The sequence below is a fragment of the Nostoc sp. JL23 genome (assembly GCF_017115065.1).
Lineage (GTDB): Bacteria > Cyanobacteriota > Cyanobacteriia > Cyanobacteriales > Nostocaceae > Nostoc > Nostoc punctiforme_A.
The window spans coordinates 1-48446 of the sequence record NZ_JABXKN010000157.1 but is presented as its reverse complement, the minus strand read 5'-3'; the positions used below and the strand labels follow the sequence as shown (position 1 = coordinate 48446).

Below are 48446 nucleotides of genomic sequence, written 5' to 3'. Positions count from 1 at the left end.
CAGACATCGTGCTTCCTTTGTCGGTAATGTTAAGGAATATTTCGCCAACAGCATCCATTAATTATGATAGGTGAATCAGCTTTTCAATTTTTCTTCTTTACCTCTTCCTTTGTGTCCTTTGCGGTTCGTTTTCTTATCTCTCTAATTTAATGAGACAAAGTACTTAGTAGTCTGTCAAGCGAAGTTTGAAGGGTAAAGCACGAACCACAGAGGCGCAGAGGGCACAGAGTCAGAGAAAAAAGAGATGTTTAAGAGGTGTCTCACTCGTCAAAGTTAGCTTGAAAAACTACTAGTATTTGAAATTCACGTAAGTTTCGACTTTGTTCTTAGGTAAGCTTTCTACTAGCTGACACCGTAGCATCTGCTTTAGTTTTTCTGGCAGGCTTTGATAATAGTCTTGTGGGAGAGTCAAATCTACCTTTGGTGTGTGCAACCAATGCATCGCATAGCCCATGACTACCATCGGTCTTGGGTGGTTTGTCAGATTTGGGGAACCGCGATGTAGTGCTAAAGGCGATCGCACCATCACGTCACCTGGCTGCATATAAAAGGATTCCATCGGAATTTCACCACTAGCAACTTTTTCTAATCCCTCTTCTCGCGGTATAACATGGGTTCCACGCGCCATTTGGAATGGGCCGTTTTCTGCGGTTACTTCCACAAGGGGAAAGTTGACTGCTAGGGCGTAAAGTGGGGTTACTATGCGATCGCCTACGGCGGGGCGTAGCCCATCGCTAAATAATGGGCGAAAATCCCGATGGGTTTCCTGATAATCCGAACCCTGGAATGGGACATCAACTCCCATCTGAACCATTACGTATTCTTGGAAAAACACGCGATCTAAGATACCCCTAATCACTGGATTGGCAAAAACTAACTCATTAGCAAATGGGTAAATCCAAGGCAAGGTTAGATAGTAGCGGGAAACTTCACGAGGAGCCAACCCACCTGGTTGATTTTGACGCTCGTGAAATAATTTTTCAAAAGCTTGTGCCCACTCGTCAATTAATTTTTGCTCAAAAACACCAGGAATCACACAAATTCCGTCTTGATTCAGTTTTTGAGCAAATCGGTCTAGGTCGGTTGCTGAATATTTCGCTATACCGCCTATACTTTGAACCATCTTTTTTATCCTCTTCAACTTATAACTAGAGTCGTATTAATATCTGACCTCTAGGGGATTTTTTAATTGCTCGTCGATAGTAACGCACTATTTTGCAAATTAGTGGCTGATACCAATTCTCCGTAACAATTAATTAAAATTATTTATGCCTAATTACTTTGCAAACTAACTCTTTGATGCTCCAGGCATTGCAACACTATCACCCGGCTTTGAAGGCCATCTGACAGTCAAAATAGTGCAGTCGGAATCAGCAACCCACCAATGGGATATACCTGCACACCAAAGAACATAATCACCTTCACGAGATAATAAAATTTCTCTATCTTCAAATTGCAGGCGAAATTCTCCGTGAATGAGAATTGAAAGCGTCGCAGCTTGGTTATTTACTGCCCATTCAGTTCTACTCTCACCTGCTTTGTGAACAGCCCATTTTACTTCTAGCATGTCCGTAGAACGCGGATCGTCTTCAGGGGTGATAAAGTGACCCATGAACCATCCCCAACGATTTACACCTTCAACGGCTGCATTTCCATAAACAACTTTAGGCTGCATCACTTAACTCCAAAGAAGGAACCAAAATTTCTCCGGTGTAACCTGCTTGCTTGTATTGTTCAAGAACATGAGTTGCAATACTTTTGGCTTCACCAGCCGCAACTAAAGCGACACTTGCCCCACCAAAACCAGCACCTGTAAGTCTTGCACCAAACACTCCTGGAGTTTTTTGCAACATTTCGACTAAAGTATCCAGGGCAGGTACGGATACTTCGTAATCATCTCGCAAACTGGCGTGGGATGCGTTCATCAATTCCCCAAAGCGCTCAGATGTTACTCCTTGCAATACTTCTAAGACGCGGTTATTTTCTGTAATCACATGACGGGCGCGACAGCGTAAAGGTTCGGGGAGTTTTTCTGTTACTTCAACATCAGTAATATCTCGTAGTGCCTTAACTCCTAGCGATCGCGCCGCCTCTTCACACTCAGCCCGACGCTGGTTATAACCGCTACTTGCTAGTGTGCGGGGTACACCGCTATCAATAACCAAAATCTCCGCCTTCTCAGGCAAAGGCATCACCCGGCGTTCTAAAGTCCGAGTATCTAAAAACAAGATATGCTCGGTATCAGCCAAACTAGAAGCCATCTGATCCATGATGCCGCATTGCACGCCAGCATAATGAATTTCTGCTTGCTGGGCAAATTGGGCGATTTCAACATCATCAATGGGAAGTTTCAGAAGTTGGCGTACTGCCCGAAGTGTTGCCACTTCTAAAGCCGCGCTGCTAGACAAACCCGAACCTATAGGAACCGATGATTGGACGTATACACAAAGCGATGGGATTGTATATCCTGCTTTTTGCAAAACCTCAATACAGCCAAAAATATAACTTCCGAATCCAGACGGAGTACGATTAATATCTGAAATGTTCACTTGCTCGTTGAGATTTTCCGAGTAAAAGTGATGCTGGCTATCGCTACTCAAACCTAGCTGTACCGTCGTAGATTGAGGAATCGCAGTTGGCAGAACGAATCCGTCGTTATAGTCGGTATGTTCGCCGAGTAAATTTACTCTTCCTGGCGCACTCGCTTTAGTTTCAGATGGTTTACCGAATACTTGTTGAAAATCCATAATTTTTAATTATACAAAGGTACAGGGCGTAACCTTCCTTCTACCTCAACATTAGGAAAATTTGGATCAAAAGTCAGATTTTCTAACTTTCCATCTTTCAAAATCACAAAAGTATCTTCAATTTTTGCCCCTACTAAACTAGGGTTCCAAGCGACAGCAATACCTTCTGCCAAAGGATCAGTAGTGGTTGGATTTGCTACGATTTCTCGCGCTAAATATCCAGTGGTTCCTCCCTGGTGGTGTTCGCGGATGGCATTGGGAAATCCATGCTGCTCATAAGCCTGAGCTAGGGCGTGATAAACTGCATCGAGTGTGGTTCCGGGTTGGCACAAATTCAAAATTACTGCTTCTACTTCACGCACATGGGAATGCAATTCGGCCTGTTCGCCTGAAAGCTCACCAAAACAAACAAATCGAGTCAGATTTGCATACAAACCGTAACCTCTAGCGCAAAACACCAGCATCGCTTGCCGTCCAATCTGTTCTCCAGTGGCTGTTGCATGACGGTATAGCGGTAAACGCCTCTCACCCGCTACCAGTGTCAGCGCTGGATGCAACCCTTTCCCCCATAACGCCTCTGCACCAGCACCCGCTAATTGATATTCTGTCCAAGTTGGCTTGGCGGCTTTGAGTACCTCTGTCATTGCCTGACTAGCTTTTTGCCCAACTTGACGATATCGCTCTAATTCGCTTGACATCATTACCCGTTTATGGATTTGCAGAGATGGGGGTAACGGCTTTTCTAAATTGGAAATGGGGCGATCGCTAATTGCTATTCCGCCGCCAATTACATCACGAACGAAAGACTCACGGGCAGCATAATCAGCCCAAGGGTTGACATACACCTTAAAATTAGCAGGCAGTTCTTCATCCTTAAGACGCTGGGCTTCAATTTCATCCGTCAATACCCAGGCATCTTCAGTAGTTACTAATACTTCTGCTACGCCAGTTTCAGCAGTCAGCAGCACGGTGTTAGAAGCGCCAGCCGTTGCCCAAGCAAACCAGTCTGTACCGCGCAAACGCACGCCTTGGACTTGCACTTCGGTTTCACGCAAGGTTTCCCTGATTAACTCTAGTTTTTTGGAGACTTCTTCGTTCATAGGAAAAACACAGATAGATACAGATGATTATCAAATTTACTTACGTCTGTCTGCGTCTGTCTGAGGTTGGTATTCCAAATGGTACACTAGCGATCACAATTACTGCTGGATTACTCCTGCTTTAATATCTGCGGAATATAGGTTATAAATTTAACAAACCCCTGAAAAATGTAGTTAAGTTTTGAATTACTGGAATTTCCGATGTTTCAGCACCAATCCAATGATTATCACTAATACTTGTTTGATTAGTCTTACCTGGTTTCAAAACACTTACAACCGTGGCAATTATAGCCTTTTCTTGATCAAACGGTTTCCACTTTAAAGGCTTTTTATTTCTTTCTTCTTCAGAAAATTTATTTATATACTCTCTTGCTCTTTGCATATATTCAGGATAAACCAAATCTCCACAATCACAAATCAAAGTATCTAACACACCTTGTTGAGAATTATCTGGTAATATGTAAATTCCCAATCTTGGTGATCCTGCTATTACATTACCACTTTCACTAACTGTGGTGGGAAAATCAGGAAAATATTCTTTAAAGCCTTGATAATATTCTTCTGCAACTTGATTAGGTCTATCTTTATCAGCATCAGCTACAATCGCAAAAGCAAAAAGACTAGAACAATCAATATCAGATAATTTATCTTTCAAATTAGTAATTAAATTACTTCCTTCACCTGCATATATAGCCAAGGATATTCGGTCATTATATAATATTGTTGGCATATCTAATCTTAAATATAATTTTCCTGTTTTTGGAGGATATACAGGAATGAACTTGCGCCAAATTCCATTTAATTCAGATACATTACCGTCAAATTTAGAAAAGCCCAATAATTTACATAAAATTTTAGATATAAAAGCTTGATCATGATTTCCCTCAACACCAATTAAAACATATTCTCGACTCACCAACGCACCTCCTGACCTAATTCTTCTCTTAACCGTCTTAATCTATGTCCATCATGTCTGATTACTCTTGTTTTTTCTTCCTTTGGTTCTAACCGATAAAGCACTAAATCTGAATCAGATTCGGTTACTTCTAATAAAGCATCAACAGCTTCAAGACTATGGGTAGTTGCAAATAATTGAACATCCATTTCTGTACACCATTTAACCAGCCACTGAAAAGAACTTTGTAAGGCTTCCGTATGAATTGTTGATTCTAATTCATCAATCAAAAGAATACCACCTTTTACGCTGGCAAGTTTCAGAGCTATATGCAATAAACGACGAATACCATCCCCAAAAGTGCTAATCGGTGCAAGTCCTAGTTTTTCATGTTGAATATAAATATTAAATTGAGAACTAATAGATTCTGGAGATAATAAAATTTCGATATCGGAAATGTTTGTATCCATCTGTTGTAATAATTTTACAACATCAGATTTAAAATTTTGAAACCTAGCTTCTGAAAGTAATCGAAATTGACCAATTGCTGAACGATGAGATGATGGTGTAACTGTGGCAGTATTCAAACTAGGCTCTCTGGTTCCTGATAGTCTATATAAAGGTTCATCCTCCCATAGTGAAAAATATTCAACAAAAGTAGGTGATTCACCAAGTAAAGTTAACAGATGATCATCTTTCAATATCTCTATTTTTAAATCAATTCCCTTCCGAACTCCTGGGCTGTCTTCAGTTTCAATTTCTTGCTCATTATCGTTACCAATTTCTTCATCATTTGTACCACTAATATTTATTGTGTTGTTTCCTTCAGATAAACGTATTCCCTCCATTTCTTCATAACTTGCTATCAACCTATTGACAGGAAATAAACCAGTGCTAGAAATAAGAATAATTGGTTTATAAGGTTCTACAGCAAACGAAGTATGATTTGTAAATAACCATCTTAGTGCATCAATAAGTGGAGTGCGCGCTCTAATATCCTGCTCTCTTTGACGTGCTGTACTCAGCCATGCTCTAATATCTAATGGATGACAGTAAATAGATAATGCTTCCAAAACACTGGTTTTACCTGAGTTATTGATACCAACAAGCAGGTTAATACGTCCGAGATCCTTTAGTTCTAAATCTCGAAGTCCTCTAAATTGATGAATTGTAATACTTTCTAAATTGCTCATAAGACTATTTTATCTCAAGCCTTATATCATAGATTATTTTTATGAACAAGAAACGCATCTTATGACAGATGCGCCTTGTTTTACTTGCATATCTTTCCTTTATGCGGAAATCAGCATTTCAATATCTACAGCCACAGCTTGTAGTTCCTTCGCTTTTTCCTCCGGTAAAGCATCATTGGCAAACATCCCTGCTGCAAGTTCAGTTCCCGCAAGATACTTTAGCCTTTCGCTTGTCCGATATGGTGGAAAAAACTCGGCGTGTAAATGCGCTTCGGGATGCGCTAAACCGTCAGTTGGCGCTTGGAACCAAGCCATCAAGTAAGGAAATGGGCGATTCCACAAGCCGTCATACTTGAGAGTGACAGTTTTTAAAGCTTTGGCGAGTCCCCAACGTTGTTCTGGGGTGAGATCCATAAAAGTGCTAACTGGCTCTTTTGGTGCAATCCAGACTTCATAGGGGTAACGAGCGCAGACTGGGACAAATGCGATCGCATACTCATCTTGATAAATAATCCGTTGATCGGCTGCAATTTCCTTTTGAATCAAGTCTTGCAGTAAACCCCGCCGATGTTTTTCATAATACTCCTGCTGCATTGACAGCATCCGCGCCGGAACAGGTGGTATAAAAGGATAAGCGTAAATTTGCCCGTGGGGATGGTGCAATGTTACACCTACCTCTACCCCTTTATTTTCAAAGGGCAGCACATACTGAATTTCAGGATCTAAACCTAGTTCGCGGGTGCGATCGCCCCACACTTCCAATAGCAAATCTAGATGATCCAACTCTAAGGAACTCAAGGAGGCGCTGGCATCTTGAGTAAAAACCACTACCTCACAGGCTCCATTCGCTGGTAACGTTTCCACGATGGTATTAGGTGGATTGTTGGCTGTCAGACTCATTGAGGGAAAGCGGTTATCAAACACTGCCACGTCATACTTACCTTGGGGTAGTTCCGTTGGAAACTCAGGGTTGGTGGTAGGTGCGAGGGGATTATATTCTGGGGGCGGCATGAATGTCCGCCCTTGACGGTGACTAGCATAAGCTACCCATTCACCCCGCAAGGGATGCCAGCGCAAGTGGGGATTAGCTTGCACTGGCTCATTACTAGGGCTAGGGGCTTCTAACTGGTTAGTAATTGGATAGCGACTGTATAACTTGAGTTTGCGTCCGTCGGGCTTTAACAGCTTGTGGGAGTACATAATCCTTGTCCTGAGAGGGTTGCAGCGCGGATTGCCTCAATAGGAAATTTCGGGGTGCGATCGCCGTACAATAAACCGTTAGCTTCTTGAAAGGTATCTGTTAATTGGGTGTAACAGAATCCGCTAAATAGCTCAATGTTATTAACTGTTTCCAACAGTGCAGCGTATTTCATTTGTAATTCGGAGATATTCGAGCAGTTTTCATATCCCCAAGCTTGATCGGCATTAGGTTGGTCAAGAGGCGCGTAGGCGATGCCACCGAACTCGGTTAACATCACTGGTTGTCCCTGATGGGGATAGTTATCCAAGGTGAGAATACGCCCCCCAGGACGGCTACGCTCAAATAAATCTGATATCTGAATATCCGGTCTGTAACGATGAGCTAATCGCTCAGGCTGGCGTTCATAGTCGTGAATAGCGAGGATGTCGGTATCGGTACTTTCCCAACCATCGTTACCAATTACTGGGCGAGTCGGATCGAGAGTTTTAGTTAGGTGATACATTGCCAACACGTAGTTACGATGAGCCGCCGTCTCAATCAAATTTGGCACACCCCAAGATTCATTAAACGGCACCCACGCCACAATACAAGGATGGCTGACATCTCGCTTGATGATTTCCGTCCATTCACGGGTCATGCGTTCCACGGCTTTCGGCGTGAAGCGGTAAGCGCTGGGCATCTCCTCCCATACTAACAACCCTAAAACGTCTGCCCAATATAAAAAGCGGGGATCTTCAATTTTTTGGTGTTTGCGTACTCCGTTAAAACCCATAGCTTTCACGAGTTCTACATCAAGTCGTAATGCTTCGTCACTAGGTGGAGTCATTAATGTCTCAGGCCAATACCCTTGGTCGAGGACTAAACGGAGATAGTAGGGACGACCGTTGAGCATAAAGCGATCGCGCTGAATGCTGACAGTCCGCATCGCTGTATAAGATTGCACTTCATCTAAAAGACGATCGTTATCCCATAGCTGAATTTGGGCATCTATCAGCGTCGGCTTTTCTGGACTCCACAGTAATTCATTACGGCAATCGTCAATACCCGGATCGCTCAGAACAATGCGGCGGGTAATTTCTCCATTGAATACTTCATAACTATCGCTTGCTAAAACGCGATCGCCAGCGCTGAGTTTAATTTTAATTTGTACACCCGAAGTAGGTAAATTACCAGCCAGCCCAACTTCAAACCCAATTTCCCACCGTTCGCAGTCGGGAATCCAACGAAGATTTCCGATATAAGTTTCACCTACGCGTTCTAGCCAGACTGTCTGCCAAATACCACTCGTGCGAGGATACCAAATACTATGGGGTTTCAAGTGCCAATCTTGTTTACCACGAGGTTTGGCGAGGTCGTGCGGATCGTCTTGCGCCCACACTGTTACCTTTGTTGTACCACTGTCATTTAAAGCATGGGTAATATCGAGAGTGAAAGAAGTGTGTCCGCCTTCATGCTCGGCTATGTATTTATCGTTTACCCACACACGAGCGCGATAATCCACAGCGCCAAAGTGTAACAGTAATCTGCCGTCCCCTGGTGGTGTTTCAAATTCCCGCTCGTACCAGCAGTTTGGATGAAAACCGCGATCGCTAATCCCACTTTTGGTAGATTCGGGCGCATAAGGAACTTCTATATGATGAGACCATTCGTTAAAATCGCTGGGTTCGACACATTTTCCTTGGTCATCAAATGCGAATTTCCATTGCCCATTTAAAGTTTGCCAGCGCGATCGCTTTAACAATGGTCGGGGGTGTGCTGCTGTTAAGTCCACAAAATTACTATCAGTTTTAGAGGCTAATTTAACCTCATGATTCTTTATATCTAACAATTTCATCAAAATTCCTCCCTATCCATAACTCAATCAACCCCTGCTATAGATTAAATGCAGACCCAAATACTGAATTCCGGTATATAGCAAGAGTTTTTACCCGATCGATGAACGATGGGTTCGAGCTAGTAGCATTATATTTTTTCGTAGCCAATACTGATACCTTCCCCACTTACGTGTTGAAGTATAGCAATAAATTTATATACCCCTAGCTCGTGACATTATGGCATATACATTACTAATCTTTGCCAGGTTATCTTAAAAAAAAAGCATTAAATTTAGGTCGCTATATCTATCATAAATCTGCCACGCAATAAAGTGGTTGTCATGAAAATTTTATTTATATAAATTGTTTAAGTAAATGCTTTAAAATCATTTATTGGTCAATAAGCATTAGCAAACAAAAGAAAAATAACTAAAATCAGGTTATATAAGGTAATAACGGAAGCATTCATTGAATATTGCCAGATAGATAGTCTTTTTTCCTCCAACCACGCCAATTTTGAAGATAAAGCCAAGTTTGCCAGTGCAAGTGCAACTGATTTGCATAAATGCTTGGCGACATCAATTAAGCCTGCGAATTATTAGTATCGCAAGAGACACTACAAAAAAACTTACTTATATGTGTGGCCTCCTAATTGTTTGGGATGTTACTCCCGCTTTAACAGAGCAAATTCTAGCCTTTCATTTGGTTAACAACTCCCAATAAATATTTAGCACTTATCAATGGTGGCACATACTTTTCTACTATTAGAGAATCAGCTTATGTTAATAATATTAGTCACCAACCACTGCCTTTAAGTTGAATTACATCTCTGACATCTGAACAACTACAACTTCCGTTTCAATAAACTCAGCCCCTCTGCACAATACGCTGCTGAAAAAGGACAACCAAAAGTAAGAAGCCACCACGGAGTACGAGCTGCCACCAAGGAGTAATGGTTCCCTCAAGATTTAAAAGGTTATACATCATTCCTAGTAAAAGTACACCGACTAACGTCGGAAACACGCTCCCCTGACCCCCTGCGAGAAACGTTCCTCCCATGACGGTCGCGGCGATCGCATCTGTTTCCCAGCCAAAGGCAGCCACAGGCTGACCCGCTCCTAAACGACCTGCGAGAATAATACCAGCAAGCCCTGAAAGTAACCCGCTAAATGTGTAGACTGCAAGCTTTACTTGATTCGGGTTCACGCCCATGAGTCGGGAGGCTTCTTCGTTGTTCCCAATAGCGAATATGTGTAAACCTAATCGGCTTCTGTGCAGCATAAACCAAGCTGCAAAATATAAGAGTGCAACTATCAGCACGGGTACAGGAACCCAACCAATGAACCCCCTACCCAGCCAAACAAATCCCGATGCTGTCGATGATACGGCAATCGACCTCTCCTGGGTGATGCTCAACGCCAGCCCACGTGCAGCGCTGGCAGTGAATAACGTCACAACGAACGGCTGAAGCCGTGCGCGAGACACGAGAAGACCATTGACCACACCCAGTAACGTGGTGCTAGCAATGCCGCCAGCGATCGCCACAAAGCTTCCTTGTCCGGCAAGCATTGCTGCGACGACACCGCCCAAAGCAACTAGGGAACCCACGGACAGATCGATTCCTCCACTCAGAATCACGACAGTCATGCCTAGCGCCACGATCGCCAGCATACTATTCTGTCGCATGATGTTCATGAGATTAAGAGGTGTCAGGAAGGTTTCATAACGAAAGGATGCGAAAACAGCCAAACTAAGGAGCATGAACAGTACGCCCTGGGAGGTGATGAGCTTGGCAAAACGTCGCAAACCCGTAAGCGCAAGAGACTTTGTGGCAGCCATGACGCGTTAAACCTCCCTCGGTCGCTGCAAAAAAATGGCGAAAAGAATGATTACGGATTTCAAAACTAATGACCACGTAAAGGGAATCAGCAGCATATTGAAACTTGTGGAAATCACCTGCATAAGAAGGGCCCCGACAACAGTACCGAGGACATTTGCGCGTCCACCGGAGAAGGGCGTACCGCCAACAACAACAGCCGCGATCGCATCAAATTCTGCGTTGACACCAACCTTGCTCGGATCGCCCATGCCAAGCCTGGCTGTCTCCACAAGTCCGGCAACCCCGGCAAGCAGGGCACTAATTATATAGACTATATATTTCACGCGCTCCGCACGGATACCCGCAAGCCGTGCAGCCTCCTCATTGCCGCCGACTGCAACGATATAACGGCCGAAAAGCGTAGAGCGGATACAAAAAAAAGCTGCCGCGATCGCTACTGCTGCAATTACAACTTGAATTGGTATAGAACCGAGATAGCCCTTTCCCAGCGCTTCAAATGTCGGATTGACAAAAGGAACGAGCTTACCGTCCCCGATAACTTGAGCAATCCCCCGCCATAAGATCAGAGCCGCCAAGGTAGTGATCAAGGCATCAAGTTTTAGACGCGAGATCAGAAAACCATTGATAAAACCAACCAACAGAGCCGCGCTCAAAGCGAACAAGATGGCAACAGTCATCCCATACTTAATCAGCAATGCCACAATGACTGAAACCAATGCCATAGTAGAGCCAACCGTCAGATCGATGCCACGGGAAGCAATGACAAAGGTCATACCAACGGCAACCAACATTGTTGTGGATACTTGGAGCAACATATTTAATGTGTTGCTAACTGTTGCAAAACGCGGAGTAAAGACGGCGTTCGCAACATAGAGAATTAGGAGTGCCGCAAATGCACCGAAGTTTGGATTCCACAAGGTTCCCCAACCCCGATCAGGCTTCTTGCTCTTCATTTGGGTTTTGCTCTGTTTGGGATTGTTCACCGACGGCTTCCTGACGATCTGCACCTTCTGCCATTGCGTGCAGAATTGCCTTTATGTTCTTCTGCTCGCCACTGAGTTCCGCGATTGACTGCCCGTCACGCAGGACAACGACACGTTGCGAGCCTTCAACTAACTCTTCCACTTCCGATGAAATCATCAGAACTCCCAGCCCTTGCTCTGCTAGTTCGGCGATTAGCTGCTGGATCTCGCGCTTTGCACCAACATCAATACCACGAGTTGGCTCATCAAGGAGAAGAAGTTTTGTATTCTTGCACAGCCATCGCGTCAGAAGCACCTTCTGCTGATTGCCGCCTGATAGTTCGTGGATCTTCTGCTCGGCGCTGGCTGCTTTGATGTCAAGACGTTGCATGAAACGCTCTACAAGTTCGTTCTGTTGTTTTCTGGAAACGATGCCCCATTGTGTGAGGTTCGGTAGGGCAGCAAGCGTGAGGTTTTCGCGCACCGAAAGCTCAGGGATGATGCCGTCCGCTTTACGATCCTCTGAAAGGAAAGCTATGCCAGCAGCGATCGCATCATGAGGATCGTGCAGCGATAAAAGACTACCTTCGAGTTTTACAGTTCCACTCTCAAGTGGTTCAGCCCCAAACAAGGCACGCACCGTTTCACTACGACCAGAGCCGAGTAAACCCGCAAGCCCAACGATTTCGCCCTGCCGCATTTCAATGAAAACACCATTAAGCCGTTTTTTATATTTGAGAGCTTCCGCTTGGAGTAGCACTGGCTGAGAAGGCGTGTTTTGCGAGTGTCCTGCAAACGCCGTGACTCCTTTGCTCACCTCTTCGGGTTTACGACCCAGCATAAAACAAACGAGTTCCAGACGAGTCAGCGTAGACAGCGATCGCGTCACAATGTTGTGCCCATCACGCAATACTGTCACGCGATCGCATACGGCGTAAAGTTCTTCAAAACGGTGACTGACATAGACGATGGATGTCCCTTCCGACTTTAGCCGCCGCATAACATCAAAAAGAACAGCAACTTCAGTTTCCGTCAGCGAACTTGTGGGTTCATCGAGGATCAGCACCCGCGCACCAAAGGAGATGGCGCGGGCGATCGCCACCATCTGGCGATGGGCAATATTTAGCGAACCAACCACTGAGTACGGGTCGATATGCAACCCCAGGCGCTCTAGGATATCGGCCGCCCTAGCGTTCATCGCCCGTCTGTCAATGATGCCGAAGCGATGCGGCTCTCTGCCCAGAAAAATATTCTCGGCAACAGTTCTCAAACCCACGAGTTGAATTTCCTGGTAGACGGCTACGATACCTGCCGCCTGTGCTTCAGTCGGGGTTTGGAATGCAACGGTTTTCTGGTCGTACTCCATAACACCCGAATCACGTCGATAAGCCCCCGTCACGATCTTAATCAGCGTCGATTTGCCAGCGCCATTTTCTCCGACCAGTGCATGAATCTCGCCTGCCTTCAGTTCAAAATCCACACCCCAGAGCGCTGGCACGGCGGAAAAACTTTTTTTTATACCCGTCATGCACAGGACATTTCTAGTCGCCTGATTCATCGGCTTTACCTAGTTTTTGTCTTAATTGCCGATAGTGGAGATCCTTCACTTTGCACTATGGTAAGTAATATTTATTTATCTATCGTGGAGGCTCAGGAAAATTCCAGGTTATCTTTTTTCTATTTTAGGGTGAGAACTACTTATACCAATTCTCAAAAATCCGGCAACACATTCAAACCCCGAAACCCAAATAATAGACTTTCTTAATTACGAATTACGTTAGCGTAGCGGGGCGTAGCCCATTACGAATTACAAATTGGTATTAGTATGCTTCATCTACAAAATCCTTAGCGTTGGTCACGTCGAAGAGTCTGTCCTTGAGAATAATCCGAGGAGGAATTTTCTTACCAGCAAAATACTCTTCCATCGTGGCGAAAACAAGTGAGCCAAAACGCGGGTTCGACTCGACACTCACGCCAAGCTCACCACGAATTATCGCCTCAAGCGCGGCTTTCTGACCATCGATTGAACCGACCATCACATCCTTACCAGGCTTCATACCTGCGGATTTGAGAGCCTGGATCGCACCTAATGCCATTTCGTCGTTGTGAGCATACACTGCGGTAATATCGGAACCCTTAGCCTGGATGATGTTTTCCATTACACGTTGGGCCGCAGCCCGCGAAAAATCTGCCGTCTGCGTGGCGATGATTTTCATGTTGGGATAAATGGCGATCGCATTACGAAACCCCTTAGCCCGATCAATTGCAACCGATGAACCGGCTGTTCCGGTGAGTTCCACGATGGATGCCTTGCCGTCGGTTGCCTTAGCCAACCATTCGCCAACGCGGCGGCCTTGGGCGATAATAATCCGACCCCAGAAAGCTGACAAAATGTTCACCTGGTCTTCCCGCCGCTTCACGGTCGATCAGAAAAACTGGTATTTTTGCCGCTCTTGCTGCTTCTAGGGCAGGCGTAAGACCCTCATACTCACAATATGACATCAACTTGTCGTGCGATTAGATCCTCAATGTCGGCAAATTGCTTCGATGTCTGCCCCTGAGCATCCGTCATCAGAAAATCGTAAGTTTTCTTACGCTTGGCAGCCTCCTCCTTAATGCTGTTCGTTTCGGCAATGCGCCACGGGCCGATGTTCTCCGTCTGCGAAAATCCGACAATTTTTTTTGTTTTCTCGCGTATACAACCAGACAGCGAGAAAGCCGCAACAGTAATCACAGCGTAGGCGCTAAATACCAAGAACTTTGGCATATAGGCTCCGATACCTGAGCATCCAAAACAGGTTTTATTTTTCATAACCCAATTATGTCTGAACGCTAAATTGAGCTGATCTCATATTTTGCCGACATCACAGAAGTATTGCCTAAAGTATAAATTACCATTTTGAAGAGAAATGATGGCTTCATAACGTGAGTCACGGAAGTAGCTTTTTATAAGGAATTAAGCCCGCAAATGTGTAACTGTTCAGGGGGGTAGTCAATCGATTTGATGTGTTTTTGGTTAACCTCGACCCAACAGTTGGCAGTGAGATTCAGAAGACAAGACCCTATGTAGTAATTTCACCAGATGAGATGAATAAATATATTGCCACGATTATTGTTGCTCCGATGACAACTAAAGGACAGCCTTATCCGACTCGTGTCACTTGTGAGTTTCAGGGCAAGGATGGGCAAATCGTTCTGGATCAAATTCGTACTGTTGACAAAGCTCGATTAGTCAAAAAGCTAGGTCAGATTGACTCTGATGAACAAAAAGCAGTTTTAGATACTTTGGCTGAAATGTTTGCGGAATAATATACCTAACAATCTATACACTGGATGGTTATACCAATTCTTTATAGATACGAATTATATAACATATCTGGTTATCTTCAACATCTGGTTTCCACCAGGCTGGAGTTCGTATTCAACCTTTTCAATATCTATCTTATAACCCTTGGAAGTGTAATATTTAACTATTTCATCTAAATGTTGTGAATGTTTCCACATTAAAGTTATCAAGGGAAATATTCTGACTTCTTTAGCAATACGCAACATCTCACCTACTGAATTTAAGTGAAAATCGTAATCGAGATGGTCGGAATATAAAAACAGTAAATGTGAACAAAGCGCTATGTCAAATTCTTGATTATTAAATGCCAATTTTGGCAATTCACCGATTGTGTATCTGTTGCTTTTTTTGCCAGCTTCATAATCAGACAAAAATTCTCGAATAACTTTAACTCGATTGTGTCGCAAATCATCAGGGGATTTATGATAGCTCCATACCCACTCATTTGATGTAGCCTTGACTTGATTAATGATGTTATCTACCACTTTATTAAATCTTTTCAATATTTCATCACTGGAAAATTGGTACAGAGGGTCAACAGAAACTACACTTTTACCCTGACGTGTCATTTCTGCATTAAAGCTTGCCGGCCCATCTCCAATCCCAATGATTCTTTTATTTAAATCTGCATTTGTTAAATTGAATATTTTTGTATATTCATCCATTGACCTTCCAAAAGGAACTATTTTATCTAGAACCATTGCCATAGAATTTACCTCATCAATAGACTGATTAAACAGGATCATAGGATCAAAATGTTTTATTCAGTGCGAGACGGCAATCATTCAGAAGCACGCCAAGCTCTTTTACAACTGTCAAGGGATTTCTACCTCTAAATACAGCAGCGATCGCAGCTTCATAAGGATTTCTACCTGTTCTTTTGACAGCATTTATTGCGGCTTTATTTGATAATCCTCGGATACTAACTAGCCATGCCGCTAACACATGTCCAGTACGTCCAATTCCACCAGAGCAATGTACAACTACTTTCTCATTTTCTTTATCTGCTTCTATTAAGAAAGGAAGTATTTTTTGTGTGAGGGTTTCTAAATCAGATAAATGGAAATCTGCAATTGGTGCCCAACAAACTACCTGATTCCCAAATTCCTGTTTGTATATGTTTAGAAGATCGGAGTAAGAAGCTAGCTGTTGTTCATCAAGAAGACAGCAAACACGCTTGATATTTTGGCGCTTCATGAATTCTATCCAATCCTGAACATTCTTGTCAGTGTATCCAGGTCGTGCAGCACCAAAAACTATTTGCTCCTTTTCCCAAGCTGGGGCAAACTTATACATATTTAGTCTAGAGTCGAGGTTGGTAAATCTCACCAATGGCAAAAAATAGCTATGGCTGCGCCAACACTTTCAGCAATCGCAGTTTAAAAATCCCTTTACACCCAATGCCAACTAAAGTCACTAATGTCTACGTAAGTATACCCCATTATCTTGCTGTAGTCTGATACTGCGCTCTGTAAAATCTTAAGATAATAAGCTAAATCGAAGGGTAATAATAAAGTTTTTCAAGAAATTTTATATTTTTGTGAATTATCTTGCTGCCTATACTACCTCTAATGCTTATTTTTAGGACTTTTGCAGCTTACTTAGCTAGCTCCAGTAGTTACCTTGACTAATCAATGAGGTTAAGAGAAACTAACTAAATACTGATGTATGTGCTTATAATAATAATAAGTTTTGTAAAGATTCTGAGATATATATGTTGAAAGATGGAACATTAGTTAACAAATGGCGAGTTTGTATCTAAAAATGTTCCTACGGCTATATTTTTAGCCTTCTGCTAAGGCAGTACAATTTAAGCGTACTTATCCTGGTTGACCAAAAGAATGGAGACATTAGAGTTCATAATCTATCCAGACGGTCGGGTACAAGAGAAAGTCACTGGCATTGTGGGTAATTCTTGCGCTGAAGTTACAGCAGCAATAGAGGCACAGCTAGGGCAAGTACTTAATCATGAGCCAACCTCAGAATATTTCGCCGCCAAGGTGCAGCAATCTAATGTGGCGAATACACACACCACTTACAGCGATTGGTAAGTTTTCACAGTAGTTTAGTGTTATTAATTCACAACCACCATGTCACACTTTAGCCAAATTAAGACTCAAATCCGTAACCTTGATTCTTTGAAAGATGCTTTGACTGAATTGGGCGTAGACTGGAAAGCTGGTCCACGCGAAGTTCGTGGCTATCGCGGTCAAACCCATCCTGCGGAAGTTAGTATTGAACAGGAAAATGGCTATGACATCGGTTTTAGATGGAATGGCAAAGAATATGAATTGGTGGCTGACTTGCAATATTGGCAGCAAAATTTGTCTGTAGATGGATTTTTGCGCCAAGTAACACAGCGCTATGCTTATCAAACAGTTGTGAAAGAAACTGCTCGTGTTGGTTTTCAAGTTTCTGAACAACAAAAAAATGAAGATGGTTCAATTCGCCTGGTAGTACAGCGCTGGAGTGCGTAATGGCTGATTTTCTGCCGTCGCCGGAAGAACAAGAAGATAACCGTTCCGGTTTGGAACCAGAACTAGGGGGTTTTTTACGGGATGCCCCAGAACGTTCTGGTTTAGAACCGGAATTGGGTGGTATATTGCGCCAAAATGGTGTTTATGTTGACGAAATCACCTGTATTGGTTGTAAACATTGCGCTCATGTTGCCCGTAACACCTTTTATATTGAACCAGATTACGGGCGATCGCGCGTGGTTCGGCAAGATGGGGACGCTGAGGAAATTATTCAAGAAGCAATTGACACTTGTCCAGTTGATTGCATTCATTGGGTTGATTACACTGAACTGAGAAAATTAGAAGACGAGCGCAAATATCAGGTAATTCCTTTAGTGGGTTACCCTGTAGAACAAGCGGTTGCTGCTAGCGAACGTCGGCGTAAAAAGCAAAAGTTAAAAACCAAAAAATCCCGTTATTAAGATAAAAACGTTAAATCAATATAATAAAGGACTGGAATATCCAGTCCTTTTGTTTTTCGTTATGTAGTTAATTTCCGATGCAAGGATAATTTTGAATTTCCTGTAAGAGCTAACTCTCTTCATTTTAAATTTAGAGGATAGTGTTGTGAAAGTAATTTTTCTACTTTTGCCTCGTCTAACCTAGCGGTTAATCTTCTAGTTTCGTGCAAGTCTCTAGTAGTTTTTGCCAAAGTAAAAGTTGAGCCAACAGAGAAAGCCATACCCATACCCATAAAGCCTTTTACCCAGCCATTTACAGGTAAGTTCACAATACCGAAGGTAGTCATAGAAATAGAAATCACAAAAGCTGCCCAAGTTTGAATAACCCAAGCTGCACTGTCCTTTTAGGTACCAATTGTTTGCATATTTCTTACCTTTGATATGAGTTATTAATACCAATTCTTAATTCGTAATTAAGAAGCGTAAGATTTAATCTAGGTTTACAGATTTGTATCTATAGTTTAGTTTTGGAGAATTGGTGTTAACAGTAATTATATTTATTGGTAAGTTTACTGGTATCAAGAGTCAGACCAGTTTCATAACTGGACTTTAACAGGTAAGCTTAAGAGCAATGTAGTAAGTAGAAACTGGCACAAGATTTGTACCAGTTTTACAAGTGGCATTAAAAGGATGAGTTTAGTTATTCATCTGGAAAAGTCTGTACCTTGCCATCAGGACTGAGAACAACTCGAATTCTGACATTTTGTCCATTTTTATTAGCGGAAACAAAAGGTTTGCCAACTTCAGGCATCCCAGCGTCATCAACGAATTCTCTTGCTGCCTTATTAAGGGGAAAAATTCGTTCAATTGTGCCGTCAACACCAACTATCAAACTGTACTCTAATGTTTGTCCCAGTCCAGTAGGTGGTTGCCAACGCTTTGTTAGATATTCTCTAGCTTCTGCTACTTGAGGTGTGTCAAATAATGTGCCAGTAGCTACTTCTCTGGATGTGGGGTTTTTAGCTGCGTCCCCTAATTGATCGATAAATGGATTATTCGCAGCAGTTCTAGAAGAGGGAAGTTGTGAAGTAGGTTTCTCTCCAGCAGAAGATTGCTGTAAGGAACTGATTCTTTCGTCTAGCTGTTGTGAAGTTAGTGGAGAGGCTTGGGTTGGAGTATTGACACGATTTTTATTGGGTATGGTGTCAAGAGATGGAGGGAGGACTGGTGAGATATTAGTTGGTAAGCTATTTGCGTTAGAAGATAGTCTGGGTGGCAAATTCCGCAGTTGAGGGATAGCACCGGGTTGGGAACTTGACCCGGTTGGATTCTGTCCCAGATTTGGTAATATGGCAATTTCCTGTCCTGGGATTTTGCTGGATGGTGCGTTAGCTCGATTACTAGGAAGGGTTGCAGTCGTCCCTTGAGGTATTGTCAATGCATTTGGTAGTGGTGGAGAGAAACTAGAACTAGGCGCTGTTAGAGGTGCTTGGGGTAAAGTGGATGTGGAAAGTGGAGGGGTGGAACCTAGCAAATTATTTGATGGAGGAGTTAGCCCAGGTTCAGGCGTGGGAAAGTTGAGTGAGGATGAAGGTTCTAGAGCAGTCTTTACTGCTGCTGAATTTGATGTTTTGGCTGTCTGCTGTTGCTTTTCTCGAATGTTGTTAGCATATTGCCAAGTAACTGGTAAAAAACCTATACCTAATACTAATACTGCGGCAATAGGCGCCCAAGCAGGGAACCTCAGAGTCGAACCTGTACTATTGAGAGTTGGAAGTGCCATGACATCAGTCGAGTATTCATCTAAAGCACTTGCCAAATCGAATAGTTGCAGCAAACTGAGTTGAATTACGGGGCCAGATGAATAGTTGGCAAGAGAACCAAGAAATAGGTTGTGAGTTAAATAGCTGCTTGGTTCTAAGTGGATATTTGCCCCTGGAATCTGGGTACTAAAGGCATTTAATGTTTTCGTTGAAGACTTTAATTCTGGCTCATCCAGTGCTGTGCTTGACTGGTGAGTACCGGAGAAACTGACCCAAAAGCTCTCTGGAGACTGTTGGAGAAATTGCTGTACGTAGCTGGTGACAGCATCACATAAAGCTTCTAGTTGCTCGCGATCGCCCCGAATTGGAAATCTTTGTTCTTCTGGTAGTCGGGGATCGTCAAAACGTAGCTCAAAGCTCAGATGTTTAAGGACAGTTTTCCCCATCCAACGGGACAAAGGTGAGCTTTGTGCGAATACTTCTAGCGTGCAAGTCGGTGGTGTGTAGCAACGAATAACTGAATTTGATAGAGGCATGACAGGAACTACGAAGAAGACTATATTGGGATTTTGCAAAAATTGAGCCAGTTGCTTGCAAAGAAAAGTTGGAACGGTGGATTCCTCCACTCAGCAATTTGTCAGGTTCTTTCCGTTGTGCAAACTGGCGTGCAAGGAGAAAGCATTGCTGATAAGTGCATCGCCCAAGAGCTAATGACCATCAAAAAGGAATCCTTACCTAGCAAACTTTCATGAGCAAATTTTGATTGAGGAATTTCAAATCTAAAATTTAAAATTTTGTTGAACGGTCTATAAGTGCTAGCCAGAGACGGCGATGCCCACCAAGAGCGCTGTAAAAAAGTAAATCTACAAGCAGTTTTAAGGCCAGGTTGGTTAGTAAATCCGTTGAGATTTGCTCGTCCTCTTCCATCCGCTCTTGGTAAGTGTTGCAAAAAGCATCAATATAGTCTCCAAGTAAAGCAGCCTGGTGAGGTTCCCGGTTATTTTCTGCCATTTGTTCTAACAGACCAACAGCGCGGCGAATCAATTCCTGGTGCTGTTTGGCTAGATAGCAGATGATCAAAACAAGCGATCGCGCTTCTTCGACATCTAGCTTTTTTCGCCCTCCTTGACCTTTGCGTAGAGGATTTGATTGGCGTAATCGCCATAAAGCTACGCGGTCTGGCACTCTTGACTCTAAATTCAGATCGGTTGCCGCCGAAAGCATTGCCTCTGAACCAATTCCAGTTAAGGTTTCTAGCGCCAACAGCACCAAGTCTAATTGGGTTTTGATATTGTCCCATTGAACTGTGTTTGGGGCTGGAAGCTTGATTAAATCCTCCCACTGGGAATTTGGAGTGGCTGAGTTGGCGGCCGAGTGCATAACTTTTAGCATAGGTGATCGAGCTGAGAGGGGATGTTGCTGTTACCCATTTTGAAACCAGACTCTTAAGAATCAAGCTTGGTTTCCCATAGCTATTGAGCCAGAGGCTTTAGCTAGCTTTTTTATGTGGTAAACAGTAGGTATCTTTGTCTTACTCTAGATGAAAATTTATTTTCGACAAAGTAAAAAATTATCAATTCTAATTAAGGTTTACCCGACTTTCGCTGTTAGCTCCATATCAGAGTATAAATAAACTATTGTTTTGAATGCTAACCGCTAGCGATCGCTAAGTAATTATGTAGAATACCTCCTAATTTGTTTGCAGTTTTAAATTTTGAAATTTCTTGATATTTATTACTTGGTCTTAATGTATACATAATTACTATACAAATGTTTTGCCTGTCTCCTAAAGGCACTTTTTGCTGCTGGACATTATCTGTGTGCAGCCAGTTATTTCAGTATAGGCTGGGCAACATCAGGACGATTGACGCCTCCATGAATAAAACTGATGACAAACTTAAAATTTTGATAAAGTCAGCGTTTGAAGATGTTGGGTGATTGATTTATTCCAACTTAGTTGGTAATATAGCTCTAACCGCAAACCACGCACATATCAGAACTCATTTATAAAGTTAATGGGCTGAGGTAATAGTTTAGATATTTACCAAAACCCATACTGAAGTATGGGTTACAGATAATTCACTCAGTAAAAATAGCAACGCAATAATATAACAACTATGAAAAAGCATTTTTTTGCCTTTTCACTGATAGCTTGTGCTGTCGGTGTGACTTTGCCAACTCAGGCATTTGCAGTTAAGTTATACGGTGCTGGAAGTTTGCGCGATAGTCTCACAGAAGTAGCTGAATCTTTTAACGAAAAATATGGAATTCCAGTAGAAACGCGATTTGGCCCGTCTGGTTTAACACGAGAATTTATAGAACAAGAATTCTCTGAAACTGGAAAATCCGCAGATGTTTTTGCCAGTGCAGATATTAATAACCCTCAAACATTGTTTGAAGAAGGTTTGAGTGAACCTGTAGTGAACTTCACTAGCAACCGTATGACTGCTGTTGTCAGGTCGGAACTTGGTGTCACATCAGATAATTTGTTGGACTTTTTGCTAAAACCTGAAATCAAATTGGGAACTTCAACGCCCATAGCAGATCCATCTGGTAACTATGCATGGGAGATATTTGACAAAGCCAATCGGGTTACACATGGTAGCTCTCAAATTTTGAAGAATAAAGCTTTACAGTTAGTAGGTGGTAATCCTAATGCTCCTATAGTTCCTAATGGCAAAAATAATTTAGTCTACTTTTTAGAAGAAACAAAACAGGCAGATATATTTTTAGCTTATTACACCAGTGGCAAGACTGCCCAAGCAGCAGAAGGTGGTGAAAATCTGCAAATAGTAGAGTTACCCGACTATTTAGCAACGAAAGCTAATTATGGACTAACTACACTGAAAAATGCCGATCCTGATGGTGAAAAGTTGGCCGAATATATCCTGTCACAAAAAGGGCAAGAAATTTTAGCAAAGTATGGATTTACCGCACCTTCTACTTCTGTTCCCGAACATCAAGGTGTGGGTGGAATTTTGCTGGCGGTAGGGGTAGCTTTTATCTTGAATAAAAAATTGGTCAAATCGTGAGATAATTTATGCAAGCTTACCCCATTTATTTTATCGGTTAACAGTTTGAGTACGAAATCATGGAGTTATTTTATGGCTTTAATAAATCAAAGAATAGATGTTCCTGTGATCGTTGATGAATCAAAATGTTTAGAAAAATGCACAGCCTGTATTGAAGTTTGTCCCTTGGATGTATTGGCAAAAAATCCAGAAACAGGCAAAGCTTACATGAAATATGATGAGTGTTGGTTTTGTCTGCCTTGTGAAAAAGAATGTCCAACCAATGCAATTACAGTACAAATCCCCTTTTTGTTACGTTAACTATCTGTGGTAAAAATTAATGAATGATGACCTCAAGGATTGGCTAGAAATGCTGCGATCGCCTGACGTAAATGATCGGATAGTAGCTGTAAAAACCTTGCAACATCTAGGCGATTACGAAACAATCGACGCTTTAATTATAGCTTTGAAAGACGAACATATTACTGTTCAGAAAATAGCAATATCTGCCCTTTGGGAAATTGCCGATCCTGTGGCGATTCCTGCTTTAATTGAATGCTTAACTTCAGCAGATTCAGATATTCGCTCTGAAGCTGCATCAGCATTAAATGAATTGGTGACACCAGATGAATTGTTACTTTTATTAGAGAAGTTGCAAACTAATGATGTCAATATACAACTAAATATTTTAGTACTTTTGCGGAAAATACATGACATTCAATCTTTAACTGACATTTTACCATTTCTAGAATCAAAAAATCCTGAGTTAAGAGAAGCAGCCATTACGACACTGCGATATATAAATCAACTAGAAAAATGTCCCCAAGCTTTAAATTTAATCTTTGATGAGCAAGCAAGTGTACGTCGTGCTGCTGCTTTAACTTTAGAACATTTACAAGATGCAGAAGTGATTACAATACTTTGTCAAGCACTTACAAATGATAGTGACTGGCAAGTTCGCCGGAATTCAGCTAAATCTCTGGCTATTCATGCAAATAATCAAGCAATTTTAGCATTAGAAATAGCTTTAAATGATGAACATTGGCAAGTGCGAAAATCAGCAGCACAAGCTTTGCAAAAAATTCCAGATATTCAAGTTATGCCGAGATTAATTCAAGCATTAACAGATGAATATGCAGATGTCCGCAAAGAAGCTGCGATCGCACTTGGGAATTTAGCTCACCCCGACGTTATTAATCCCCTCCAACAAGCCTTAGATGACCCTGACAAAGAAGTGTCCATCCAAGCACAACGGTCAATTCAGAAGATTCAAACAGATACAATAGTCTCAAGGGAGCAGTAAATAATTAAGGGAAAGCCTAATGGACAATCCATTTCCTGGAATGAACCCGTATTTGGAACAGCCTGAACTTTGGCATCAAGTTCACAATCGTTTGATTGTAGCGATCGCTGATGACCTGACTCCTCAAATCGCCCCTAAATATCGAGTTTCCATTGAAGAGCGAGTTTACACTAGTGTAGATGATATCTTACTCGTAGGAATTGCTGATATAGCAGTTGCCAAACGTAACACTACAGATAACAGTACAACTTTGACTGCTGCAAAACTTGCTGAACCCAGTAAAGTTAAAGTTCCTGTACCTGAACAGATAACTGAGCGATTTTTAGAGGTGCGAGCAACTCCAACCAAAGAAGTAGTTGCTGTGATTGAAATACTTTCCCCCAAAAATAAACGCTCCAAAGAAGGTAGAGCCACCTACGAAAGCAAACGACAGAAAATTTTGGCTTCTGCAACCAACTTAATAGAAATTGACCTTTTGAGACAAGGGCAGCCAATGCCTATTCTCGGAGCATCAACCACAGATTATAGTTATAGTATCTTGGTCAGTCGCAGCTACAATAGGCCTGATGCAGATTTATATACTTTTGATTTAAAAAACCCAATTCCTATTTTTCCTGTACCTTTGCGTGAGGGAGAACCTGAACCTATAGTTGACTTGCAAAGATTATTAAATGAAGTTTACGAACGTGCTAGATTTGACTTGGCAATTGATTATTCACAACCTTTAAAAATAGTGCGTAGGCGTAGCCAGCCGCAGGCATCGCCCGAAGAAGAAGCTTGGGTGAGAGAAGTTTTGCAGAGGATCTAAATCAGAGCGATCGCTTCTACTATACTGCAACTAGCAAAGTTCTGATCCCTAAGCTTCTCTTAACCATGTCTAACCACCAATCCCCCTTTCAGCATCCAGAAGATCGCGTAAAACCAGATACTAATTTATATCAGCAAGAAGTCGTCCAGCTACTCAAACAAATCATTGAACCTATTTTAAAAAATGACATCGTTAGTTTGGGAATGGTGCGAAATATCCGCATAGTTGATGACTATATTTACTTACGTTTATATATTGGTTCTCATCAGCACCAATTACAGCCAGAAATTCAATCTAAATTATCATCTTTATCTTGGTGTAAAAAAACTTATATTCAAATTTGTACAATTCCCGGTGTTAAAACAACTCTTGCAGTTTCTAGTGGTAAAGGTGGTGTGGGCAAATCCACAACAGCCGTTAATATCGCCGCCGCTTTAAAATTACAAGGTGCAAAAGTAGGACTATTAGATGCTGATGTCTATGGCCCCAATGTTCCCCAAATGTTGGGTTTGGGACAAGCTGATATTCAAGTGATTAATACTCCCACAGGTGATAAGTTTTTACCTCTAGAAGTTCAGGGAATAAAAATAATGTCAGTGGGTTTACTTGCAGAAGCAAATCGTCCTTTGGCATGGCGGGGACCTGTATTGCATAAAATTATCACGCAATTTTTGCAAGATGTGGAATGGGGGGAATTAGATTATTTATTGATAGATTTACCTCCCGGTACAGGTGATGCTCAAATTACAATTATCCAAGAAAGCCCAATTTGTGGAGTCATTTTAGTGACAACTCCGCAACAAGTAGCTGTTGCAGATGTACGACGTAATATATATATGTTTCGCCAAGTGGGTGTTCCTGTCCTTGGCATCATTGAAAATATGAGTTATTTAATTTGTGGTGATTGTGGTTCACGCACACCGATTTTTGGTAGTGGTGGCGGCGAACAACTGTCCGCAGAATTACAAGCGCCTCTATTGGGACAAATTCCCATTGATCCCCGCATTTGTAGCGGTAGTGATACTGGAAATCCAATTGCGATCAGCGAATATGCTTCACCAGCAAAGGAGGTTTTTACACAAATAGCTACTTCATTAAATACTACTTTTACGTTACACGATAAAACTACGCAGCCTGACCAAGTTTAATAGCTTCAGGAACTTCAATCAATTGCCCTGTTTTGACATCGTAGATATAGCCTTTGAGTTTATGTGGGTGGATCTAGTAGGGGCGCAAGGCCTTGCGCCCCTATGACAGGTATGGTTCAAATACACGAAAACTGCTGTAATTTATTTTACGCAGAGGCGCAGATAGTAGGAGTTTGAAACAAGTTTTTGCGATCTATGCGGGGTAAAAGACGAATGTTCGGAGTTCGATGCTTTCTCGTGGGGGAGCGTTGGCTGGGCTGGTGGGGTCTTCAAAGGCAGTATGGGCGGCAAAACGGGCGTGTCCGTCTTCTGCGGAGTCAAAGCATTTGATAAATAGTGCTTCGTCTCTGTGCATTTGCGGGAAATAGAACCATTTATGTTTGGAGTTATACGTGACTCCGTATGTCTCACCAACCCGATCGCGGTACACAAGATCGCCAGCTACAAGGTCTGTGGGTGCGATACTTTGCGCGTCACACAGTGCTAATGGTGACTCTTGGATTGGTTGTGCGATCGCTCGCCAAACATTGATGATGGCAAATCGCTGTTTTAGTAATGTATCAATATCATCATCATCTATGCCTCGCGCTGCTAGTTCCAAACGGGCGCGAGTATAGCCTGATTTGGCGGTGAAGTCGTTGTGTACACGCAAGGCAGGTTCTTTAATATTATTCTCACCTGGTTTTGACTGACCGGCGTTACGCAAGGTGTGATCGAATATTACTACCTTCGTTGCACCTGTCACTTCTTTTAACAATTGCTCGGCTTCAGGATAGTAGACGCGGCGTACTTCGTCTTCATCGTAAAAGTTGCGGACATTAGTATTATGTCCAGTAAACGCGAAACCTTCTCGATCTAACGAGATATTCTCTGAGATAGAACGAGCATTGTAAATTGGCAGTTTATGCGTCTGATAAGTTGCATTCGTGCGAGGAATCCCGGCTGGCGGTTCGTAAGTATAGTTAACAGGTTTTTCTGCCGTTGGAATCAGGTAAGTGAGGTTGGTCTCTACGTATGGCAGTTCTGCGGAAATTGGTTTGTCTAGAACTTGGTTATTTAAGCTCATAGGTTATCCCATTTTGGATTTTGGTTAATTAGTTGGTCATGTGTCCTATTTCTGAGATGCACCAACGGGAAGAGGTTCACCGAGAACTTTGGCGAATCTTTGCAAATAGAAGTCCACAGGATTTGCAACTGCTTGAATTGACTGGCGATCGCTTACCAGATTCCACCATGTCTGCAAACGAGGTGTTTCTGCTGGTAGTGTGAATTTGCGGAAGTGTTCTAAGAGTGGTAAACGCTCAAACCAGGGATAGAAGCTGATATCAACTAGGCTAAACTGATCTCCTAATAAATAATCACCTTTGCCTAATCCTTCTTGTTCAATATATAAAAGTGCTTCTGTGAACTCTTTTCGTCCTTGTTCTTGTTCTTGGCTATCTTTACCGCGCAGAAATTTGTTAAAAGCTGGGACAAGGCGAGTATTGGCGTAGTCTATCCAGATGCGAGCGATCGCTTTATTTGCGGGATCGCGGGGTAACAAAGGTGGTTCTGGAAAAACTTCATCTAGATATTCATTGATAATAGCGGACTCGTAAATTTCAACATCCCCATGTTTGATAGCCGGAACTTTACCATAGCGCGAAATCTGCGTGTACCCATCTGGTTTATTTTGTAAGTCAATTTCTATCGGGGTGAAGTCAATACCTTTTTCCAGTAAGACGACGCGAGTACGTTGAGAGAAGGTAGACGCTTTGGCGAAGTATAGTTGTATGTTGCTCATGAAATTTTTTCCTTGTAATCATTGTAGATGCAGACTATTTGAGATTGCACAACTCCAACTAAAGCAATAAGACAAAAGCCAGATGTGTTGATTAGTGCAGTGAAATAATTGACTGGCAGGTATCTATGTCAGTTAAGTGATATATTACAGTTTATCGGTCGGTTTAGCGTAGTTTCTATATTATACAGTTTTCCTGAAAATATGTATACCTAATTATTAGTGTAACTAAATAAATATCTAGACATAATCAGGCTTGTCAAAAAGAGGTATTATATGTACTCGAAAGCTGACTCTAATAGGCAAATCCGTCTTGGCTTGCTAGTACCGGCAGGTAACACCACGTTTGAGCCTGACTTTAACTCTGCTTTTTCCAGTCAAGTTACTATTCATAGCCATCGTGTGATTGCTCAACGCTCACACGCATTTGAGAGCTATGAATCAATGGATGACATCAATGAAGAAGCTGTTAAAGAAGTAGAAAAATTAGCTAGAGCCGGGGTACATTTTGGAGCATACGGCTTCACAACAGCAACATTTTACCGAGGGCGAGTTTTTGCCGAACAATTAGAGCAACGGTTGACGCAGGTGCTAGGAGTACCTGTTGTTGTGCCTGCTCTGGCTCTATTAGAAGCCTTGGTATATCTAGAGATTAAGAAAATTTCTGTAGTTACTCCTTATCCCGAATGGAATAACCAAACGCTAAAAACGTTTTTGAGTGAAGCGCCTTTTGAAATAGTGGGGTTTAAAGGTGATGAACGCTCAAAAGAAGTCGCAAAAAAGAATTACCTTTGGCATCAGTTACCCAATGAAGCCGCAACTTTTATCAAAGAGGTATCTCACAAAGATGCGGATGCTATTGTCTTGCCCTGTACGGCATGGAGAACATTTGAGGTAATTGAGGAATTAGAAGCAGATTTAAAGATTCCTGTAGTTACAGCAAATCAAGCCACAATATGGAGTTTAGCAAGGCGTGCTTCTATTGAATCGGCACTTCGTCCTAGAGGAAAACTGTTTGCTATTTAGTCACAGAAATTTTCATAGATTAAATCTTAAAAATAAGGGTCGCATCTGGCAGCCAAACAACTTGGACACGATAAACTCTGTCCTGTTCAATATGATCGCGTTTGGCTGTGATGTCAACTGTGTTTAATTGAGCATCAATCACCTCAAACCCTTGCTGTTTAGCGGTAGAGGTTATGGCTATTCGACCAAACATGGTATAATATGCACTCTGGGCATAATGCCGCTGTTTTTTTTGCTTTAATACTAAGCATACAAACTTTCTGGTTTGCTAACATTAAGCTTTGCTAATACTATTTCAATGCTGGTGATATGCAAGTCTGCTAAAACTTCATCAAAAAAATTAGTAGAGACGTTGAAATGCAATGTCTCTAAATTTCAAATAGTAAAAAACTGATGATACCAAGTAATAGAGAAAAAGTGCAAAGACACAAGCTAAAGTTTTTTTTTGAACTTCCACCTGCGCTTAAATCTGTAAATTTTTCTTGTTTCGTTATTGGACAAAGCTTATCTTTTTTTGGGTCTTGGATGACTCAAATTGCTTTAGTATGGCTAGTTTATCAACTAACTAATTCGGCTGTACTGGTAGGTATAGCTGGATTTACAAATCAAGCTATGGGCTTAATTATTACACCCGTAGTAGGAGTATTGCTAGATCGCTGGAACTTACGATATGTTCTATTAACTACTCAGCTAGTATCTATTGTGCTATCTTCTACCTTAACCTTTTTAACTCTTAGTAATAACATCAATGTTGCATGGATTATTGCCATAGGCACGCTTCAGGGAATTGTAAAAGCTTTCGATTTACCAGCACGCCAGGTAATTATTCCCAGACTTTTGGATAAGAAATCAGATACTTATAGTGCAATGGCTTCCCATTCATTCTTGATTAATACAGCAAAGTTTGTTAGCCCGATGATTGGGGGTTTACTAATTGCCAGGTCTGGTGCAGCTTCCTGTTTTTTAGTAGACAGTATCAGCTATTTACCATTTGTATCTGCAATCTTAACTATCAAAGTCAACCCAGTTATCAATAATTCCTTGGATCAAAAACCCCAAATATGGAAAAATCTTAAAGAAGGGTTTGTTTATGCATACGAGTTTTTGCCGATTAAATATTTATTGATATTACAAGTTACTATTTGTTTTATGGGAATGACTCATGTCAATCTAGTACCGATTTTTGCTCAAGAAGTACTAAAGGGTAACGCTGAAACTATGGGATTTTTGATGACAGCTTCGGCTTTTGGTTCCATAGTTTCAGGTATTTATCTCATCTCTAGAAAAAATGTTATGGGACTGGGAAAAATTATAGCAATCTCTGCCGCACTTTTAGGTTTAGGTTTAATAGTTTTTTCTCGCTCAAAAAATTTTGAAATTTGTCTTGTATTCATGTTTATCATCGGCATGAATAATACTCTAACCTTGGCTTCAATTAGTAATTTTATGCAATCAATTCTTATTGAGGAAGATAAAAGAGGTAGAGTAACTAGTATATTTACAACTGGTTTTTTAGGAATACTGCCTTTTGGTAATTTATTTTTCGGAGCATTGGCAGGTTACTTTGGCGTTGATAATTCTTTATTATTTGGCGGTGTTTGTTGTATTTTAGGAGCATATTTCTTTAGTAGACAACTGCCCAAAATAAGAAAAATAGTGCATCCAATTTATGCAGAGTTGGGCTTAATTACCCAGCCCAATAAAGGCTAATTCCATTTCTACGAGGCCTTACACCTAGTTCTCTCAACTGAACCTTTCAACAACAACCGCCTTTGAGACTCGATCAAAACCCATCGCGTCGCGTTTCATCCATAGTCTCAAGCAGAGAATACGACGCTGCGCGCCTGTTTCTCTGGGGCTTTCACGCTCTTGCTAAGTTTATTGTAAAAACCTCTTGATTTTTATCACCGATTGTGAGAAAGTCTGATTTAATGTCTACAAAATACGGTAAACCGATAGATTTACAGGATTATTTAGCCTGACTGGAAACAAGCGGTGGTTTTAGCTGTGCTTTAATCCCGGCAACATCCGATCGGACTGATTACAACTACAAAACTATAACAGCCATGCAATGAAGGCATAATATCGGCATTCAGTGCTGGTATGACTGCCAGGAGAATCATATCAAGTTTGGGTGATTACTTCTAATAAAATCTATCAATGTAGGTTGAGTTTAACGGCAGTAAAACCCAAGATGAACAAGGATGAAATGTTGGGTTCCCCTGCGGGAAGCCCTTCTCTACTAGACGCTGTTCACATTCGGTTCTACGTTCTTCAACCCAACCTACAGATATTATTAAATGTTTAACCGAACCTGATATCACTCCTATGCAAGTTACCTTCCAGTAAAGTAACCCCAGATATCATCACCAAATCTCGTTAGATTAGCCTGTTTCTCTAGAGGTGGGCATTTTGTGTGTGGCTCGTTGTTCTAGTTTTCAGATGGTCATGTATTCACTTATGACTAAATTTTTGCATTATTTTTTCTAGTGGAGAACATCTCATGCAATTAGATCCAAATTCTCATCAAGGTTCCGAGCAGGATACTCAGGTTAATAGTGAAGATAAACTGAAACAACCCCGTGTAGCTAGCAAACGTTTTTTTGGTAGTCGCGGCAGCAGACGTTTATTTCTCGGTCGCGCCGGTTTTTTTAGTGCAGCTAGTGTTGTGGCAGGGGTTTTCAGCTCATCCTTTTCCTTGAAGAAAGGAGGAAATGTTGTCCAGGCCCAAAGACCTGGTGCAAGGTTTAACTATAGCAACTTACGTAATAGAGCTTTTCAAGTACGTACAAGAGCAGCCAAGGTTAATTCGGAAATTCCTATTCCTCCTCATCCCACCAATGGAGATGAGGCGAAGTATGCTAACAAAATTGCGACGGATACACGAGGATTACCCCATAACAAGCTGGGCGAAGTGGATTTGAAGGCTTATCAATCTTTTATTAATGCGTTGAACTCCGATGATCCCAATGAGTATGAAAAGATCATCCTGGGTGGCAAACGGAAGTTGGTACAACCGCTCGGTCCATTAGCGGTTAGCTTGAGTGGGCTGAGTCCGAGCCAATTGACAATTCCAGTGCCACCTACCCTTGATAGTGCAGAGCAGGCGGCTGAATTCCTCGAAATTGCTTGGCAACAACTGTTGCAGGATATACCCTTTAGCGAGTTCCGCAATAATACAACTAACCCGCTGATTCTGGCAGCAGTTCAGGATCTGAATCGGTTGTCAGCATTCAAAGGGCCTAAACAGAACGGACGAGTTACACCCGAACTCCTATTTCGAGGCACCGCGATTTACGTTAATGGCTCTGGTGGAACGACTTACTACACGTTACCAGGGGTAGATGTGGGGCCATACGTCTCCCAGTTTTTACTGCGTCCTGTGCCCGCAGGAACACAGAGTTATGTTCAGCTTAACCGTGTTCCCCTAGCTATTCCCGAAAACAGTTTTCAAACCAACTATAACGAGTGGTTGCTGGTGCAAAATGGTGGCGATTCTGGTCGAACGATTAAGTTTGACTCAACCCGTCGCTACTTTATCAACGGGCGCGACCAGTCAGAGATTGCCCACACGCCACCACCCGTCTATGCAAATGCTGCTCTAATTCTACTCGCCAAGCCAGCCATTGATAACTTCCTAGCTGGTGGCGTTGGCTCACCTTACAATCCCGGTAATCCTTATAACAACTCGAAGACCCAAGCGAGTGGTAGTGCGACATTTGGTCCAGGGTATTCACAATCTCTCATCGCTTGGGTTGCTCCACATGCAATCAGAGCGGCTTATTGGCAGAAGTACTATGTTCACCGTCGTCTGCGAGCAGAAGCTTATGGTGGGTTGGTTCACAACAACAAGGTGAATAAAACAAACTATCCGATTCACCCCGATGTTTTTAACTCAGAAGTACTAGACCGATTTTTCAGCAAAAACAAATCCTATCTGCTACCGCAAGCTTTTCCTGAAGGGGCACCATTCCACTCTTCTTATCCAGGGGGCGCTTCGGTGTCCGCAGGTGCCAGTGTCACGATTTTGAAAGCACTATTTGATGAGAGTTATGTGATTCCGAATCCGGTGGTACCCGATCCCAAAGATCCCACCAAGTTGATTCCCTATCAAGGCCCAGTGCTGACCGTGGGCGGCGAATTGAACAAACTGGCGGCAAATATTGGCTTGGGTCGTGATAGTGCTGGGATTCACTGGCGCACAGATGCAGCAGCGTCGTTGGCCCTTGGCGAAGCGATCGCCATCAGCATTCTCAGAGATGAAAAGCTAACGTTCCGCGAAAAATTTGCAGGTTTCACCTTCACCAAGTTTGATGGTACAAAAATCACAGTTTAAGGCTTTAACTGTTTGGAAAATATAGAGACACGATATTTCGCGTCTCTACATTTACTTAAATCCTATTTAGTTTCAGAGTTCTACAATGTCTGATCTTTGGAGATTTTACTCTCGATGCCTGCGGCGGGCTGCGCCTACGCGATCTATGTTATTGAGCATAGCAGTAGCGATAGCTTTGCTAACGTCTTCGACGAACGCGTTCTTGATATCTACAACACAAGCACTCAATCCCAAAAATATAGTATCAGCAAAAGAAGCATCGCCGGACATAGAACTAGCTAAGAAATTAGGGAAAGAAATTATTGCTGCTTGTCCCGTTGTCTCTGATACTAAAAATTTAGGTGCCTTCAACTCATGCGCTGACAAACTCACTAAGCTAACAACTCTCCGCGAAACCATGAATGCACCCTTCTTGTGGGGCGCTCAAAGCAAAGTCGGTAATTACAATCTCAAAGATAATCAAACAACTGTATTTGATCCATTGGTTTGGCGTCGCATATACCTAGCCACTTTTATGTTCAAAGGTGAACCAAAAGTTGAACAGGTAAACAATTTAATTGTGATTCACCTTCCCATTCAGTTCCGCAATCAGCTTGATATTGGTGCTTATCCTTATCCTTTTTGGCACTCATCGAAAAAGTGGAATTCTTACCAGCAAAGTACTGAATTACTTCTGTTTCTAGAACAGAAAAAGCTCAAAGGGGCGCTACGTTCAGCTGTGGTTGACTCACAAAGACCAGTAGTAAATCATGTATGGGATGGTAACTGGGTTTGGAATGATGCTCATGGCAAAAAGCAACCTTATGTAACACTATATACCCGTTTGTTTTCTCCATCAAACCCACACGTTGCTAAAGTTGATGCTGCTTATCGTGCATTTGAAGTTAATCTACGTCAACACGCTTGTATTGTTTGCCATAGTCCAGATAACGCAGCGAAGCAGAATCCTTTATTATTGCTGAGTTATCCAAATCAAGCGCTCTCTTTACGACACGAAACGGTGCGCCAAATTAAAGAAAAACGAATGCCGCCTCCGACTGGTATCGTTAACGAGCAAGAACGACAAAAACTGCTTGAACTCGCCCAAACATTTGCCCAAGCAGGCGACCAAGCCCTAGCTTACGAAGGAGAAAAAATAACTTCTTCTCAAGTTCATTCAAACAACTGATGATTGAAAATAATATAAGTTTTAAGAAAAGTTGAATCTTATTGATGAACTACAGGCATTCAATTAAAAGTAACAAAATTGAGAATATTAGGGATGGAAAAATATATTGTTTTCTCACACTAATATTCATTCAGGGAATAGCGATCGCACTCTTATTCATCAATACAACCGCATTGGCAGCCACAGTCAATCCCTGTCCCCAAGGTATGGCGATGATTTCAGGAGGAGCGTTCAAAATGGGGTCTGATAATTCCAGTTTTGTGGAGGAGCGATCGCCTAGAGACGTAACGGTGACTAACTTCTGTATTGATAAATATGAAGTAACAAACTCACAATTTGGTGAATTTGTCAAAGCTACAGGATATGTAACAGTTGCAGAGCGCCCCTTATCTCAAGAACAGTTTCCCGATTTACCCGATGAGCAGCGATTACCGGGTTCCTTAGTGTTTGAGATGGCAAAACCGGGTGTCAAACAACTTTCCTTTCTGAGTTGGTGGCATTGGACTACTGGCGCGAATTGGCAACATCCCTTTGGGCCAGACAGTGCAATCGTTAGCAAATCCAACTATCCAGTTGTTCACATAGCTTACGAAGATGCCCTAGCCTACGCCAAATGGTCAGAAAAATCCCTACCCACCGAAGCCGAATGGGAATACGCCGCCCGTGCTGGCTTGGATGGTGCAACATACACTTGGGGCAATGAATATTCTGAACATAGAGCCAACACTTGGCAAGGAATTTTTCCCTTTTTCAACACCAAAGCCGATGGTCACTTGGGCATTGCTCCCGTCGGTTCTTTTGCACCCAATGGTTATGGACTCTATGACATGACCGGCAATGTGTGGGAATGGACTAGTGATTTATTTCAAATCGGACGCGATCGCAAATCCGATCAAATTAATCCTATTGCCTTAAATCAAAGCTTTGATCCCAAAAAGCCTGATGAGTCAGAGTTACACGTGATCAAGGGGGGATCGTATCTCTGCGCTCCCAATTACTGTAGTCGCTTCCGTCCGGCGGCGCGGGAGTCAGAATCACCCGATACGGGAACTACTCATATCGGGTTTCGGCTAGTTAAAAATTTGCCTTCCAGCACACTACCTATAAATTCAAAATCCCAAATCTAAAATTGTATGACTGATCCTCACAAGAGAGATTCTTTGTATGTATCTCTCAAGTTAACTTCTGGTGCGATCGCATTTTTGACAGCCCTAACGCTAATATTTTCTAGTCTCTTACCTCTACCTGCTTGGGCGGACTATGGCGACAAATTGCCATTACCCCAACCATCTTTTAAAGGCAAAATTGGCCTGACTTACAAAGAATCACAACCAGACTTCCCCAAACCAATTAAGGCTCCAGAAAATGCACCAAACGTCTTGCTGGTGTTGCTTGATGATGTTGGTTTTGGACAAACCAGCACCTTTGGCGGTTCGATCGATACACCTAATTTAGACCGTCTAGCAGCAAGGGGATTGCGTTACAACCAATTCCACACTACAGCACTCTGCTCTCCTACCAGAGCCGCATTGCTTACGGGACGCAATCACCATTCTGTGAATACAGGTGTGGTTGAGGAGTTAGCCACAGGCTACCCAGGTTATACAGCGATTTTACCTAGAAGTGCGGCAACGATCGCTGAAGTATTGCGAGACTATGGATATAACACAGCGGCCTTTGGCAAATGGCACAATACCCCAGACTATGAAACTAGTGCAGCAGGCCCATTCGATCGCTGGCCGACAGGTTTAGGTTTTGAGTACTTCTATGGATTTCTGGGCGGTGATACCAATCAATGGAGTCCAGCCTTGGTGGAAAATACCCAACATATTCAGAAACCAAATCGTCCTGATTATCACCTCACCCCCGATTTAGCAGACCATGCAATTAAGTGGATTCGTACTCAACAAGCGATCGCTCCTGATAAACCCTTCTTTACCTACTTTGCTACTGGCGCTACCCATGCCCCACACCATGCGCCCAAAGAATGGATCGACAAGTATAAGGGTAAATTCGATCGAGGTTGGGATAAATTACGCGAAGACATCTTTGCTCGTCAGCTAGCCTTGGGTGTAATTCCCGCCGATACTAAGCTGACTCCTCGCCCGGCAGAACTCCCAGCTTGGGATTCCCTTACTCCCACCGAGCAGAAAGTTTATGCGCGTCAGGCGGAAGTATTTGCAGGTTTCCTCAGCCATACCGATGCACAAATTGGTAGAGTCATTGATGCGATCGACCAACTGGGTGAATTGGATAACACCTTAGTCTTTTTCATCGCCGGCGATAATGGTGCGAGTGCTGAAGGCGGCTTAACAGGTAGTATCAATGAATTAAAAGTCTTTAATGGCGTAGCAGAAAGTCCTCAAGAAGTTCTCGCGGCTTTAGATGATTTAGGTGGGCCAAAAACCTTCAATCATTTTCATGCAGCTTGGGCTTGGGCAGTAGATAGCCCCTTCCAATGGACAAAACAAATTGCTTCTCACTTCGGCGGAACCCGCAATGGTTTAGTTGTGGCTTGGGGCGAACGCATCAAAAATCGTGGTGGACTGCGAAGCCAATTCCATCATGTAATTGATATTGCGCCTACAATTCTGGAAGCTGTGGGGATTGAAGAACCAGAGGTAGTCAACGGTGTAAAACAACAACCTATCGAAGGTACTAGCCTTGTCTATAGCTTTGATGATCCTGCTGTACCATCCCATCACAAAACCCAGTATTTTGAGATGTTTGGCAATCGTGGCATTTACGATCGAGGTTGGGTAGCAGCTGCCCGTCATGGACGCTTACCTTGGGAGCGTGTGTCCAAAACTACCTTCGATGAAGATAATTGGGAACTATACGATATTACCAAAGACTTCAGTGAAGCCAACGATTTAGCCAAGCAGAACCCTGACAAGTTAGTGCAACTACAAAATCTATTTCTGAAGGAAGCAGAGAAATACAAAGTTCTGCCCTTGGACGATCGCTTACTTCAAAGGTTTGATGTCAAAATCCGTTCCAACCTAATCACAGGACGCAATAGCTTTACTTATTACACATCTGTTGCAGGCATTCCCGAAGGTAGCGCTCCCAATATTAAGAATCGCTCCTTTAGCATCACTGCCGATGTGGATGCTGCCAAAGATGGTACTGAAGGCGTTTTAGTTACCCAAGGCGGACGTTTTGCGGGTTGGAGTTTCTTCTTGCAAGAAGGTAAACCCACCTTTGCTTACAACTTGTTAAATAGCGATCGCACAATTATTCAATCTTCCCAACCAATTGCGATCGGTAAATCCCAAATCAAATTTGACTTTACTTATGACGGTGGCGCTCCGGGAGCTGGTGGTACTGGTAAGCTTTCGATCAACGATCGACAGGTTGCCGAAGGTCGCATTGATAAAACTATAGGCTACCGATTTGGTTTAGATGAAACCTTTGATGTTGGTCAAGATACTGGCACACCTGCGGTAGATACTTACCAAACACCCTTTGCATTCACCGGCAACTTACAGCAAGTCACCCTGGAATTGAAGTAATAGCGACTGGGCATTGGGCATTGGGCATTGGTTATTCTCCTTATCTCCCTTATCTCCCCCTGCTCCCTGCTCCCCTGCCCCTCCGCAACTCTGCGTAGAAAAAAAATTATGAACGAAATCTTGTCACTAATCGATAAACTCGCACTTTTCACATTTATCGTGTTCACCATGTTGGGTGCAGGTTTAAGTCTCACCGTACAACAGATTTGGGAACCACTCCGCAACCCCCGCTTAGTTATCTCATCGCTGCTGACAAATTTTGTGCTAGTACCGCTTTTTGTATATTTGTTACTGCAAGTAGTACATTTAAGCGAACCACTCAGAGATGGCTTACTGATTATGGCAGTAGCATCAGGGCCTCCAGCACTACCTAAACTTGCCCACATAGTCAAAGGCAATATAGCTTTCTCGGTGGGATTAATGATGTTGCTAATGCTGGGCACAATTTTTTATATGCCGATTGTACTGCCCTTAGTGGTGGAAGGTGTGCAAATTAATTCCTGGGACATTGCCAAACCTTTATTGTTAATGATGGTTAGCCCATTGATCGTTGGGTTATTCATCAAAGCAAAATTCAGTGCGATCGCCCCTACTATCCAGCCAATTTTGTTCAAATTATCTAATGCTGGATTGCTTTTAGGTCTGGTTGTCAGGCTGATAGTTCACACTAACGATATCATTGGCTTATTACAAACAGGTGCAATTTTAGTTTGTGCCGTTTTCATAGTCTTCTCCTTTAGCGTGGGTTATCTTTTGGGCGGCCCTGGTATCGATACCCAACGAGTGCTAGGAGTTGGAACAGCTCAACGTAATTTTGCCGCAGCATTGTTAGTAGCTACAAGTAATTTTGAAGATCCCAGCGTCGTGAGCATCATCATGGTGACGAGTATTTTAATGATGATCGTAGTTCTGATCGCCGGGCCAAAGTTCATAGAGCTAGACCAAGCAATGGGTGTAGAGATAGAGCAGGTAGAGGGTTAAGTTAAAAAGTCAGGAGGTTGACTGAATAGCTAACTCTATCAGAGCTAATTTGTAAACTTAAGTAAAGTGCTTGTCTTGTTAGGACAGGCTTAATAATCGCTTCTAAAGTGGGAAATATATGAAAATCGACTTCGACGGAATGACCAAACCCTTTAAGTGCGAGTACAATTTGTTTGATTAATTAGGAGATATATCATGGGTGAATCCAAACGTAGAAAACAGCAAGATCCCAACTACGGGAAAGTTAAAAATCCTATCAAAAAGCTCATGAAAATTGTTTGCCCATTTTTTGAGGATTACAATAATTTTTCTCATCTCGATGATGATACTATATCGTTGATGATAGCTAAGGAAGGGTACAAAGAAACGGGATTAAAAGGAATAATTTTAAAAGGATATCTAGCCGAACATTTAGTAAAAGATTATCCGCCTGAATATGAAATGATAGAAGGTTTCAAGCAACATGGAAATATTTATGTCACTTCAACATTAGCTTTAAGTTATTTAGAGAATGCTATAAATAAAGAGGAGAATCTCAAAAATTTCGATGCCTATAAACCATTAAATGAATTTATTCGGATTGAAAGCGACTCTAAAGAGTACCAAATAGATTTGATATCAGTATTACAAACTCCTTAGAAAGTAGCTAGTAGTTAACTGTGTTTATATTTAGGGACTTCCAGTTAAAAAATATCCAATCGTAGGGGCATAAGACCTTGCGCCTCTACAAATCTAGAAATAATTTGGGATAATTTAGGACTAGCCCTTTCAAGGTGACTCGTAAAATCTCTGTTTTTCTCTCTGCGCTCTCTGTGCCTCTGCGGTTTAAAAGTAATTTATTTAACCACAGAGACGCAGAGAACACAGAGTTAAGAGATTAAAGAGGAATTTTTTGAGCAAAATTTTTACTCACCTTGAAAGGGCTAGTTCTATAATTTATTTTTTGCAAGTCCCTAATTGCGATCCGTCAAGGGTATGAACAAGGAGAAATTGAGGATATGGCAAATGTTGCATTGATTGTTGGGGCTGGTAGTGGACTCAGTGCCTCACTAGCCCGTTTATTGGCAAAAGAAGGCTTTACTATTGCTTTAGCAGCGCGACAAATTGATAAGCTCAAAGCATTGTCTGATGAAATTGGAGCCGTTAATTTTACTGCTGATGCTTCTCAACTAGATGAAGTTGAACAACTATTTACAGATGTCGAACAAAAACTAGGAGTACCAACATTGGTTGTGTATAATCCTAGCTGGCGCATTCGGGGTTCATTTGTGGAACTTGACCCCGCCGATGTTGCCAAAACACTAGAAATTACTGCGTATGGTGGCTTTTTGGTAGCACAAGCGGCGGCAAAACGTCAGTTAGCTGCGGGTGGAGGAGCGATCTTTTTTACAGGTGCTTCCGCCAGTGTTAAGGGTTATCCTCAGTCTGCACCGTTTGCAATGGGTAAATTTGCTTTACGGGGTTTGGCTCAAAGCATTGCCCGTGAATTGGCTCCTCAGAATATCCATGTGGCGCATTTTGTGATTGATGGAGGAATTCGTTCTGCTACCCGGATAGAAACAGACGATCGCCCAGATAGTTTACTCGATCCAGATGCGATCGCTCAAACTTATCTCAGCATTCTCCGCCAACCTCGCAATGCTTGGACTTGGGAAGTGGAATTGCGACCTTGGGTAGAAAAATTTTGATTTTCACTCTGCTCTAGATATACATAGCAAAGTAATCATTGTAGATTTCTGTATTAGTCATGACTGTGAGTTCTATTTGTTTTTGTTCTTCATCTGTTGCCGAACTCGTAGCCGGGTCTAAGCTTTCTTGGGGGATAAAATCACCACAGTATTCATTCGCAGGTACTGTTGCATTCATCTTCTGGGGATAACTTAATTTGAGATTATTCATGATGGTAATGAATTGACTACGGCTGCGATAGCAAAGCTCTCCGTAGGAATCGCTAAATCTGGGATTAAGTCGCTTTTCTTCGCCAATAGTGGAAACTGTGCGTCCTTTATAGTCATGGGCAGGATATACCAAAGTATCATCTGGCAAGGTGAATAAGCGTTGTGTCACCACATCGTATAAAGTTCCAGGATCGCCCCCCTGAAAATCTGTGCGTCCACAACCACGAATAAATAAGGCATCACCAGTTAACAGATGGGTTTTGTTTACCAAATATGCTATGTGACTGGCGCTGTGTCCTGGTGTGAAAATTGTTTCGATGATTACCGATCCTACCTCTAGGATTTCACCACCGACAAGGGAGCGATCGGCTTTTGTCACAGCAGTATTCTGGGGAACAATCACTTGACAGCCTGTTTGTTGCCTAAGTTTGCCTGCCCCTGTAATGTGATCGGCATGGAGGTGAGTTTCTAGACAGTAGCGTAGCTTTAATCCCAGTTCATTCAAAGATTCCAAATCGCGGTCAACTTGCTCTAATACAGGATCGACTAGAACAGCATCTCCTGTCTGGCGATCGCCAATTAAATAAGTGTAACTACTAGTTGCAGGGTCAAAAAATTGGCGAAATAGGAAAGTTGACTGCGGTATCTCTGCACTGCGCTCGCTTAACAAAGGCATCGTTGGAATAGTCCGCACACGCACTGGTAGCGACTGCAACAACGCCTTAGATAATTCCTGCGCCTGTCCCCGTAATTCTGGTACAGCGATAGTTTCCCACAAGTCACCCTTGCGGGGAGTTCCCAAGGTATAAAGCAGCGTCGAAACGTTACCGTCTGCTGCATATAAAGCACCGTGGGTATCTGTATCTAATCCTAAACCGATGGCGTTGGGGCGAATTAATTTCTGCGATCGCAAATCAGTAATCAGAGGATGAGGCGAGCGACGGTAATCTGCTGCTACCCCTGTACAATTCACCACACGGCTGATGTGCAAGATATGATTAGTTTGGGTTTTGCGCTGGCAGACGGTAACAGCTACACCGTCCGGCAAAGCTTCATACTCCCGAATCCGTCCGGCGGTAATGGTGAGTTGAGCAGAATCCAGCATTTCAGTGACAACATCCGCCACCCTTGGGGCAATGCGGTGACGATGCACATCCCAATAGGGTGTTAGATGACGCAAAAAACGTTGCTGTTCTTCAGTCGGTAGTTTTTGCCAGATTTTCTGATTTATGGGACGCAGAGAATCAATTACTGCCCGCCAGTCGTAGCCTTGGGCAGTCGCAATTTCCACCTCGGCACGTAGCCGACGTAACCAGTCGCGTACACTTTTCGGTGAATTTTCTGGCGTCAAGAAACAGGGATAAGGTTGAGCCGCTTGATGTTTTAAGGGAAATAATCCTCGTCGGGACACAGCATAAATTTTACCTCTATGCTGGCGATCGCTCAGAGATAAAACCATATCCACCATTGTCAGTCCCGTACCAATTAGCAACACAGGCGCATCAGCATCAAGGTCTGCTAAAGCATCGGCTGACCAAGCATTCCGCAGATAATCATCATTACTGTTGGGGTTTTGAATAGCGGGGGGTGCAGAAGGTGAATTCCCCAATGCCAACACAACTCTGTCTGCGGCAAAACAGCGACCACTACGCAGAGAAATCATTGCGCCCTTTTCTTCAGGCTGTACGCCTACCACTTCATCGGTCAAGCGTTCTAGTCGCACATCACTAGGTGTTGTGGCTTCTGCTTCTGCTAAAACCGATTGAATGTATAAACCATAGACCTTACGAGGTATGAAGGTACTGGCATTGACTTCTTCTGAAAAAAATGCTGTTAACTCATCGCGGTTGTGCTGAAGCCAACGTAACAAATGCCCTGAATCGTGGGCAAATGCACTCATGTTGCCTGCCGATACATTCAGCAAATGACAGTTAGTATCTGTGCTGTAGGCAATTCCCTTGCCAATTTGATCGCTACGCTCAATCAGCTTAATGGTGAGGGGTTGACTGGCAGTTTTCAATAAATGGGTAGCGACTAGAGAACCACTAAAACCTCCGCCAACAATAGCGATCGTGGTTGGAGTATGGGCAGTTAAAAAACTAGGGTTCATGGCGGTCTTAGTTAGAATCAATAGTTACACTGATTTCATCGAGTCTCTTTACTGGGACTCAATGCTTTTCCAACCCAGATGTAAGAATTAAGATTTGATTTCTTATTAATTCTTATAATACCTGTTTTCAGGCATTAAATGCATCTAATCGATAAATTAACCGTAGTTTTTGGTTATACAGTAATCATCAAGGGCGATCGTTGAAACTTGGCGTATGGGTGTATCTCCTGAAGAAATTCCCCGAGGTTTACCTCATCTAAGCTTGGCACAAGTGTTTGATGCATTGAGTTATTACAGCGATCATCAAGATGAAATTAATGCTTATATTGAACGTAACCGAATCCTTGGGGACTTCCAAATAAAAAAACACTCAACTACCTAACCTAAAAAATCTCTCAAACTCTCATTTCTCCGTGTCCTCTGTGTCTCTGTGGTTAGTTTATTTGAATAATTTATTTTTTGGAAGTCCCTTGATGAATTGATTGATCCGTTAGTGCGAGATTTATGAGTAACTTGTTCATTCGCTTATCGCAATCTTTTTCTCAGCCACCAAACCACAAAACCAACAATTATTCCAACCATCAGGCTGGCACTGAAAGGATATTCGCACAATAAGTGAACGTTACCTTTTATAAATTTATCTTGACACTCTTTCGCAGGGTCTTTTAGCAGAGATACGGTTGCTATCCCAGCACCAGCAACAGCTACAAGCTCTTGAAAGTTACGCTCTCGTTCAGATTTTTCAACTTCTATGCGGCTGCGAGTAGCGTTAATTGTATCTTCTAAAAGTTGCAAGCCAAGCTGCATATTTTCGATATCTTTGGTAATTTGTGGTAAATATTTTTTGTTGGCTAGTTCGCTAAATTTTTCTAGAAAATCTAACTGATTGTTTCCGCCTGTTTTTTCTTTAATCAAAGCCAAGCGTGTTTGATAATTGGATAAATTAATTTCAATAATTTGTTTTTGGAAAGAGAGGTTTAGTAAGTCGATTGTGTATTGCTGAAGAATGTTATCAACGTTATTTAAAATTTTGCGAGAAGTGACAAGGTTTTGCCTTTCTTTTAAATAGTTAATTTGGTTGGTAATTTTTCTATTTTCTTCTATTCTTTTATAATGATTTAGCAGAGATTCTTTGACTAAACGACTTTGCCAATAAGCCCACGAAATCTTACTGCGATAACAAAATAAACCCATCCAATCTTTATAAAATTCTGCCGCTTGTTCTGCACTTTCTCGATTATTATAAATAGTAATAATCACATGATGCTCATTACTATTTAGAGGAGTTTTTACGTTTATTAAGCTCTGATTTATATATTGCGATCGCCCTACTTCAAAAACTGTTCCGTCTAAAAAAGTACCTTTTTCTGGTTGCCAAGAAATATCTTTAAATAAAGCATGATAGCACTCTTTGGCAATATCTTCATGGTTCTGAGATGAGTTTTCTGGTAGCCAACCAGAAAGTAGCCAGGTTTTTCCAATTATTGCCAGTTCTTTATTTACTTTTTCTTCTATTTCAGTTTTTAAGATTGCAAAAGACTTAGCTGGTTGAGTTTCGGTTTGATTATTAACAGAACAATCAAGTTGTAAGCCATAAGTGTCATTTAATCTAACAGGATAATAGTATCCTTCTAAACTTTTATTATTAGAAATAAAGTTAATTTGAGGAGGATTGGTAATCTCTAAATACTCGGTTTCAATATCAGGATCGTAGAATTGAGTATCGGAGGGAAATTGCTCTAAAAAAGCTGCTTGGTTTTTTTGTGTTTCTGCGTCAGTTGTGTTTAAAGAAGTTTTTAAAGCATATAAAAACAAATCGAGTGTAGGATAGATTAAATCGCTCATCACAATGGCAAAACTAATTTGATTGATTGGATTGAGATAAAAATTGTTTCCATTTTTCTAAAAATTTGACTTGTTTCACTGTTTCTTCTGGTTGAGAAGAACTACCAACAATGACTACAACATTATTGATTTGGCTTTCGTAACCTGTCGCTTCATATTTGGGTTTAAAGCCTCTAGTTATTGTGAACTTTTCAAAAGTATTGAGCCTACTAATTTCTGCTTCAGTCGGAAGTAAATCATCAGGAATTTCTTCTAGATTATCTAATTTAGATTTATACAATTGATAAGACTGATTTAACTCAGGATTAGGGGTAATTATTTCTAATAAAAGTCCTTTAATATAATCTTCCCAAGCTTTGGGTTGGGTGTCTAATTGCTTGGCAACTTCTTTTAAATTCTGTTTTTCTTGTTCTCCAAGGGCGGTTTTTAAGTCTTGAAACGCCAAGAGAAAAGCGATGATAGTATTGTCAGCCTTTGTATTCATAGGTTTTTGTACCAAACTCACTACGAATAGTATAAACGTAATTTCAGTGAGATAATTACAGCATATATTTGATGTTCAGTTTTGATATTCTATGTCTAAAAAGAATAATTTATTAAAACTAATGTTGTTTATTATACCTTTTTTCTGGGTAGATTAATCTAGTTTATTGCACTGGATTCTAGTGATTTTTCATACAAACTAAACGAATGCTGTAGACAGATTTTGCCTACAGTTTAACCAAAAAGTTATCAGAGTCAGTCAGGTAAGAAAAATGGCATCGGAATGGGCTGCTCAAGTTATTGGAATTAATTATTACCCAGAGTACACGACTCTAAAGCCGCTAACGGCAGCAGCAGAGGATGCAGAGAAAATTGCCCAACAATTAGAACTATACGGTTATAGACCTTTTCGCGCTCAGTGTTTACCTAGAACTTTAAACCCGAAGGGAGAAGGTAAAATTGACCGCCAAGGCGCGGTAAAGGTGCAAGAATTAAGAGAAGCGATCGCTAATCTTTTCAATCCTCCCGATCCAAACCCCACGCCAGAAACAGCGTTATTCTTTTTTTCAGGACATGGGTGGTGCAAAACTGTAGCGGGCAAAGAAGAAGTATTTCTAGCTACCAGTGATGTTTTACCGGAAGCAGAAATCTATGGTATACCTTTAAGTTGGTTGGGTGAGCAGTTGCAAAGAAGTCAGGCTAAACGAGTTGTTGTTTGGCTAGATTGCTGCTATAGCGGTGAATTGTTAAAATTTATTCCCGCAGATAAAGACTACTGTTTAATTACTGCAACCCGTTCTTACGAAACTGGAGTGGAAATTCCCCACGCGCAGGGGTTGTTGACACAGGCGTTACTTGCAGGATTGAACCCGGAAAATGACGCAGATGGGATCATCAATAGCCACAAATTGGCAGATTTCATTATCAGCCGAATGCCGAATACAGTCCAGCGTCCGTTAATTGCCAATTCGCCACGCGCAATTTTGCTGACAACTAAGTTTTCGCAAAAAAGCTTTCAGGATAAGTGTCCTTATCGTTCTTTGTCGTATTTTAGCGAGACAAAGGAAGATGCTGAGGTTTTTTATGGGCGGAGTGCGTTAACTGGGCAGTTGATTAAACAGGTAAGAGATAAGCATCGCCTCATTGCTGTATTGGGCGGTTCTGGTAGTGGGAAATCATCTTTGTTACGGGCTGGGTTATTCTACCAACTTAAGTTAGGACAAGAAATTCCAGGAAGCGATCGCTGGACTTATATTACTCCGTTTACGCCTAAAGAATCTCCTGTTAACAGTTTACAGGAGGCTTTTGCAGTTTCCTTGGAAAGCTATGGTGTAGACACAAGTCAAATTACCCCCCTTAATCCCCCCTTGCAAAGGGGGGAGACTGGAAAATCTAACTCCCTCCCCTTTGCAAGGGGAGGGTTGGGGAGGGGTAATTTTACCCATGTCATCGGCGAGAGGTTAAAAGCATTAAACACACCAGTCATCTTGATTATCGACCAGTTTGAAGAATGCTTTACTATGTGCGATGACAGCCAGCGCCAAGAATTCTTTGACTGTTTGCGGGAATTAATTGACTGTACAGATAACCTCTATATTTTCATTGGAATGCGATCGGATTTTCGGGGGAGATGGCGAGAATATCCCGAATTTGCCAGCAGAATTAATAAACCTTATATCAACGTCGAACACTTAAGCCGTGAAGAAATTGAAGAAGCGATTACTAAACCGGCTGATTGGGTAGGATTAGGCATAGAGGGAAGGTTAAAACAGCAACTAATTAATGATGTTGAGGATTACCCCGGAAGTTTGCCCTTGCTGCAATATACGTTGACAGAGTTGTGGCGTGAGTCGAGAAATCAAGGCGATGAGGTTCTCAGCCTGAAAACTTATGAGGATTTAGGCGGGGTGGAAGGAACGCTACAAAAACGCGCTGATGCAGTTTACGAAAATCTTTCAGCAACAGAAAAAACGGTGGCGCGGCGGATTTTTCTGGAATTGACGCAAATGGGAGAAACCACAGATGTCCGGCGGCGCGTGCGTTTACGGGAGTTGGTTAATTCTCATCATTCCTTGGAACTGTTGCAACAGGTGAGTGAGAAGTTAGCTGGTAAAGATGCACGATTAATTACCAAGACGGATGAGCCGGATTCCCAGGATGTCATTTTAGATGTTGTCCACGAAGCCTTAATCCGCCATTGGCAAATGTTGCGGGAGTGGAAAGAGGAATATAAGTTGGGAATAGCCATTGAGCGACAAATTGAAGCGGAAGCGCAAGAATGGGAAAAGAATCAGAAAAAGCCAGGGTTTCTGAGAAAAGATGACAGGTTAGCAGTAGCAGAAGTATATTTATCTAGATTTGGTGATTGGCAAATGCTGAATGGGTTAGCCCAGGATTACATTCAAGAGAGTCAAGAACTGCGAAATCGCCTTGAACGAGAAGAGAAAGAACGCCAACAAGAAAAGTTGGCAGCAGCACGGCGACAAAATCGAGTTGTTACCTTGTTTAGTATGGGGTTAGCTGGAGTAGCTATCTTTGCGGGTTATCAATGGTGGAACGCCCAAAACAAAGCTAAGGAAGCAACACAACAAAGTACCATTTCTTTGGCGCAAAGTTCAGAGACTGCTCTACTTTCTGACAGGCAACTTGAGGCTATGATTGCAGCTACACAGTCAGGTAGACAAATTTTAGGTAGACCAATTAAAAATGCCAATTTAGAACAAGAGGCTAACCAACAAGCTATATTGGCACTACAGCGAGGAATTTACAATACTCAAGAGAGAAACCGCTTAGAAGGGCATAGCGATGCGGTCTATAGCGTAGCATTTAGCCCCGATGGCAAGACCATCGCTTCTGCTAGTTCTGACAAAACCGTGAAAGTCTGGGATGCGGTGACAGCTAAAGAAATCACCTCCTTCAAAGGGCATAGCGATGCGGTCATTGGCGTCGCATTTAGCCCCGATGGCAAGACCATCGCTTCTGCTAGTTCTGACAATACCGTGAAAGTCTGGGCTTACTTAAATAACCTAGATGATTTAATTGTCTACAGTTGTGCTAGGCTACGTGGTTATTTACAATCACCCAATGTGAGCGACAAGCACCTCTGCGATGGCATTGATACCAAAAGCAATTAGCTTTGCAGCCAGAAATCAATTACTGCTAATGTGTAATTTTACTTAAAAAATCAAAATATTTTAAGTAATATCATGTTCGGATAATCACTTATGATAAAAGTAGGGATGAAAACGATGAACTA

General features: G+C 42.2%; 44 protein-coding genes. 20 read left to right on the top strand and 24 right to left on the bottom strand.

What is annotated here, in order from left to right; genetic code table 11:
• Positions 1–289: 289 nt before the first annotated feature.
• The 13 genes from HWQ42_RS35360 to HWQ42_RS35300 all read right to left on the bottom strand — a co-directional run bounded on the left by HWQ42_RS35360 (position 290) and on the right by HWQ42_RS35300 (position 14564).
• Positions 290–1123: a phytanoyl-CoA dioxygenase family protein gene (locus tag HWQ42_RS35360; protein WP_292820841.1), complete on the bottom strand. Its 834-nt coding sequence runs from the start codon at positions 1121–1123 to the stop codon at positions 290–292.
• A 165-nt stretch (positions 1124–1288) separates the two neighbouring features.
• Complete coding sequence (locus HWQ42_RS35355) at positions 1289–1675, bottom strand: signal peptidase I (RefSeq protein WP_292820838.1); 387 nt, start codon at positions 1673–1675, stop codon at positions 1289–1291.
• Positions 1665–2747: a galactokinase gene (gene galK, locus HWQ42_RS35350; protein WP_292820835.1), complete on the bottom strand. Its 1083-nt coding sequence runs from the start codon at positions 2745–2747 to the stop codon at positions 1665–1667. The genes HWQ42_RS35355 and galK overlap by 11 nt, the downstream gene beginning before the upstream one ends.
• A 5-nt stretch (positions 2748–2752) precedes the next feature.
• Positions 2753–3847 carry a M24 family metallopeptidase gene (locus tag HWQ42_RS35345; protein ID WP_292820833.1) on the bottom strand — a complete coding sequence of 365 codons (1095 nt, stop codon included), beginning with the start codon at positions 3845–3847 and terminating at the stop codon, positions 2753–2755.
• 142 nt (positions 3848–3989) lie between these two features.
• Positions 3990–4763, bottom strand: coding sequence for a DUF3226 domain-containing protein (locus HWQ42_RS35340; RefSeq protein ID WP_099101201.1), 774 nt, complete (start codon positions 4761–4763; stop codon positions 3990–3992).
• Entirely contained in the window at positions 4760–5935 is a 1176-nt protein-coding gene (locus HWQ42_RS35335) for an ATP/GTP-binding protein (protein WP_292820830.1), read from the bottom strand. The genes HWQ42_RS35340 and HWQ42_RS35335 overlap by 4 nt, the downstream gene beginning before the upstream one ends.
• Positions 5936–6034: 99 nt before the next feature.
• Positions 6035–7135 (bottom strand): galactose-1-phosphate uridylyltransferase, encoded by a 1101-nt coding sequence (gene galT, locus HWQ42_RS35330; RefSeq protein WP_292820827.1) that lies wholly within the window; start codon positions 7133–7135, stop codon positions 6035–6037.
• Complete coding sequence (locus tag HWQ42_RS35325; protein ID WP_292820824.1) at positions 7114–8970, bottom strand: glycoside hydrolase family 2 protein; 1857 nt, start codon at positions 8968–8970, stop codon at positions 7114–7116. The genes galT and HWQ42_RS35325 overlap by 22 nt, the downstream gene beginning before the upstream one ends.
• Positions 8971–9817: 847 nt before the next feature.
• Positions 9818–10711 (bottom strand): ribose ABC transporter permease, encoded by an 894-nt coding sequence (locus tag HWQ42_RS35320; protein ID WP_292820821.1) that lies wholly within the window; start codon positions 10709–10711, stop codon positions 9818–9820.
• Between the two features lie 84 nt (positions 10712–10795).
• Positions 10796–11743 carry an ABC transporter permease gene (locus HWQ42_RS35315; protein WP_292820818.1) on the bottom strand — a complete coding sequence of 316 codons (948 nt, stop codon included), beginning with the start codon at positions 11741–11743 and terminating at the stop codon, positions 10796–10798.
• Complete coding sequence (locus HWQ42_RS35310) at positions 11724–13310, bottom strand: sugar ABC transporter ATP-binding protein (protein ID WP_292820815.1); 1587 nt, start codon at positions 13308–13310, stop codon at positions 11724–11726. Before HWQ42_RS35310 ends, HWQ42_RS35315 begins: the two co-directional genes overlap by 20 nt.
• 262 nt (positions 13311–13572) lie before the next feature.
• On the bottom strand, positions 13573–14151 hold the full coding sequence (locus HWQ42_RS35305) for a substrate-binding domain-containing protein (protein WP_292820812.1): 579 nt from the start codon (positions 14149–14151) through the stop codon (positions 13573–13575).
• Between the two features lie 89 nt (positions 14152–14240).
• On the bottom strand, positions 14241–14564 hold the full coding sequence (locus HWQ42_RS35300) for a hypothetical protein (RefSeq protein ID WP_292820809.1): 324 nt from the start codon (positions 14562–14564) through the stop codon (positions 14241–14243).
• A gap of 194 nt (positions 14565–14758) precedes the next feature.
• Here HWQ42_RS35300 and HWQ42_RS35295 point away from each other — a divergent pair, with 194 nt between their 5' ends.
• Positions 14759–15061 carry a type II toxin-antitoxin system PemK/MazF family toxin gene (locus HWQ42_RS35295; protein ID WP_292820807.1) on the top strand — a complete coding sequence of 101 codons (303 nt, stop codon included), beginning with the start codon at positions 14759–14761 and terminating at the stop codon, positions 15059–15061.
• Between the two features lie 54 nt (positions 15062–15115).
• Here the strand turns inward: HWQ42_RS35295 and HWQ42_RS35290 are convergent, their stop codons facing one another.
• Entirely contained in the window at positions 15116–15805 is a 690-nt protein-coding gene (locus HWQ42_RS35290) for an SAM-dependent methyltransferase (RefSeq protein ID WP_292820804.1), read from the bottom strand.
• Between the two features lie 43 nt (positions 15806–15848).
• A complete protein-coding gene (locus HWQ42_RS35285) occupies positions 15849–16394 on the bottom strand; it encodes a dual specificity protein phosphatase family protein (RefSeq protein ID WP_292820801.1) in 546 nt (181 codons plus the stop codon).
• A 545-nt stretch (positions 16395–16939) separates the two neighbouring features.
• Here HWQ42_RS35285 and HWQ42_RS35280 point away from each other — a divergent pair.
• The 3 genes from HWQ42_RS35280 to HWQ42_RS35270 are packed head-to-tail and all read left to right on the top strand — an operon-like array spanning position 16940 to position 18036.
• The gene (locus HWQ42_RS35280; protein ID WP_094328129.1) at positions 16940–17149 is read left to right on the top strand and encodes a DUF2997 domain-containing protein; all 210 of its coding nucleotides are present in this window, start codon (positions 16940–16942) and stop codon (positions 17147–17149) included.
• 39 nt (positions 17150–17188) lie between these two features.
• Entirely contained in the window at positions 17189–17575 is a 387-nt protein-coding gene (locus tag HWQ42_RS35275; RefSeq protein ID WP_292820798.1) for a DUF1257 domain-containing protein, read from the top strand.
• Positions 17575–18036, top strand: coding sequence for a ferredoxin (locus HWQ42_RS35270; protein WP_292820795.1), 462 nt, complete (start codon positions 17575–17577; stop codon positions 18034–18036). Before HWQ42_RS35275 ends, HWQ42_RS35270 begins: the two co-directional genes overlap by 1 nt.
• Before the next feature lie 119 nt (positions 18037–18155).
• Here the strand turns inward: HWQ42_RS35270 and HWQ42_RS35265 are convergent, their stop codons facing one another.
• The 3 genes from HWQ42_RS35265 to HWQ42_RS35255 all read right to left on the bottom strand — a co-directional run bounded on the left by HWQ42_RS35265 (position 18156) and on the right by HWQ42_RS35255 (position 21170).
• Positions 18156–18398, bottom strand: coding sequence for a YiaA/YiaB family inner membrane protein (locus HWQ42_RS35265; RefSeq protein WP_292820847.1), 243 nt, complete (start codon positions 18396–18398; stop codon positions 18156–18158).
• Positions 18399–18715: 317 nt separating this feature from the next.
• Entirely contained in the window at positions 18716–20314 is a 1599-nt protein-coding gene (locus HWQ42_RS35260; protein ID WP_292820792.1) for a DUF4335 domain-containing protein, read from the bottom strand.
• A 250-nt stretch (positions 20315–20564) separates the two neighbouring features.
• Positions 20565–21170 carry a DUF3038 domain-containing protein gene (locus tag HWQ42_RS35255; RefSeq protein ID WP_292738227.1) on the bottom strand — a complete coding sequence of 202 codons (606 nt, stop codon included), beginning with the start codon at positions 21168–21170 and terminating at the stop codon, positions 20565–20567.
• A gap of 725 nt (positions 21171–21895) precedes the next feature.
• Between HWQ42_RS35255 and HWQ42_RS35250 the strand changes: the two genes are divergently transcribed.
• From HWQ42_RS35250 to HWQ42_RS35230, 5 genes are all read left to right on the top strand, one after another.
• Positions 21896–22810, top strand: a complete 915-nt coding sequence (locus HWQ42_RS35250; protein ID WP_292820789.1) for a molybdate ABC transporter substrate-binding protein — start codon at positions 21896–21898, stop codon at positions 22808–22810.
• 72 nt (positions 22811–22882) lie between these two features.
• On the top strand, positions 22883–23110 hold the full coding sequence (locus HWQ42_RS35245) for a ferredoxin family protein (protein WP_012408944.1): 228 nt from the start codon (positions 22883–22885) through the stop codon (positions 23108–23110).
• Between the two features lie 19 nt (positions 23111–23129).
• Complete coding sequence (locus HWQ42_RS35240) at positions 23130–24092, top strand: HEAT repeat domain-containing protein (RefSeq protein ID WP_292820786.1); 963 nt, start codon at positions 23130–23132, stop codon at positions 24090–24092.
• 19 nt (positions 24093–24111) lie between these two features.
• Entirely contained in the window at positions 24112–24900 is a 789-nt protein-coding gene (locus HWQ42_RS35235; protein WP_292820783.1) for a DUF4058 family protein, read from the top strand.
• Between the two features lie 65 nt (positions 24901–24965).
• Positions 24966–26048, top strand: coding sequence for an Mrp/NBP35 family ATP-binding protein (locus tag HWQ42_RS35230; RefSeq protein WP_292820780.1), 1083 nt, complete (start codon positions 24966–24968; stop codon positions 26046–26048).
• A 193-nt stretch (positions 26049–26241) separates the two neighbouring features.
• On the opposite strand, the gene HWQ42_RS35225 is transcribed toward HWQ42_RS35230, so the two are convergent.
• A complete protein-coding gene (locus tag HWQ42_RS35225) occupies positions 26242–27114 on the bottom strand; it encodes a CmcJ/NvfI family oxidoreductase (RefSeq protein WP_292820777.1) in 873 nt (290 codons plus the stop codon).
• 45 nt (positions 27115–27159) lie between these two features.
• Complete coding sequence (locus HWQ42_RS35220) at positions 27160–27831, bottom strand: glutathione S-transferase family protein (protein ID WP_292820774.1); 672 nt, start codon at positions 27829–27831, stop codon at positions 27160–27162.
• A 273-nt stretch (positions 27832–28104) separates the two neighbouring features.
• On the opposite strand from HWQ42_RS35220, the gene HWQ42_RS35215 reads away from it, so the two are divergent.
• Entirely contained in the window at positions 28105–28854 is a 750-nt protein-coding gene (locus tag HWQ42_RS35215; RefSeq protein ID WP_292820771.1) for an aspartate/glutamate racemase family protein, read from the top strand.
• A gap of 19 nt (positions 28855–28873) precedes the next feature.
• Here HWQ42_RS35215 and HWQ42_RS35210 read toward each other — a convergent pair whose 3' ends face one another.
• The gene (locus HWQ42_RS35210; protein WP_292820767.1) at positions 28874–29047 is read right to left on the bottom strand and encodes a hypothetical protein; all 174 of its coding nucleotides are present in this window, start codon (positions 29045–29047) and stop codon (positions 28874–28876) included.
• 200 nt (positions 29048–29247) lie between these two features.
• Here HWQ42_RS35210 and HWQ42_RS35205 point away from each other — a divergent pair, with 200 nt between their 5' ends.
• The 8 genes from HWQ42_RS35205 to HWQ42_RS35170 all read left to right on the top strand — a co-directional run bounded on the left by HWQ42_RS35205 (position 29248) and on the right by HWQ42_RS35170 (position 40542).
• Positions 29248–30564: an MFS transporter gene (locus tag HWQ42_RS35205; RefSeq protein ID WP_292820764.1), complete on the top strand. Its 1317-nt coding sequence runs from the start codon at positions 29248–29250 to the stop codon at positions 30562–30564.
• A 793-nt stretch (positions 30565–31357) separates the two neighbouring features.
• Positions 31358–33190, top strand: a complete 1833-nt coding sequence (locus HWQ42_RS35200; RefSeq protein ID WP_292820761.1) for a vanadium-dependent haloperoxidase — start codon at positions 31358–31360, stop codon at positions 33188–33190.
• A gap of 85 nt (positions 33191–33275) precedes the next feature.
• Positions 33276–34358, top strand: a complete 1083-nt coding sequence (locus HWQ42_RS35195; RefSeq protein WP_292820758.1) for a hypothetical protein — start codon at positions 33276–33278, stop codon at positions 34356–34358.
• 236 nt (positions 34359–34594) lie between these two features.
• A complete protein-coding gene (locus tag HWQ42_RS35190; RefSeq protein WP_292820755.1) occupies positions 34595–35485 on the top strand; it encodes a formylglycine-generating enzyme family protein in 891 nt (296 codons plus the stop codon).
• 6 nt (positions 35486–35491) lie between these two features.
• Positions 35492–37873 (top strand): arylsulfatase, encoded by a 2382-nt coding sequence (locus tag HWQ42_RS35185; RefSeq protein WP_292820752.1) that lies wholly within the window; start codon positions 35492–35494, stop codon positions 37871–37873.
• Positions 37874–37981: 108 nt separating this feature from the next.
• On the top strand, positions 37982–38854 hold the full coding sequence (locus tag HWQ42_RS35180; protein ID WP_292820749.1) for a bile acid:sodium symporter: 873 nt from the start codon (positions 37982–37984) through the stop codon (positions 38852–38854).
• A gap of 195 nt (positions 38855–39049) precedes the next feature.
• Positions 39050–39493 carry a hypothetical protein gene (locus HWQ42_RS35175; protein ID WP_292738211.1) on the top strand — a complete coding sequence of 148 codons (444 nt, stop codon included), beginning with the start codon at positions 39050–39052 and terminating at the stop codon, positions 39491–39493.
• Between the two features lie 359 nt (positions 39494–39852).
• Positions 39853–40542, top strand: a complete 690-nt coding sequence (locus HWQ42_RS35170; protein WP_292820746.1) for an SDR family NAD(P)-dependent oxidoreductase — start codon at positions 39853–39855, stop codon at positions 40540–40542.
• Positions 40543–40555: 13 nt separating this feature from the next.
• Here HWQ42_RS35170 and HWQ42_RS35165 read toward each other — a convergent pair whose 3' ends face one another.
• Positions 40556–42862 carry an FAD/NAD(P)-binding protein gene (locus HWQ42_RS35165; protein WP_292820743.1) on the bottom strand — a complete coding sequence of 769 codons (2307 nt, stop codon included), beginning with the start codon at positions 42860–42862 and terminating at the stop codon, positions 40556–40558.
• A 196-nt stretch (positions 42863–43058) separates the two neighbouring features.
• Here HWQ42_RS35165 and HWQ42_RS35160 point away from each other — a divergent pair, with 196 nt between their 5' ends.
• Complete coding sequence (locus HWQ42_RS35160) at positions 43059–43244, top strand: DUF433 domain-containing protein (RefSeq protein WP_292820844.1); 186 nt, start codon at positions 43059–43061, stop codon at positions 43242–43244.
• Between the two features lie 143 nt (positions 43245–43387).
• Here the strand turns inward: HWQ42_RS35160 and HWQ42_RS35155 are convergent, their stop codons facing one another.
• The gene (locus tag HWQ42_RS35155) at positions 43388–44707 is read right to left on the bottom strand and encodes a hypothetical protein (RefSeq protein ID WP_292820740.1); all 1320 of its coding nucleotides are present in this window, start codon (positions 44705–44707) and stop codon (positions 43388–43390) included.
• A gap of 13 nt (positions 44708–44720) precedes the next feature.
• Complete coding sequence (locus HWQ42_RS35150) at positions 44721–45212, bottom strand: hypothetical protein (RefSeq protein WP_292820737.1); 492 nt, start codon at positions 45210–45212, stop codon at positions 44721–44723.
• A gap of 250 nt (positions 45213–45462) precedes the next feature.
• Here HWQ42_RS35150 and HWQ42_RS35145 point away from each other — a divergent pair, with 250 nt between their 5' ends.
• Positions 45463–48324 (top strand): caspase family protein, encoded by a 2862-nt coding sequence (locus HWQ42_RS35145; RefSeq protein ID WP_292820734.1) that lies wholly within the window; start codon positions 45463–45465, stop codon positions 48322–48324.
• The last annotated feature ends 122 nt before the right edge of the window (positions 48325–48446 follow it).

Excerpts from the sequence above, each read along its gene's own strand:
- HWQ42_RS35180 (WP_292820749.1), top strand. The coding sequence starts at position 37,982 with ATGAACGAAATCTTGTCACTAATCGATAAACTCGCACTTTTCACATTT.
- HWQ42_RS35245 (WP_012408944.1), top strand. The coding sequence starts at position 22,883 with ATGGCTTTAATAAATCAAAGAATAGATGTTCCTGTGATCGTTGATGAA.
- HWQ42_RS35335 (WP_292820830.1), bottom strand. The coding sequence starts at position 5,935 with ATGAGCAATTTAGAAAGTATTACAATTCATCAATTTAGAGGACTTCGA.
- HWQ42_RS35220 (WP_292820774.1), bottom strand. The coding sequence starts at position 27,831 with ATGAGCAACATACAACTATACTTCGCCAAAGCGTCTACCTTCTCTCAA.
- galK (WP_292820835.1), bottom strand. The coding sequence starts at position 2,747 with ATGGATTTTCAACAAGTATTCGGTAAACCATCTGAAACTAAAGCGAGT.
- HWQ42_RS35170 (WP_292820746.1), top strand. The coding sequence starts at position 39,853 with ATGGCAAATGTTGCATTGATTGTTGGGGCTGGTAGTGGACTCAGTGCC.
- HWQ42_RS35270 (WP_292820795.1), top strand. The coding sequence starts at position 17,575 with ATGGCTGATTTTCTGCCGTCGCCGGAAGAACAAGAAGATAACCGTTCC.
- HWQ42_RS35240 (WP_292820786.1), top strand. The coding sequence starts at position 23,130 with ATGAATGATGACCTCAAGGATTGGCTAGAAATGCTGCGATCGCCTGAC.
- HWQ42_RS35320 (WP_292820821.1), bottom strand. The coding sequence starts at position 10,711 with ATGCTCCTTAGTTTGGCTGTTTTCGCATCCTTTCGTTATGAAACCTTC.
- HWQ42_RS35355 (WP_292820838.1), bottom strand. The coding sequence starts at position 1,675 with ATGCAGCCTAAAGTTGTTTATGGAAATGCAGCCGTTGAAGGTGTAAAT.
- HWQ42_RS35280 (WP_094328129.1), top strand. The coding sequence starts at position 16,940 with ATGGAGACATTAGAGTTCATAATCTATCCAGACGGTCGGGTACAAGAG.
- HWQ42_RS35275 (WP_292820798.1), top strand. The coding sequence starts at position 17,189 with ATGTCACACTTTAGCCAAATTAAGACTCAAATCCGTAACCTTGATTCT.
- HWQ42_RS35230 (WP_292820780.1), top strand. The coding sequence starts at position 24,966 with ATGTCTAACCACCAATCCCCCTTTCAGCATCCAGAAGATCGCGTAAAA.
- HWQ42_RS35235 (WP_292820783.1), top strand. The coding sequence starts at position 24,112 with ATGGACAATCCATTTCCTGGAATGAACCCGTATTTGGAACAGCCTGAA.
- HWQ42_RS35315 (WP_292820818.1), bottom strand. The coding sequence starts at position 11,743 with ATGAAGAGCAAGAAGCCTGATCGGGGTTGGGGAACCTTGTGGAATCCA.
- HWQ42_RS35185 (WP_292820752.1), top strand. The coding sequence starts at position 35,492 with ATGACTGATCCTCACAAGAGAGATTCTTTGTATGTATCTCTCAAGTTA.
- HWQ42_RS35145 (WP_292820734.1), top strand. The coding sequence starts at position 45,463 with ATGGCATCGGAATGGGCTGCTCAAGTTATTGGAATTAATTATTACCCA.
- HWQ42_RS35325 (WP_292820824.1), bottom strand. The coding sequence starts at position 8,970 with ATGAAATTGTTAGATATAAAGAATCATGAGGTTAAATTAGCCTCTAAA.
- HWQ42_RS35215 (WP_292820771.1), top strand. The coding sequence starts at position 28,105 with ATGTACTCGAAAGCTGACTCTAATAGGCAAATCCGTCTTGGCTTGCTA.
- HWQ42_RS35360 (WP_292820841.1), bottom strand. The coding sequence starts at position 1,123 with ATGGTTCAAAGTATAGGCGGTATAGCGAAATATTCAGCAACCGACCTA.
- HWQ42_RS35205 (WP_292820764.1), top strand. The coding sequence starts at position 29,248 with ATGATACCAAGTAATAGAGAAAAAGTGCAAAGACACAAGCTAAAGTTT.
- HWQ42_RS35285 (WP_292820801.1), bottom strand. The coding sequence starts at position 16,394 with ATGTATAAGTTTGCCCCAGCTTGGGAAAAGGAGCAAATAGTTTTTGGT.
- HWQ42_RS35290 (WP_292820804.1), bottom strand. The coding sequence starts at position 15,805 with ATGGCAATGGTTCTAGATAAAATAGTTCCTTTTGGAAGGTCAATGGAT.
- HWQ42_RS35155 (WP_292820740.1), bottom strand. The coding sequence starts at position 44,707 with ATGAGCGATTTAATCTATCCTACACTCGATTTGTTTTTATATGCTTTA.
- HWQ42_RS35345 (WP_292820833.1), bottom strand. The coding sequence starts at position 3,847 with ATGAACGAAGAAGTCTCCAAAAAACTAGAGTTAATCAGGGAAACCTTG.
- HWQ42_RS35195 (WP_292820758.1), top strand. The coding sequence starts at position 33,276 with ATGTCTGATCTTTGGAGATTTTACTCTCGATGCCTGCGGCGGGCTGCG.
- HWQ42_RS35190 (WP_292820755.1), top strand. The coding sequence starts at position 34,595 with ATGGGGTCTGATAATTCCAGTTTTGTGGAGGAGCGATCGCCTAGAGAC.
- HWQ42_RS35165 (WP_292820743.1), bottom strand. The coding sequence starts at position 42,862 with ATGAACCCTAGTTTTTTAACTGCCCATACTCCAACCACGATCGCTATT.
- HWQ42_RS35250 (WP_292820789.1), top strand. The coding sequence starts at position 21,896 with ATGAAAAAGCATTTTTTTGCCTTTTCACTGATAGCTTGTGCTGTCGGT.
- HWQ42_RS35200 (WP_292820761.1), top strand. The coding sequence starts at position 31,358 with ATGCAATTAGATCCAAATTCTCATCAAGGTTCCGAGCAGGATACTCAG.
- HWQ42_RS35310 (WP_292820815.1), bottom strand. The coding sequence starts at position 13,310 with ATGAATCAGGCGACTAGAAATGTCCTGTGCATGACGGGTATAAAAAAA.
- HWQ42_RS35210 (WP_292820767.1), bottom strand. The coding sequence starts at position 29,047 with ATGTTTGGTCGAATAGCCATAACCTCTACCGCTAAACAGCAAGGGTTT.
- HWQ42_RS35225 (WP_292820777.1), bottom strand. The coding sequence starts at position 27,114 with ATGAGCTTAAATAACCAAGTTCTAGACAAACCAATTTCCGCAGAACTG.
- galT (WP_292820827.1), bottom strand. The coding sequence starts at position 7,135 with ATGTACTCCCACAAGCTGTTAAAGCCCGACGGACGCAAACTCAAGTTA.
- HWQ42_RS35260 (WP_292820792.1), bottom strand. The coding sequence starts at position 20,314 with ATGCCTCTATCAAATTCAGTTATTCGTTGCTACACACCACCGACTTGC.
- HWQ42_RS35175 (WP_292738211.1), top strand. The coding sequence starts at position 39,050 with ATGGGTGAATCCAAACGTAGAAAACAGCAAGATCCCAACTACGGGAAA.
- HWQ42_RS35255 (WP_292738227.1), bottom strand. The coding sequence starts at position 21,170 with ATGCTAAAAGTTATGCACTCGGCCGCCAACTCAGCCACTCCAAATTCC.
- HWQ42_RS35300 (WP_292820809.1), bottom strand. The coding sequence starts at position 14,564 with ATGAAAAATAAAACCTGTTTTGGATGCTCAGGTATCGGAGCCTATATG.